The following is a 57,671-nucleotide window of genomic DNA, read 5'->3' as shown; positions in this document are numbered from 1 at the left end:
CTTCTACAAGCCCCTGCGTAATCAGTTCATCAGCCTCTCTTCTGCTGCAGATCCCTGAATTGGCAATATACTTATTAAGACGGATGGTATCTTTATGTACATCTTTTTCAATTTTGTTTAACCTTCTTTTCTGTACGAAAGATTTAGCTCTGTCATCATTTCTCTCCTCTCCGTTAGATGGTCTTCTGCCATATTTCAGGCTGCCTCTTTCATACTTGTCTCTTGTATCAAAATTCTTTCCGCCTCTTTTGGGAGCCGGTTTACCGAAAGATTTTTTCTCACGGCCTTCGCTGGCATTGGTGATATAAGGCTTACGTTCAGATTTCGAACCGTGATCTTCGTCTCTGCCGTCAAAACCGCCTTCAGTTTTGAAAGGGTTTCTGTTGAACTTGGAATTGGTGCCTTTATGTTCAAAATTTCTTTCACCAGCCTTAGGAAAAGGTTTTTTAAAAGATTTTGATCCTGAAGAATTTCCAGATCTGGAAGCACGAGAATCATCAGAACTTTTTCTTGTTGAAATTCTTGGTCTCTTTGGTCGGTCTGAATTATTGTTATCTCTGCTCATTCTAAAAATTTCTGCAAAGATAGTAATTTAGTTACAAGTTAAAAATTAAGAATCATAACTTTGCAATATAGTTTTAATTTAATTTTTTAGAAAAGAGGCTCATGATAACAATATTAGACCATAATTTTTCCCAGCTCAACAATTTCCTTCGTGAAAAAACGTTCAGCAAAATTTTTATTCTTGTAGATGAAAATACTCATGAATACTGTCTTCCTGTATTGTTGGGAAATATGGAAACTGATCTTGGATTTGAAATCCTGGAAATTGAAGCAGGTGAGGAAATGAAAAACATTCAGACCGCCAACCATCTTTGGGAGATCCTTACAGAAATGCATGCAGACCGGAAAGCATTGGTCATCAATCTTGGCGGCGGAGTCATTACGGATATGGGCGGATTTGTTGCCTCTACCTATAAAAGAGGAATTCAGTTTATTAATATTCCTACTACTCTTTTATCCATGTGTGATGCTTCCATTGGCGGAAAAACCGGGATAGACCTGATGCATTATAAAAATATGGTAGGAACATTTGCGTTTCCGGAACAGATTTTTATTTACCCTGAATTTTTACAGACCCTTCCCTTTAAAGAATTGAGAAGCGGATTTGCCGAAATGCTGAAACATGGATTAATTGCAGATAAAATACATTGGGAACAGCTGACTCACATCCATAAACTGGATATGGAAGCCGTGATTCCTCACATTCAGACCTCTATGGATATCAAACAGGATGTGGTGGAAAAAGATTTTCATGAGAAAAACATCAGAAAAACCCTGAATTTCGGCCACACGATCGGTCATGCCGTTGAAAGCCTGTGCCTGAACCAGGGAAACCCTGTCCTTCATGGAGAAGCCGTGGCAATGGGAATGATCTCTGAAGCTCATCTGGCCTGCCTCGAAGGTCTTATTTCTGAAGAAGATTCACAGATTATCATTGAAAATATCCAGCGGTATTATCCTTATATGGACATCAGTGATTTTACTGATGAGGATATTACGGCACTTTTGCTTAATGACAAGAAGAATACGGACAGTAAGATCAATTTCTCCCTGCTTACGGGCATCGGATCCTGTACTTATGACCACCAGTGTAGTCAGAAAAACATTCTAAAATCTTTACATTTTTATAGAAACCTGAATAACGCTTAACTGTTTTTGAGAAAAAATGTTCTTTTTTATTCATTTTATCCAAAATAATAATTTAGATTTTTTCTAAACAACTGTTTAATTAAAATCATAACAATTTTAAAATCAGACATATAAAATAAAAACCGTTTATAATGTAAACGGTTTTTTTACTGACTTTAATCATAAAAAACATTTTTGGCAAGCAATTTGAAAGATACTCTGCGTCAAACGGAGTAGTAAACGGTTGACAGTAGTAAAATTTAAAATTAGAAATAGTAAAATACTAAAAAATTAAAGTTATGAAAAAGTTAATTTTAGGATTAGCAGTAACTGCAGGATCATTAGCATTCGCTCAGACCACTTCATCTTCTAATCCTGTTACATTTGGTGTAAAAGGAGGAATGAACGTTTCTTCACTTTCAAAAAATGAAGGTTTAGATGACCAAAAATCTAAAATCGGGTTCAATGCAGGTGTATTTGCCAATATTCCATTAGCTGCTGACTTCAGCATTCAGCCGGAAGTTATCTATAACGATCTAGGTGCAAAAAGTACAAGAAAAACCAATTTTGCAGGAAACGAATACAGAGCAGACTATTCTACTAATTTAGGATATATCGCAGTTCCTGTAATGTTCCAGTACAACGTAATTCCTAATCTTTATTTAGAAGCAGGTCCTGAATTCGGATTTTTAGTAAGTGCTAAAGATAAACTTAAGACCTCAACGAATGGAAATACCAATAACTCAACAACATCTACTTTAAATAAGGATGATTTCCAAACGTTTAACTTTGGGATCGGTATCGGTGCCGGGTATTATTTCACACAAAACTTAGGAATTACAGCAAGATATACAGCCGGTGTAACGGATATTTTCAAAAACAACAATGGTGATGCTGTAAGAAACAATGTATTCCAGGTAGGTTTAGCTTATAAATTCAAATAACAGGCTTAAACATTCATTCAAACAAATTTTTATATTCAATAGAAAAGCCGGGCTATTTTTTAGTCCGGCTTTTTTACGGCATATTTTAATTCCCCCGGATTCAGCGGATTTGTAGAGCAATAAATGTTTTTTTTCTGATTTTCTCACAATCGTTCCCTTTTGGCAAGGAGTTTGCCTGTAAAAGATCAGCTGTATAAACTCCATGAATTACGGCTTTATTTTCACCTTTAACAAATTTTGATTTCAATAGAAAAGGTCAGGTTTATGTATTTAAATCTGACCTTTTCATTTCCATATGACTTTTATCAGTTTTCTTATTTTGGTAAAGCATTTGCTGCAAAATGGTGAACAAGTATTAAATTAAAATCATGAAAAAACTATTTTTAGGACTCGCTCTTGTGGGAAGTCTTTTCACTTACGCTCAGGAAAAAGAAAAAACAAAATCAACTTCACCGGTTACTTTCGGGGTTAAAGCCGGACTAAATGCTACTACTCTAACGAAAGCAGACAATTACGATAATGATCAGAAGCTGAAAGCCGGTTTCCATGCAGGCGTATTCGTGAATATTCCTGTTGCTGAAAAATTCAGTATTCAGCCTGAACTTCTTTTCAGCCAGCTTGGTTCAAAAACTGAAGACAGCTATACCTATTATTCAGACAATTACAGATTCAGGCAGGAATATGATTATAAATTAAATCTGAATTATATCACATTGCCTGTTATGGTACAGTACAACATCCTTCCTCAACTTTATGTAGAAGCAGGTCCTGAATTTGGATTACTGTTGGGAGGAAGATCCAAAGGAGACAGAACATTAACAGAAACAACAGGAAATATAACCACCACAAAGACTGAAAAGTTCTCTGATAAAATCCCTACTAAAATTTATAATAAGTTCAATTTCGGAATCGGGATCGGAGCAGGATATTATTTCACCGAAAACTTTGGGGTTACTGCCAGATTTACCGCAGGAGTTACCGATATTTTCAAAAATAATTCAGGAGATGCCATCAGAAACAATGCATTCCAGGTGGGGGTAGCTTATAAATTCAAATAAGATCATATATATTTTTCAAAAAAAAAGCCGGGTTTTCTCTGAGAAGCCCGGCTTTTTGTTATATAAGATACCGAGAATCACTGTTCATTACGGAAACCCATAAGGCTACCGGCTTTAAGTGTTATAGATTTGGAAATAAAATAAAACTATGGACGCAGGAAAAAGAACGATCAACGATATTTTTAACGGTAACAGGATTCTGGAAGTCCCTTTTTTTCAAAGAGCATATGTCTGGGGAGAAGAACAATGGGAAAGACTTCTGGAAGATATGGAAAATATAAGTTTTGCCAATAAACCCTATTTTTTAGGTTCTGTCATTCTAAAACAGCAGCCGACAGCAACAGGCAGCAGGGTTGGAGATAAAAGAACACTTATTGACGGACAGCAGCGGCTGACCACGCTATCCATATTTTTTAAAGTATTGTCGTTAAATACCGGTGATGATTATGAATACAACAGAATGTTTAAGCTGAGAGACTTAATTGCCATTCAGCATAATCACAATGATATTGATGCTTACGAACAGGTTATGGACCTTAATGAATTAAAAGACCTCAACAGCACGGATAATATCACAAAAGCATATCTCTACTTTAAACAGCATATGAATCCAGACAAACTGGACATTAATAATATCCTGTCAAAAATTTTGTTTGTAGGCATCGATCTTGACGAGAATGAAGATGAACAGCAGATTTTTGACACCATCAACTCTCTCGGCGTTAAGCTAACTACCGCAGAACTCCTGAAGAATTATTTCTTCAACAGAGATGAAATTTCAGCTTATCATACCTACTGGAAAAATATTTTTGAAAAGGATGATGAATCTAAAAATTACTGGGATAAAGAAATTACCACCGGAAGATCAAAAAGAACATTCATTGACCTGTTTTTCTTTTCCTACCTTCAGATCAAAATTCAGGATAAAACACTGAATGTAAAGACAGAAGACAAAATAGAGTTTTCAAAAGTAGAACATTTATTTGAATCTTATAAAAGCTTCATCAAAAATTATCTGGATAATGATAAGAAAACGATACTTGCTGAAATAAAGGATTACGCAATGATCTTTCAGGAGAATTTTGATTTTGATATTATTGAAAATGAGCTTACCGCCCATTCAGGAATAGAAAGAATCAACGCCGTGATTTTCGGATTGGATACCTCCACCCTGATTCCTTATGTACTTTACATTCTTAAAAATGTTGTAAACGATAATGACCGGAATGAACTTTTTGATTTTCTTGAATCTTTTATTATGCGGCGGATGGTTGTTCATGCCACCACCAAAAATTATAATCAGCTTTTTACAGACAGACTTATTAATCATGAAATTTTATCAAAAAAAACAGTTTCTGGAATTTCTGGAAGGCCAGGCAGATAAAGTTAACTTTCTGCCTTCAGACAAAGAACTTAAAAACGGATTTGAAAATTCCTATCTGATCAATAAACAGTCCGCAGGAATTTTATATTTTATTGAGTCCAAGATACGTAACAGAAGCTTACAGTCTACACAGATTCTGGGAATCAGTAAATACAGTCTTGAACATCTTATGCCAAAAAAATGGGAAAATCATTGGGGTAAATTATCCAGTCAGGAAGATAAAATGAAACGTAACAGAAAACTACTTACCTTAGGTAACCTTACTATCATTACGCAAAATCTGAACTCAGCAATCCGGGATGCCAACTGGACAGTTAAAAGAAAAGGCAAAGGAGATAAAAAAGGGCTAAACACTTATTCAGCAGGACTTGAAACAATAAGTCAATTTCTGATTCTTGATCAGTGGAATGAACAGACCATTGAAGAGAGAGCAGAGTTTCTGTATAGCAAAGCAAAGAAAATATGGACGATCTGATTAACAACAGCTTGTTCTATTTATAAATATTCCTTTTATTAAGTTTTTACCGGAACTTCCAGAAGAAGTCCGGTGTTTTTTTTATGTGTAGAAATCCTTCATTAAAATAAATCAACTGAACGGTGTAAAAAACAGAAAAATCTTCAAAAAAATCAGATTACTACCATCAATATTTTATAAATACCAAAGAAAAACTCACAAAAAGAAAGAGTAAAAACCGCCTCCAAAGGCCTACAAATAGGGATTTCCAGAGTTTGGCAAGCATTTTGTAAAATATTTCAAGTCTGATTGAAAAATCAGGCAAGAAGTAAAGTAGTAAATAAAAAAATAAAATTATGAAGAAGTTATTTCTAGGGCTGGCAGCCACTGCCGGCACGCTGACTTTTGCGCAGGAAACAAAAACTGTAACCCCGGAACCTATTAAAAAGGAAATACCCCCTGTCAGATTCGGGATCAAAGCCGGAGGAAACTCAGCTCAGTTCAGTCAGCAGAGTTTTGGTCTGAACAGCCAGAAACTAGGTTTTCATGCAGGAGCATTCGTTAACATTCCCATTTCAAAACAGTTCAGTTTACAGCCGGAGGTTCTATACAACCAGATGGGGGCAAGAGACGTAGCTTACTCCACAGAGGAAACAGTAGGGGCAACTACCGTAAAGACCAAAGGACAGGATAAAATCACCATGAATTATATCTCTGTTCCGCTAATGGTTCAGATGAGACCTACTGAAAAGTTCTATGTAGAAGCAGGACCTGAATTCAGTTATTTTATCAACGGAAAAAACAAGGGAGAGGCCACCATATCTACCACAACAGGAGGAGCAACCACTACCCAGACCCAATCTCATTCTGAAGATCTTAACAAGGATAACATCAACAAATTCAACTTTGGTTTAGGACTGGGATTAGGATATGACATTACTTCCAATATCGGAATCAATGCAAGATATGTAAACAGCCTTACCAAGATTGATAAAAATCTGCCGGCAGCTGAAAATAACAACAGAGTTTTCCAGCTGGGGCTAAACTACAAATTCTAATATAAGACAACCAATTTTTTAACTCCAATAGTAAAGGCCTGATTTAACGTGTTAAATCAGGCCTTTCATTGGAGTTAAAGTAAATTAATTATCCTCAGTCGGGATAAGAATTTTTGATTTATAGAACCTGGAAGCCCGGAGATGAAAGAGGGAGGTTCTGAAGATCGTCAATAATAGGCTGCCATCTTTCAGCTCATTTGATTTTACAGAAGTTTTCAGTATCTAACCCGGCCCCTTTCTTCCATCTTTCATCCTTTAATCTTAATTTCCTTAACCCGAATTCAGGTTAATTGAATAATTCTACCTCCTCTCCTTTTCCTACCGGATATTCTTCTGTAAAACATCCGAAACAGTGGTTGGAAGAGCCTAAAATTTCTTTAAGATTATCTGTACTTAAAAACTCCAGAGAATCTACCCCAAGATAGTCTCTGAGTTCTTCCGTAGACATATTGGCTGAGATCAGATCGTCTTTGGACGGTGTATCAATTCCAAGATAACAGGGTGCGATAATAGGAGGAGAAACACTTCTGAAGTGGATTTCTTTTACCCCGGCATCTTTCAGGATTTTCACCAGTCTTTTGGAAGTGGTTCCTCTTACAATAGAATCGTCAATGATTACCACTCTTTTATCTTTGATCTCGGAAATAATCGGGTTCAGCTTAAGGTTCACTACCCTTTCTCTCATTTCCTGTGTAGGTACAATGAAACTTCTTCCGATATATCTGTTCTTGATCAGTACGGGACGGAAAGGTATTCCTGAAGCTTTGGAGAAACCTATGGCAGCCGGAACTCCTGAATCAGGAACTCCAATAACAAGGTCTGCCTCTACCGGAGCCTGCTCCCAGATTTTTTCACCGGATTTTTCTCTGATCTCGTACACGTTGATGTTCTCCAGTGAAGAGTCAGGTCTTGCAAAGTAAATATACTCAAAAGAGCAGATTCTCTGTTTCCCCTTCTTTTCATCTACCATATAAGAGTGCAGTTTTCCGGGTTCATTCTCATTGGTATAGATAATTTCTCCCGGAAGGATATCCCTTACATACTGGGCACCTACGGCATCCAGGGCTACCGATTCGGAAGCCACCACATAAGATTTCTCATCAATGGCCCCCAGAACCAAAGGTCTGATTCCGTTGAAATCCCTGAACGCAAAGAATTTATTTCTCGTCATTCCCACTACCGAATACGCACCTTCAATTTTTTCCATCGTCGCTTTAATGGCTCCACGAAGTCCCAGATCAAGGTTTTTCTGGATCAGTCTCAGGATAACTTCAGAATCCGAAGTAGCTCTGAAAACCACTCCTTCAGCCTCCAGTTCAGCTTTCAGCTCTTTCGCATTGGTAAGGTTCCCGTTATGGGCAATAGACAGGATAATCTGGTCGTATTCATTTTTCGCAAAGAACGGCTGGAAATTATATTTCTTCTTATCTCCCGCGGTAGTATATCTCGTATGCCCGATCGCTGAATTCCCCATAAAGGTCTCCGGCTCCTGGATTTCTTTATAAACATCCAAAACCAGTCCTTCATCCTTCATATTGGTGATCTTTCCGTTTTTCAGGACGGAAATACCACAGGCCTCCTGCCCTCTGTGCTGAAGGGCAAAAAGACCGAACTGAGACAGAGAGAACGTATCCAGATCATTATCAGAATACAGTCCGAAAATCCCGCACTCCTCATTGGGAGCATCCAGTCTTTCCTCTTCCTGCGTTCTGAAAAGATTGCGTCCGTAGGTCTGGTCTTTAAACTGTTTTAAATATTCACTTTTATGAATGTCTAAACTTTTCATTTCTATTTTTTCTAATTTAGAAGTTAACTGTTAGATACTTAAAACCGGCACAGGTTAACTTCAATGATCATTTTTAAACTACTTTCCAAGTAAGTTTTTCAGTCTGTTGTAGATCTCCACATATGCTTCCGTAACTTCTCCAAGATCTCTTCTGAATCTGTCTTTATCAAGCTTCTTCATTGTATCTTTATCCCAGAGTCTGCACGTATCCGGAGAAATTTCGTCCGCAAGAATGATCTCACCGTCTGAAGTTTTTCCTAATTCAATTTTGAAATCCACAAGGATGATATTCATTTTATCAAAAAGATCAATCAGGATCTCGTTGATGTCAGAAGTCAGCTCGTACATTTCATCAAGCTCTTCGTAAGTAGCTGCTCCCAGGAAAACAGCATGGTGATCGTTGATAAGCGGATCTCCCAATTCGTCTTTTTTATAACAGATATCGAAGATGGTTACCGGAGATTTAATTCCCTCTTCCACTCCCAATCTCTGAGCCATGCTTCCCGCAGAATAGTTTCTTACCACCATTTCCAGAGGAATGATCGATACTTTTCTTACCAGCTGCTCTCTTTCGTTTAACTGTTTAATGAAATGAGTTTTAATCCCTTTTTCATTTAAGTATTCAAAGATCAGGGTAGTAATGGCGTTATTCATTTCCCCTTTCAGGTCTACCTGCCCTCTCTTCTGAGCATTAAATGCAGTAGCATCGTCTTTGAAACGCACTACCACCTCATCAGGATTATCGGTTGCAAATACCTGTTTTGCTTTACCTTCGTACAACATTTCTTTCTTTTCCATTTCTAAAATTCTTATTAGTTAGATTTATTTAAATTATTTTATTAAAATACCTTTTAAAGCAGCCATTCCGGACCTCAGTGAAAAACCAATCGTATGCTTACGGCTCCATCCGGAACAAGAGCATACAGAGATAAGCCGGAACTTTTTAAGTTGGCGGCGCTCCCTATCAGCAACCCATGAATTTGGCTGAAGAATAAAATCTCCGGATAAATGTGCCAATATGAGTTGAGTAAAGATCATGTTTACAGTTCCGAGATTTTCTTTCTGAAATATTGATTGGTTTCTACGATCAGTTCGTAGTTGGCGCGTTTCAGTCTCTGGCTTACCGAGGACTGTGATATAGCAAATTTTTTGGCGAGATCTTCCTGGGTAATATCCTGATTCATGATCATTTCATGAATAATCTCTGCTGTGGCTACCGTCCAGTTGTCGAAATCTTTGGTAGACCATTTCAGAAGGATGTTAAGATCCCTGTCTACGGCTTCGCTGGAGGTTTTTATGGCAACTGTATGTCCGTCGCTTTTCAGATCCTTCAGAAGTCTGCCGGAATGCACATAAGCGGTACCGTTGGATTCGGTGATCTTTTCAGAAGAAAAATTTTCCTCCCCGATGCCTATGGCCAGTCTTATATCCAGATTTTCCTGGCTTTTTATGAGTGATTTAATGGCTAGAAAATGCCAGAAAGCGTCATCAATGCTGCATTTGAACTGAAATTCGTCTCCCCGGTAGATTTCCCACACAAGTGGTGAACTTCCCCAGGTTTCCAGAAGATTTTTGAGTCTGGTCAACCAGGCTTCCGTGTCCGCGTGCTGTGAATTTATAATATCTCCGGTAATAACCGCTATCATGATGCAAATATAAGCATAATTACTTATAAATAAAAAATATAAGCAGAAACACTTATAGATATTAATTATTAGTGAATCTGCTTATATCGATGATGTCGTAAAAATAAGGCTTAAAGAAGATGAACACGGCTATTTTCAAGGAGCTGTTTCCTGCTATCCGCTCATACTCCTCGCGCCAGGCTTTCCCTTTTCATGCTGCGGGGTAACCGCTGCTATCAGGGCTATGGAATGCCGTACTCCAACCTTATACTGCTATTTTTTTATAAACTGGTAGGTCTTGTCATCCAGCTTCAGGAAGTAAGAACCGGCAGGAAGATTCTGCACAGAGATATTTTTCCTGTTTCTGAAAGGCTGCTTCTCTGTATAAATCACCTTCCCGGAAAAATCAATAATCTGAGCGGTTTTTACTTTTTCCGTTTCCCCGGCAACAAATAAGTTTTCAGAAGCAGGATTCGGATAGATTTTAAATGCTCCGGTATCAGCAGTCAGGTCCGTAACCGATAAGGTTCCGCCAAGATTCTGGCAGTAATCGGCAGGATAGCTGTCCCATTCATTGATATTAAATGTCGTTACGGGATTGTTCACCAAATTCTTCCTGTAAAGCGAAACATCTCTGAGTACGGAAATGTTAGACTGATTCCGAACTCCCAGGACATCTATTGTCGTTGATTTATACCGCAGTTCCAGGTACCTCTCACCGTCATAGGCCATTTGAGGGGCTGCAGTAACGAATCTGGCCCGGTCAATAGTCAGACAGGAGAAATTCGCTCTGGGATTAATAACAACAAAGCTCTCATTATTCTGTATAATTCCCTCCATTTCAAACGGTGCAGGAAAATAATAGTTATTATTTCCATAGGCCTGAACAGACAGTCTGTAATCATTCAGATTTACAGGATGCCCGGTGCGGTTCACTATTTCTATTGCCTTATTGTTAGAAGTTCCTTCCAGATATTTAGAAATAAATAAGTCCTTTGCATAAACATCCGAAGCCAGTGTATTTACAGTAACCGTATTACTGTCAGGAGAATTCAGATAGCCGTTATCATAGGCTTTCACCGTATAGGTATAGGTTGCAGACGGGTTAAGATGGTCAATACTGATTGAAGCAGACTTGGTAGAAGTTAAAAATACACCGTTCTGATAAATATTATAGCCGATAACGTCAGAACTTGTGCTGGGTGTCCAGCTTAAATTTGCAAAATAAGCACTGGTCTGTAAAACACTAAGATTAGAAGGAGCCAAAGGAGCTACGGCATCCGGAGTCTGTCCCCAGATTGCATTTACCCATTGCGGATTATCAATAAAGGGATTTCTGTTTTTCTGAATTGCATATACCGCGTTATTCCGGTCTATTTCTTTTTGGGAAACCCCATCCTGATTGTGCCACTGGATAAGCATCGCAATGTATTCCGGATCAAAGGCCCTTTCGGCAGTTCCATCCAGGGCAGATCTGTCTATGGCAGGGTTAATATTGGTATAATAATTAAACGAAGGCAGTTTATCTTCGTATCTCGCCACAAAATACAGCAGCATTCTTGCAATATCACCTTTAAATTCATTAATAGGCTCATAAACCCTGTTGGTGTAAGCATAGTTCGGAATAGCACTGTTGGCTATTTTTGAAGTATTCGTGAATGTATAATGCACCGTGGAATTACCTACTCCGTATGGGTAATTATTTCGCAGCGAATTAATTCTTGCATCCGCAGGAATGATAAAATGCAGATCTGAATACATAGGATAATCACTGTTAAAGGTACTCTGCGGAACAACATGTTCCCTGTTGTAACCCTGGCCTTCAGCCCCGGTACCACTTGCTATATTAGTCGAAATATATTCATAAGCATCAGGCCCCGCAGGAATCTCTGAATACATATCCAATAGAATCGTTGTATTTTCCGGCCCGTGATCATAATACCTGTCCAGATCAGTCTGATTGTAAAATGCCGGCAGATCATCATAATGCCAGTTGATATTCTTCGCCGCAATAATATCATGCAGCTTCGACTTCAGGGCATAGCCTGTAAGCCCGGCTGTTCCGTCATAGTATCCTGCAGGTGCCTGGGCACTCAGAAACGACGAGATCAGAATAACAGGAAATAGAACTTTTTTCATACCTTAAAAATTGGGTGGCTAAAGTAGTAAATTAAAACACTTAAAGTTCCGAAAATTTTATTAAAAAATTATTAATTATTGAAATATAAAAAATTGAAAACGACTATTTTGCAAATAAACTCCTATGGATAAAATAATTTTTTTTAGCTTTCATTCAATTTATTTATCTTTGGGAACTAACTATTATCTATATGAATACAGAGACTATTGACAACATCAAAATGATAGCTGAAACAGCAAGAGAATTTGCTGAGAAAAATATCAGACCGAATATTATGGAGTGGGACGAGAGCCAGACATTTCCAAAAGATCTTTTTCACCAGCTTGGAGAAATGGGTTTTATGGGGATCGTAGTTCCTGAGCAATACGGAGGTTCCGGTCTGGGTTATCATGAATATGTTGCTATTCTGGATGAAATCTCTCAGGTAGACCCTTCTATCGGTCTTTCTGTTGCAGCACACAATTCACTTTGTACCAACCATATTTATGAATTCGGGAATGAAGAACAGAGAAACAAATGGCTTCCTCAGCTGGCTTCCGGAAAAGTAATCGGTGCCTGGGGACTTACAGAACACAATACAGGTTCAGATTCAGGAGGTATGTCTACCACTGCCGTAAAAGATGGTGATGAATGGATCATCAACGGGGCTAAAAACTTTATTACCCACGCTATTTCAGGGGATATTGCCGTAGTTATGACCAGAACAGGAGAAAAAGGAGCCAAAAATAACTCTACCGCTTTCGTATTGGAAAAAGGAATGCCCGGATTTACTTCAGGAAAAAAAGAAAACAAACTGGGAATGCGTGCTTCCGAAACCGCAGAACTGATTTTCGATAATGTACGTGTACCGGACTCTCACCGTCTGGGAGAAGTAGGTGAAGGTTTCAAGCAGGCCATGAAAATTCTTGACGGAGGAAGAATCTCTATCGCAGCTTTAAGTTTGGGTACAGCAAGAGGAGCTTATAAAGCCGCTCTAAAATATGCCAAAGAAAGACACCAGTTTGGAAAATCAATTTCTGAGTTCCAGGCGATCAACTTCATGCTTGCTGATATGGCAACAGAAATCGATGCTGCAGAGCTTCTTATCCAAAGAGCATCAACCCTTAAAAATGCAAAACAGAAAATGACTAAAGAAGGGGCAATGGCTAAACTGTACGCTTCTGAGGCCTGTGTAAGAATTTCCAATAATGCCGTTCAGATCTTCGGAGGTTACGGATATACAAAAGATTTCCCGGCAGAGAAATTTTACAGAGATTCCAAACTTTGCACCATTGGTGAAGGTACCTCAGAAATCCAGAGATTGGTAATCGGAAGAGATATTACCAAATAATTAGAAATATTTCATCAATAAATGAATAGCATACGTGTTTTGCGTATGCTATTTTCTTTTTCCGGGATAATAATTTTTCAATTACATTCAATGTATTGCATAATATTTTAAACATATTATCTAAAATTTTCTTAAAAAAATTTGTTTTTCGTAATATAAAATTTATTAGCTTTGATATTCCACAATCAAAACAAATAATTAATATGAAAAAACAATTATCCATGATTGGGATGCTTTTTATGGCAGGCATCTCATTCGCGCAGACAGACCGTCTATGGACTGAAGGTTCTAAAAAAGTTTCTTCAGACGTTTTTGAAAACAAAACCAACATCAGCAATCCTAAGGTTTACAGCCTGGACATCAACGGACTTAAAAACATACTGGCCAAAGCACCTAAACGGCTTGCACCGGGAGAAAAATCAGAAATTATTATTTCCTTCCCCAATTCTGAAGGCAGAATGGAAAACTTTAAAGTAAGGGAACAGTCCAATTTCGATCCACAGCTTGCTGCAAAGTACCCGGACATCAAATCTTATGTCGGAGAGGGTTTAAATGATTCCAACTCTACCGTTTACTTCAGTGTTTCTCCGCTAGGTCTGTCTTCCATGGAAATTTACGGCGACAGGTCCGCTGTTTTTATTGAACCTTACACCAAAGACCTTTCCACGTATGTTGTCTACAAAAAGTCTGATAAAAAAGACGACCTCAGCAAATTTGAATGCACAGTCATTGATGTAGCCCAGAAAGGAGTTTCCAATGCCGGTCTTGCAGCAAGACCCAATGCGGATGATGCCAAACTGAGAACATTCAGGCTTGCCCTATCCTGCACCGGAGAATACGCCACGTATTTTGGCGGCACCAAAGCCAATGCGCTCGCTGCCATGAACACTACCATGACCCGTGTGAACGGAGTTTTTGAAAAAGATTTCGCGGCAAGAATGGTTCTTATCGCCAACAATGACGCGGTTATTTACACCAACGCTTCCACAGACCCTTATTCCGCAGCCTCAGGAATGAGCAATTGGAATTCCCAGCTTCAGAGCACCCTTACTTCAGTAATCGGTGAAGCCAATTACGATATAGGACACCTTTTCGGAGCTTCCGGAGGCGGAGGAAATGCAGGCTGCATTGGCTGTATCTGTACCAACGGATCAAAAGGAAGCGGCTATACCTCCCCGGCAGACGCAATTCCTTCCGGTGATAATTTTGATATTGATTATGTAGCCCATGAAATGGGACACCAGTTTGGAGGAAACCATACGTTCTCTATGAGCAACGAAGGAACCGGAGCCAATATGGAACCGGGATCCGGGTCTACAATCATGGGATATGCAGGGATCACGGCACAGGATATCCAGCCACATTCAGATGCATTCTTCCATGCAATCAGCATCCAGCAGATTACCAATAATATCAAAGCTAAAACATGCCCGGTAAGCACTTCAACAGGAAACTCCATTCCTACTGCGAACGCCGGCCTTGATTATACGATTCCGAAAGGAACGCCTTTTATGCTTACAGGAACAGGAACAGATGCCAACGGAGATTCACTGACGTACATCTGGGAACAGATGGATAATGCTTCTTCTTCACAAACAGGAGCCAGCTCTGCTGCCAGCGCTACCAAAACAACCGGCCCTACTTTCAGATCCTGGACTCCCACCACTTCGCCTGTAAGATATTTTCCGAGAATGGCATCCATTCTTACCGGAGCAACCACCACCGCGGGATCCGAAATCACAGTAGAAGCTTTATCCAACGTAGCCAGAACACTTAATTTCAGATTTACTGTCCGGGACAACAGAGCCGGAGGTGCCGGAAACAATTCAGATGATGCCGTTATCACGGTAAACGGAACAGCGGGACCATTCAGCATTACTTCACAGAATTCAGCAACTACTTACGCAGGGGGAAGTTCCCAAACGGTTACCTGGAACGAGGCCGGAACGACAGCCAATGGGGTAAATGCAGCCAATGTAGACATTCTCTGGTCCACAGATAACGGAAATACATGGACTACCCTACTTGCCGGAACACCCAACGACGGTTCTCAGGCGGTAACGATCCCTAATTCTTCCACTACCACCGGAAGACTGATGGTAAAAGGCTCAAACCATATTTTCTTTGATGTCAATAATGCTAATATTACTGTAAACGCAGGCTCAGGCGGAACAGATACCACTGCTCCTACCGCTCCTGCCCTTGCCGCTTCAGGAACGACTGCTACAAGCACCAATCTTTCATGGAGCGGAGCTACCGACAATGTAGCGGTTACGGGATATGATGTATATATGAACGGTTCTATGATCGGAAATACAGCATCCACCACTTATACCGTAACAGGTTTAAGCCCTGCCACGACTTACAGCTTCAGTATAAAAGCCAAAGATGCCGCAGGAAACACCTCTCCTTTCAGCAATACGGTAAGTGTGACAACTCTTTCCGGAGGCACGGTAACCTACTGTTCTGCTTCTGCAAGCAATACCGCAGACGAAAGAATCGGAAATGTGAAATTCGGAACCATCAATAATACATCAACGGGAACAGCAGGTTATGAAAACTTCACATCTGTTGCTACCAACGTAACCAGAGGAAGTTCTTATACTCTTTCCATAACTCCGGTATGGACCTCAACCAAATACAGCGAAGCTTATGCAGTATATATAGATTATAACGGCGATGGCGACTTCACCGACAGCGGAGAGCTGGCATGGTCCAAAGCAGGTTCCACAACAACTCCGGTTACAGGAAGCATCACCATTCCTGCTACCGCAGCCATAGGCTCCACGAGAATGAGAGTCATGATGAAATACAGCTCTATACCAACCTCATCCTGTGAGGCTTACACCTACGGACAGGTAGAAGATTATACGCTTAATATTGTTTCTTCAGGAAGAGGAGATTTATCTGATACAAAAGATATGATTACTGATATTAAACTGTATCCAAACCCGGCAAAAGACATGATGCATATTTCAAACACTTCATCCGGAGATTACAAAATCTTTGATATGGGCGGAAAACTCATTCTTTCCGGAAAACTGGAAAGAGGAAGTGTGAATGTAAGCAGTCTTACCAAAGGAGCGTACATGATCCAGATTGGAGAAATCTCTAAAAGGTTTATCAAAAACTAACAACCATTTTTTATTATACGATGTGAAGGCTGCTCAAATTACCGGGCAGTCTTTTTTATTATAGAAATTGAAAAATAATAATTAAAAATTGTTTTATTAACGAAATTTATTCACAAATAAACATTTATTGAAATAAAATTTAACATAATTTGTTTTTTTGATTTAAATTTACCGCTCAAACACCTGTTCATTGTACTGTTCTACCCAAAGTATTTAAGGGAATCCTGAAACTGTTTTACATCGTATTACCGTTCTCCTGAAAATTAACTTCCGGAACCGTACCTCTGTAAGCGGCTGAAAATATTTATACGGCCGTAAAGTCTGTCAGCACCAGGTTCACCCCTTAAATGCTTAATTAAATCATTACATAATTTAAATTATTTATATGAAACATTTATTTAAGTACATTTTATTCTTCTCAATGGCCTTTTTTTCAATGGCCTGCAGCACAGACAGAGAAGACGAAAACACAGGAAACGTTACGCATGTATTCTACAAAAATGCGGATGAACTTGCAGCCACCTATGATGCTTCCGGAGCAGTAGGTTCTACAGCCAGGAACTACATCTACGACCTTTACAGACTGGGCAGATGGCCTGAGCTTGAAGCTTTTTTCAACAGCAATAATCTGAATGGAGGATGGCCACCGGCCAACGGCGGCTATAACATTGTGGATGACGTTCCTATTCTGGCAGGACAAAAATTCGACCGGTACAGCGGGGCCGTAGGAAATTTTGACGGAACCGGCATCCCGACCCTGGGAGGAAGTTTTACAAGCCCCATTATTAACGGATACACTTATACATTCACCCAAAGAGCTCTCAATCAGGCAGAAAACAAATATGATTTTTATTATGAAATAGATGTTCTGAATTCACTACCTTTCCAGTCTCAGACGGCAGATATTATTCCGTGGTTCAGCCAGGCTGGCAATGGTAAGCAGACGATGTGGAAAATCCCGGTGGATCCTGCAACGGGTTATCAGAAAACATGGAACAAGCTTGCAGCGGAAGGCTATGTAAAAATCACGATCAAGAAAAGTCCGAGCGGAAAATACAATAACTTGGCAGGCACAGTTATTCAGCAATAAAAAAATATTTAAATGTATTCCATATCAACAAAAATAAGCATCAGCAAAAAAGCACTCATTGAAAAGAACGTTTTCACCAATGATGAAATCGGTTCATCTGCCGCTGCAAAATTCATCTGCTGTGACTGCAGTCATGAAAATACAGTTGAAATCACACCCTATCAATCCGGATTTCCTGTTTTTCAGGTGTATCATGAAGATAAAGTACTTTCTAAAAACGAACTGTTACAAAATGGGATGGCTGCTGAAACCTCAAAAGGGATGCTTCATTTCGGGGAATTGACGGTCAATAATTTGCCCACTTTATATTTCGGAACCAGCTGTAAAACCTGTCCTGCAAAGTATATCGGCATATTTAGTTATGGGGAAAAGCAGCCGGGGCTGACTGTGTTGCAGATTTCAGGGATCTGGAAATATGAAGAGCTAAAATAATTGATATTGAATACTGTTGACGGATAATCAAAATAAGATCCACAATTTCAGGTTGTGGATTTTGTATTACACAGATTGACAGATTTTTTGTTGGAGAAGAAATTTAAGACTTAAAAACAGCCGAAAGCTAATCCATCGCTTCATCGAATCTACGGAGTTGATTCTTATCTTAGCTCCCCTAAAACATGCACAAAGAAGCTCAGGCTTTGCGTTCCATAAAATACAAGCTATCATCTCAATACGAATTGAGTTTCCCCTAGATTCAACAAATTTCACGGATTTCAGTGCAAGGCTGTTTTTAGAGAGTAAAGATTTGAATGTGATACAAAAAATCAAAAATTAGAAATTTAAACAAGCTCTTAAGCTCTTGTCAAATTATTAAAACACAACACACTGCTTATTTACAAAAGGATTGTATCTTTAGAATTTCCCCATTTACAAATCGTTTTCTATCTTTGCGTAAATAAAAAAATTCATGGATAAAATTGACAGTCTGAACCAAGTAGCAGAATTCCATACTACTTTCAAAGCCCCTATTTTAGATACTCCCCAAATTCCTTCTCCTGAAAGATGCAGCCTCAGAGTAGAACTTTTACAGGAAGAACTTAATGAGCTGAAGCAGGCTATCGCCGATAACAATATTGTAGAAATTGCTGATGCGCTGTGTGATCTTCAGTATGTTTTAAGCGGAGCTGTACTTGAATTCGGACTTGGCAGTAAATTTGTAGAACTATTCAACGAAGTTCAGCGTTCCAATATGTCGAAGGCGTGTGATAATGAAGAGCAGGCACAGGAAACTGTTGAGTTTTATAAGGCAAAGGAAGTAGAATCATTTTATGAAAAGTCGGGAGAAAAGTATAATGTTTACAGACAGGCAGATCATAAAGTATTGAAAAACAAATACTACTCCCCTGCAGATCTGAAAACAATTATCGAAAAATAATATGAAGAAATTTATTACAAAGATTGTTGCCGTTTCAAGCATCGTTCTGGCTGCCCAGCAGTTCAGCGCTCAGAAAGTGGTGGTAAACCGTGAAGTGGAGACCCAGAATGACGGTAAAATGCTTTTGGGAAATCAGCTGAAAGAGCAGTTTTTAAAGGCTCCGTATGCAGACTGGTATGTGAAGGAACATGATGAATATGCCCTTGACCAGAAGGCAATTGGCGAACTGAGAAAAGCAAAAATAAATACCTACTCTCTTGTGGTTTTCATGGGAACATGGTGTGAAGACAGCCACAGGGATTTTCCAAGACTGATGAGGATTCTGGAAGAACTGAAATACCCGGACAATAAAATGACGATTATTGCGGTGAACAGGAAAAAAGAATCTCCAAACGGTGACGAAGTGCGCTACAACATCCAGAAAGTTCCTACCATTATTGTAGAAAAATATGGAAAAGAAATCGGAAGGATCATTGAAATGCCTAAAACCGGCTATATCGAAAGAGATCTGGTTGAAATCCTGAAAAAAGATGACGGTTCTGTAATTAAAGAAATTTTTGGCAAATAAGTTGAGAAATTATAAAGTTATCATATCGTTTGCGGCAGGAGTTCTTGCGATGATCATTCTGTTCTTCGGCCTTAAATCATGCTTTAATCTGGGAGAAAAGACGGAAAAGTCGGATTATTATATCCTGACCAACCAGATTTCCAAAATGAATAAAATGGTGGTGATGGAACAGAATACCTCAAGCATGCAGAAGACCAAAATGGGCTATGAAGTGTTTGGAAAGGAAGTTTCAAGCAACAGTATCATCACCTATACAAAAACCAACGCCCAGGTTTCCTATGATCTGAACAAAATGAAGATAGAAGTGGATTCTATCGGCAAAAAGCTGGTTATTACCGAACTTCCGGATGCCGATATAAGAATTACCCCAAGCGTTGAAATCCAGTCTCTGGATGATTCTTTCTTTAACAGAATTTCTGAAAAAGACATCAGGAACGTCACCCAGAAAGCAAAGGAAACCGCAATACAATCGATTGATCAGAATCAGCTCCGTACTGAAGGCCGTAAACAATTAATGGAAAATCTGAATAATATTTTCGTTTTGGCAAAAGCTTTGAATTATACAATAGAAGATAAAACCGGAAAACTCGGTATTTTAGGACTCTAAAAATATAAAGCTATGAATTCAGAAGGTAATCACAAAAAGAAAGAATCTGCGAATTCAGCAGAAACGAAAAGGCAAAATCAGGATTTTCAGAATATTCCTGCATCATCAGAAAAGACCAATCCGCCTGATATCAATAAGGAAGATGTTCAGAAGTCTTCAAAAAACAAATCAGGAAAAACGGATAACACGGAAAAATAAAACCCAAAGGTTCTGCCTCAATAGCAGGGCCTTTTTTATTTTATAATCTTGAAAATTTACAGAAAATAGTAAAGGTTCCTGTTTTTATTTTCTCTCGCAGATGCAGCAGATTGAGCAGATTTTTATAGCTGTGAAATATCTGTGTTTTATATGACACAAATACCGAATAAAATTTTTGATGCGTGATAGAAAACTAAGTCTATATGATCTGACAAAACCTAACAAGTTCTGGCAAAACATACATGATCCTAATTTTATCGCAGATACAATCCTGCGTCTTATTGACCACAAAACCGGTAAAAATAATAGCGTCTCTTCGTAAACCAACATTATTTTAAATCAAAAGGTTCCGCCTGAGCAGAACCTTTCTTTCTAATCTATTATCATATGGGCTGTGGTATCTATACAATGGTGGACTTTCCGATTCTGATATTTTCAAAATTATAATAAGACTTCTCGGAATACCTGATGTAATCTGCAATAAAGCTGCCTACTTCCTGTGTAGAATAATGCTGTTCCGCATTAAGATCCACCGTAACATATTTATTTTCTATGGCATGCTCTACCGCTCTTTTTAACTTTTCGGCGGCATCATGTAGCTCAAGATGGTCAAGCATCATCGCTGTACTCAGAATAGAAGCCACAGGATTGGCAATACCCTTTCCTTTGGCCTGGGGATAAGAACCGTGTATAGGTTCAAACAGCGCATTTTCTTCGCCAACCGATGCGGACGGAAGAAGCCCTATGGACCCACCTATTACACTGGCTTCATCTGAGATAATGTCTCCGAACATATTTTCGGTCAGGATCACGTCAAACTGTTTCGGATTAAGGATCAGCTGCATAGCGGCATTGTCTACAAACAGATAATCCAGCTGGACTTCCGGATATTCAGAGGCAATTTCCCTGCAGATTCTTCTCCACAGTCTTGACGTATCCAGAACATTGGCTTTATCGATAAGGGTAAGCTTTCTGTTTCGCTTTTCCGCTTCTTTAAAAGCCATATGAACAATGGGAATAATATCTTCCCTGCTGTACTTGCAGACATCGTAAGCGTAGCCGCCTTCCGGATCCGTAAACTTTTCACCGAAATAGATTCCGCTTACCAGTTCCCTGAAGATCTGAATATCTGTCCCTTCAATGATTTCCTTTTTTAAAGGGCTTTTCTCAATCAGGGACGGATACGTTTTCAGAGGTCTTATGTTCGCAAAAAGCTCCAGTTCTTTACGAAGTTTCAGCAGTCCCTGCTCCGGTCTGATCTTCGCATCGGGATCGTTATCAAAAACCGGATCACCTATGGCTCCAAACAATACGGCATCGGAATTCCGGCAGATCTCCAGGGTTTCTTCAGGTAGAGGGTTACCCGTTTTAAAAATAGCTTCCGCACCAATCAGTCCGTATTCTGTGTGAAATGTACATTGGAAAACCTCCCCGACAGCTTCCAGTACTTTAATGCTTTCACCGATTACTTCGGGACCGATGCCATCACCGGGAAGCACTGCGATGTTAAACTGTTTTTTGCTCATACTTCTGTGTTTTTAGTTCAAATTGTTCTATCGCCTGTTTTTTGCTGATTAAAAAATCAATATCGTCGTAGCCGTTAAGAAGGCATATTTTCTTATAGGAATCGAGTTCAAAGGTCTCTGTTTTTCCGTTAAAACTGATTGTTTGCTGTTCAACATTCACTGTAATTTCACTTTCCGGGTTCTCCGTCGTGTTTTTTAAGAGTTCCTTCAGGAATTCATCGGAAACCTTTACCGGAAGAAGACCGTTATTCAGGGCATTTCCCTTAAAAATATCGGCAAAATAGCTTGAAATGATCACTTTAAAACCGTAATCCGTTAATGCCCATGCAGCATGTTCCCTGCTGCTTCCACACCCGAAATTATGGCCTGCAATAAGGATTTCACCCTTATATTCAGGATTGTTCAGGACAAATTCCGGAACAGGTTCTCCGGTATGGATATTAAACCTCCAGTCTCTGAACAGATTTTCTCCGAAACCTTTCCTGTCTATACTTTTAAGAAATCTTGCCGGAATAATCTGGTCTGTATCTATATTTTCTGCCGGCAGCGGAACCGCGCGGGACTGTATTTTTTTTAATGGTTGCATGTCTTGTCTGTTAAACTTTTCTAATTTAAATTTTCAAAAGCTGATATTCTGCCATCGATAGCTGCTTTTGCGGCTGTAAGAGGACTGGCCAGTATTGTCCTTGCCCCCTGTCCCTGTCTTCCTTCAAAATTCCTGTTGGAAGTGGAAACACAGTATTCTCCTTCCGGAATCTTATCATCATTCATGGCAAGGCATGCTGAGCATCCTGGCTGACGGATCTGAAATCCGGCTTCACTGAAAATCTGATCGAGGCCCTCCTCATAGATCTGTCTGACCACCTGCTGAGATCCCGGAACAATTAAGGCTTTCACATTTTCTGCTTTATTTTTCCCCCGGATATATTGAGCCGCTGATCTGAAGTCTTCGATCCTTGCATTCGTACAGCTTCCGATGAATACATAATTCACCCTGATATCTGAAACCGTCTGTCCTGCTTCCAGTCCCATGTAGCGGAGCGCTTTTTCTTCAGATTCGTTCTGCGGAGCCGGAATTACGTCATTCACAGAAATTCCCATTCCCGGATGGGTTCCGTAAGTGATCATAGGATAGATTTCCGAAGCATCAAAACTCAGTTCCCGATCAAATACAGCTCCTTCATCTGTTTTTAAAGTTTTCCAATACGCCAGTTCAGTTTCCCATTCTTCTCCCTGAGGGGCAAAAGGTCTGCCTTTCACATATTCAAATGTTGTTTTATCAGGAGCAATCATGCCTCCCCTCGCTCCCATCTCAATGCTCATATTGCAGACGGTCATTCTTCCTTCCATCGACATTTCTTCAAATACATTCCCGGCATATTCGCAGAAATAACCGGTACCGCCGTCTGTTCCTGTTTTAGAAATAATGTAGAGAATTACATCTTTAGGCTGAACATTTTTATTCAGTTTTCCGTTTACAGTAATCCTCATAGATTTAGGTTTATTCAGCAGCAGACACTGGCTGGCAAAAACCTGGGCCACCTGGCTGGTTCCTATTCCGAAAGCTATCGCCCCGAAAGCTCCGTGCGTGGAGGTATGGCTGTCTCCGCATACAATACTCATTCCGGGGCGGGTAATTCCCAATTCCGGGGCAATGATATGTACAATTCCCTGATACGGATGTCCGAGGCCAAAGAGTTCAATATTGTTTTTACTGCAGTTTTCTTCCAGCTGCCGTACCTGATTCCGGGAAAGTTCGTCCCGGATCGGCAGTTCCTGATCAAGCGTGGGAACATTATGATCGGCTGTGGCAACAACCTGTTCCGGTCTGAAAATCTTCAGATTCCTGGTCTCAAGTTCTGCAAAGGCCTGAGGGCTGGTTACTTCATGAATCAGATGTTTATCTATGTAAATAATCTGCGGTCCATCCGGAACCGTTTCTACCACATGGGCATCCCAGACTTTGTCAAAAAGGGTCTTTTTATTGGTATTCATTGTCATACGATCTTGGTTATTCATCTTCATTTATCCTATTTTGCGGCTGAATGTTTCCATCATCAGATACAGGTCATCATTTTTCACTTCTTTTTTCAGATCGGCAACCTTCAAAAATTCCTGATACAGAAAATCCAGCTCATTTTTGGTAATGTCATATCCGATATGCTTAAAACGGTAAGCCAGAGCCGAACGCCCGCTTCTTGCTGTAAGGATTATAGACGACGCGTTTACGCCTACTTCTTCAGGATCTATAATTTCATACGTCTCCCTGTTTTTAATGACTCCATCCTGGTGAATCCCTGAGCTGTGGGCAAATGCATTGGCTCCGACAATTGCTTTATTGGGCTGTACAGGCATTCCCATCAGATCAGAAACCATCAGGCTCATTTCATTAAGCATCCTGGAATTCACATGGGTATGCAGCTTCAAATGCTTATGCTGCTTCAGGATCATCACCACTTCTTCCAGAGCGGTATTTCCGGCTCTTTCTCCCAGTCCGTTGATGGTACATTCAATCTGGCGGGCACCGTTTGCCGCTCCTGCAATGGAATTGGCCGTAGCCAGGCCCAGATCATTGTGGCAGTGGCATGATAAAACAGCTTTTTCAATGCCTTTAACATTTTCTCTCAGGTATTTTATTTTCTGGCCGTACTCTTCAGGAAGGCAATATCCTGTGGTATCCGGAATATTGAGAACCGTAGCGCCCGCTCTGATCACTTCTTCACAAACCTTTGCCAGATAGGCATTATCCGTTCTTCCGGCATCTTCTGCATAAAATTCAACATCTTCAACGTAGCGTTTGGCATATTTTACAGCTTCCACAGCCCGTTCAAGAATATCCTCCCTTGTGGAGTTGAATTTGTAACGGATATGAGAATCGGAAGTTCCTATTCCGGTATGAATACGTGGCTTTTTCGCAAATTTTAAAGCTTCTGCCGCGGTATCAATATCTTTTTTATTCGCTCTTGTCAGTCCGCATACTTTAGCATTTCGTATCAGTTTTGAAATTTCAGAAACAGACTCAAAGTCTCCCGGACTGGAAACCGGAAATCCGGCTTCTATCACATCAATCCCTAGCTCATCAAGGCTTTCAGCGATCACCAGCTTTTGCCGGGTATTCAGTTTACATCCTGGAACCTGTTCTCCATCTCTCAGCGTCGTGTCAAAAATTTCAATCTTTTCGGAATTCATAATTAATTTTTTACTTAATTTTGATTCAAAACTACTGCTAACAATGTTTTTTTATTTTCATTATTTCTGAAAATTACAATACCCAACAGTTGGAGAAATAACCATATTTAATTAAAAATCAATTTATTACACTCTATTAATTTACAATGGCAGAATTGCAGAAAGATTTTTTGTTTGTCCTCGTTAAATCATTAACTACTTCAGAAAAACGACAGTTCAGACTTTATGTAAACCGTCTCGGCATCAATACGGATGCTAAATTTCTGCTGCTGTTTTCTGAAATGGATAAAATGAAAGAATATGATGAAAATATCATTATTGAGAAAAAAATCTCTACGAAACAGCAGTTATCCAATCTTAAGGCTCATCTTTACAAACAGATCCTGGTCAGTCTCCGGATGAATCCAAGTCATCAGAATTACAGAATACAGCTTCGTGAACAGCTTGACTTTGCCAATATTCTTTATCAGAAAGGCCTTTACAAGCAGGCGTTAAAGATCCTGGACAAAACGAAACAAACTGCTTTGGAACTGGATGAAAAAAGTATCGCTTCCGAAATCATAGACCTTGAAAAAGTAATTGAATCCCAATTTATTACAAGAAGTATTGAAGGCCGTGCCGATGAACTGATCAGGCAGTCGCAGGAAGTAAGCAGACAGAATCATTACGCAACTGAACTTTCCAATCTCTCGTTAAAGCTGTACAGCGAAATGCTCACCCACGGTTATGCAAAAAATGATACAGACCGGCAGGAAATTCTGGATATTTTCAATGCTCAGATCAGTAATATTAACCCGGATCAGCTGAATTTTACCGAGAAACTCTGGTATTTTAAAGCCCATGTATGGAAAAATCAACTGCTGCAGGAGTATAAATATACCCTGAAATACGCCTATCAGTGGGTAGACCTGTTTCATAAAAACCCGGAAATGATCTTCAGTCATCCGGTGTGGTACATTAAAGGCAATACCTATCTGCTTAAAATCCTCTTTTTATACGGAAATATTGATATCCTGGAAGAACATTTTGAAAATTTCAACACGACGGTGAATGCTGAAAATTTCGCTCAGAACGAAAACCTCCAGTCCCTGATCTTTCTTACTCATTACAATACTCTGATGAACATCCATTTTGTGAAGGGCGAATTTTTTACGGGAACCAAACTGATCCCCGAAATTGAGCTGAAAATGGAACGCCTGAAGGAAAAGATTGATGAACATCACTTTATGATCCTCTATCTGAAAATGGCAGCAATGTTTTTTGGAAGTAAGATGTATGATAAGTCAATTGAGTATGCCATGAAGGTTGTTGAATGCCGCGGAAACGTACAGGAAGACCTGCTCTTCCATACAAGGATTCTGATCCTGATGGCCAAATATGAATCCGGTGATGATGAAGACTATGATGAATTCATTACCTCCACATTAAAGTTTGCCCGGAAAATGAAGAAGCCCGAAGAATTTCACTATGAAAGCATCCGTTTTTTCAAAGACCTTAACAGCCTGGTTTTAAATAAGCAGCAAAATGCATTTAAAGTATTTGATGAAAAACTGGAAGCCTTCTCTAAAAATGAATATTACAGAAGATCTCTTCTTTATATTGACATTCATGGCTGGGTAAAGTCCAAAGTACAAAATGTAGATGTAATTGAGATCATCAAACAGAAGGTAAAATATAAAAGAAAAAATCAGCTGTAAACTGTTTATTGAGTGGCCATTGTTTTTTTTGAAAACAAAGTTTATACAAAATGCAGAATCAACTCCGTTAATGCGATGAAGCAACGGATTGGTCTACGACTGTTTTATCGTTAAAATAATTGATTATAATTCTAAAAAACTTGCTGAAAATCCTGGATTTTCTTGCGCCTTAAAATCAGCATAATATTTAAAACTTTTGCGCCTTTTGCGTTAAACCAACAAAAAATCTGCATGATCAGCGAGCCTAAATAATCTCCCGGACAAGCATTAATTATTAATTTTTGGTAACGCAAAGCTTCATGCATAGGCAATGCTGATTTTAAAGGATGCAAAGTATAAAATCAACTCCGTTGATCCGATGAAGCGGGCGTTATAGGCAACCTGTTAGCTTAAGCTTAAAATCTATTCTTATCTTTTTTAAAGGACTTCATAAATCTGCCAAATCTGCATGATCAGCGAGTCTAAATAAATCTCCCGCACAAGCATTAATTATTAATTTTTGGTAACGCAAAACTTCATGCATAGGCAATGCTGATTTTAAAGGATGCAAAGTATAAAATCAACTCCGTTGATACGATGAAGCGGGCGTTATAGGCAACCTGTTAGCTTAAGCTTAAAATCTATTCTTATCTTTTTTAAAAGACTTCATAAATCTGCCAAATCTGCATGATCAGCGAGCCTAAATAATCTCCCGCACAAGCATTAATTATTAATTTTTGGTAACGCAAAGCTTCATGCATAGGCAATGCTGATTTTAAAGGATCCAAAGTATAAAATCAACTCCGTTGATCGATGAAGCGGGCGTTATAGGCAACCTGTTAGCTTAAGCTTAAAATCTATTCTTATCTTTTTTAAAGGACTTCATAAATCTGCCAAATCTGCATGATCAGCGAGCCTAAATAATCTCCCGCACAAGCATTAATTATTAATTTTTGGTAACGCAAAACTTCATGCATAGGCAATGCTGATTTTAAAGAATGCAAAGTATAAAATCAACTCCGTTGATCGATGAAGCGGGCGTTATAGGCAACCTGTTAGCTTAAGCTTAAAATCTATTCTTAGCTTTTTTAAAGGACTTCATAAATCTGCCAAATCTGCATGATCAGCGAGCCTAAAATATTTTCTCTCTGATTTTAAAACAGACTTTCACTCTAAAAATCACGATTAGGGCTGACCTATTTCCGTTATAAATTTCAGGGCATTTTCATGGCTGATCTTTTTCATCAGTTCAGGGGAAAATCTTTCTTCAATTTCCCGGTTGATATCCGGATAAACAGATGCATTGGAATGCTCGGGAAAGAAAAACGGATGGCGGGACAGGTCCGGGTGATCTTTCCAGTAAAAATAGTCAGCTCCGTAAGCAATACTGTTCTCGCCTCCCAGATCTAATCCATACTGAATATGTTCATAAAGCCGTTCCGGATGTTCCGGATCAATATAATCTTTAATGAAATTAAGGCCGATCAGTCCGTTTCTGCTGATGACTTCTTTGGCCAGTTCATCGGGAAGGTTTCTGTTATTTTCATAAACTGCCCTGTAATTGGAGTGGCTTGCCAGGATAGGAACCGAATAATTTTTCTGATCTATGTAATTAAAAATATCATGAGCCAGATGATCGCTTGCATGGGCAAGATCAACGGCAATATTCTTGTCTGCAATATAATCGATCAGTACTTTCCCATCTTCTTTCAAACCTGCTGAGGCGTTGTTTCCGCCGCCAAAACGGTTTTCCGTATGATGGGTAATTCCGATATAAAAGATTCTTTTTGTATTTTCAATGATGGTTTCCAGTTTTTTAAAACCGGAATCAAGGCTTTCATTTTCATTACAGAAAGAAGACGCATTTTCAATCGAAGCCAGAATTCCAGTTTTTCCTTCATTTTCATTGTTTTTATAGCTTTCATTTTCAAACAGGAAAAAATCTTTATTCTTTATCAGTTCTGAAAACAGGCTGCTCTGCTGAAGTCCATATTCTGTACTCCCCTTGCCTGTGGATGAATAGATTGCCATCATCTGAAGCTTTACATTTCCTTCCCTTAAAAAAGGCATTGAAGCTCCAAACTCTCTGTCACTTATTTTCGCACCCGGTCTTAACAGGTAATATAAAAGGTCGCAATGCAGGTCTATATTGAAAATATTCATGTTTAAAAAATTATTAATGATTTGATTTTAAGAAGATATACAGCTCAATAGCCGGAATTCCCTTCAGTTCTTTCAATTCTTCTGTAAGATAAAGAAATCAGGAAAAAGTTCCCGGGAAAAGTTAATGATAAAACCTGATGATACAAAAAGGACAGATATCTTTTCTTTTTTTATATTAAATCTCATTCTAAATAGATGCTAATATAGTATTTTATGTAAAAAATGCGTATTTTTGCAACTTAAAATTTCTTAGTAAACAATGATAAAAATTACACTTCCAGACAACAGCGTCAGAGAGTTCGAAGGAGAAGTTACTCCTTTAGATGTGGCAAAATCTATCAGCGAGGGATTGGCTAGAAATACCATTTCCGCAGTTGTAAACGGTAAACAGGTAGAAACCACCACACCTATAACGACGGATTCAACGGTACAGCTGCTTACCTGGAATGATGATCTTGGAAAGAAAGCTTTCTGGCATTCTTCTGCCCACCTACTGGCGCAGGCTATCCTTGAGTTTTATCCTAATGCTAAGCTGACCATTGGTCCTGCTATTGAAAGCGGATTCTATTATGATGTAGACTTCGGAGACGAAAGCTTATCTGAAAAAGACTTTGAGAAGATTGAAAAGAAAGTTTTGGAAAATGCAAAAAAAGGTTCAATATTCTCGCTATACCCTGTTTCTAAAGAAGAAGCATTAAAAGTTTATGCAGATAATCCTTATAAAGTAGAACTGATCTCTAATCTGAATGACGGAGAGATCACTTTTGTAACTCATGATGATTTCACGGATCTATGCCGTGGAGGCCACATTCCTAATACCAGCATCGTAAAAGCGGTTAAAATTCTAAACGCGGCAGGAGCTTACTGGAGAGGAAATGAGAAAAACCCACAGCTGACAAGAGTTTACGGTATTTCTTTCCCTAAACAGAAAGATCTTACCGAGTATCTTGAAAGACTGGAAGAGGCTAAAAGAAGAGACCACAGAAAACTAGGTAAAGAACTTGGAATTTTTGCATTTTCTGAGAAAGTAGGTGCCGGGCTGCCGTTATGGCTGCCAAAAGGAACCGCTTTGAGAAGAAAACTGGAGAATTTCCTTTCTGCTGCTCAGAAAAAAGGCGGTTATGAATTCGTAATGTCTCCGCATATCGGGGCTAAAGAGTTGTATGTAACTTCCGGGCACTGGGATAAATACGGAGCGGACAGCTTTCAGCCGATCAAAACACCGAATGAGGGTGAAGAATTCATGCTGAAGCCAATGAACTGTCCTCACCACTGCGAAATCTATAAAACTTCACAATGGAGTTACAGGGATCTTCCGAAAAGATATGCAGAATTCGGAACCGTATACCGGTATGAGCAGAGTGGAGAACTTCACGGGCTGACAAGAGTTCGCGGGTTTACTCAGGATGACGCTCACCTATTCTGTACTCCGGATCAGCTTTTAGGAGAATTTGAAGCGGTAATTGATCTTGTTCTTTATGTGTTCAGATCTTTAGGTTTTGAGGATTTTGTAACACAGGTTTCTTTAAGAGACCCTGAAAACAGAGAAAAATATATCGGATCTGACGAGAACTGGGAAAAAGCGGAAAACGCCATCATTACTGCGGCTAAAAACAAGAACCTTAAAACGGTGATAGAATACGGTGAAGCAGCCTTCTACGGTCCGAAACTGGATTTCATGGTAAAAGATGCCTTAGGAAGAAGATGGCAGCTGGGTACGATCCAGGTAGACTACAATTTACCGGAAAGATTTGACCTTCACTACATCGGAAACGATAATGAGAAGCACAGACCGGTAATGATCCACAGAGCCCCATTCGGTTCTATGGAGCGTTTTATCGCGATCCTTCTGGAGAATACCGCAGGAGATTTCCCGTTATGGCTGAGCCCTGACCAGTTTATTATTCTTCCGATCAGTGAAAAATATGTAGATTATGCAAAAAAAGTTTCACAATTTTTGGAAAATCACGATATTAGCGGTCAGATTGACGACAGAAATGAGAAGACCGGTAAAAAGATCCGTGATGCTGAATTGAACAAGATTCCATTCATGCTGGTAGTAGGTGAAAATGAAGAAAAAGACGGCACAATTTCTGTAAGAAGACGTGGTGAAGGAGACCTCGGAGTGATGAATATGGAGGATTTTGTTTCTTATTTCAAGAAAGAGTCTGCCATCTAAATAAAAAAATTAAAGTATTGAGAAATTCAGCAGATTAATCTCTCATTCTTTTGATAAAATAGTAATTAACCAATAAAATTATAATACAATAGCACAAAGATTTAACAACAGGGGCCCACAGAGACGTCCGGTACAGGAGGACGCACACTTGATCAACGATAAAATTCGTGTGAGAGAGCTTCGTTTAGTGGGCGATAACGTAGAGCCGGGAGTTTATCCAATTGATAAAGCAAGACAGCTTGCCACAGAGCAGGAGCTTGATCTGGTAGTAATCTCCGATAAGGCTGAGCCTTTTATTGCAAGGATATTAGACTATAAGAAGTTTTTATACGAGCAAAAGAAAAAGCAGAAGGAACTTAAAGCCAAGCAGGTGAAGGTAGTGGTAAAAGAGATCCGTTTCGGGCCTCAGACAGATGACCACGATTATGAATTCAAGAAGAAGCATGCTGAAAAATTCCTTGAAGAAGGTTCAAAATTAAAGACCTACGTATTTTTTAAAGGACGTTCTATTATCTTTAAAGACCAGGGAGAAATCTTACTTCTGAAACTAGCCCAGGAACTGGAGCACGTTGGGAAAGTAGACCAGCTTCCCAAACTGGAAGGAAAGAGAATGATCATGATGATGAGTCCTAAAAAACCGGCTAAATAAAATATAAAAGCTACCTCAAACGGGGTAGCTTTCTTTTTTTACCGTTACTGCTCTGCAATGCAGATATTTTATCAATTCATACCCGAATAATGAATCCTTTTCATAAGGTTTAAACACATCCTGTTTTATTAATTAATCTTAAATATTATCCTACATCAATATTCTGTGAAAGAATTAGCCCTAGATTTGCTGTACTCTCAATAAAACCGAAATATTCATCAAAATATTAATCACTAAAAAGCAGAACAATGAGCACATTTCAATTAAAAGACGGAACAGAGATTTATTACAAAGACTGGGGAAAAGGACAGCCTGTATTTTTTCATCACGGATGGCCGCTATCCGGAGATGATTGGGACACCCAGATGTTTTTCTTCCTTGAAAAGGGTTTTCGTGTTATTGCCCATGACCGGAGAGGGCATGGCAGATCCAGCCAGGTAGAAACAGGGCATGATATGGACACTTATGCTTCTGATGTGGCAGAACTCACAGAATTTCTGGATTTAAAGGATGCTATTCACGTTGGCCATTCTACCGGAGGTGGAGAAGCTATCCGCTATGCCGCAAAATACGGAGGTAACGGAAGAGTTTCAAAAGTGGTATTGATCAGTGCAGTACCTCCTGTCATGGTGCAGAGCGAGAGCAATCCTGAGGGAACTCCTATTTCTGTATTTGATGAGATCCGCTACAATACAGCCAATAACAGATCCCAGTTTTATATCGATATTACGCTTCCTTTCTACGGCTTTAACAGAGAAGGCGCGAATGTATCTGAAGGAATCCGCAGAAACTGGTGGAGACAGGGAATGATGGGGTCTATTAAGGCGCACTACGATTGTGTTAAAGTTTTCTCCGAAACAGACTTTACGGAAGATCTTAAAAGTGTGGATTTCCCTGTACTGGTAATGCATGGAGAAGATGACCAGATTGTACCTTATAAAGATGCGGGCGTTAAATCGGCACAGCTTCTGAAGAACGGTAAGCTCATCACTTATCCCGGATTCCCTCACGGTATGCCGACCACGGAAGCGGAAACGATCAATAAGGACCTGCTGGAGTTTTTCAATTCATAGATTTCAGTTATACCATAAATAAACCTACTGCAGACAGCCTGTCTGCAGTTTTTTTCACCATATAATCAGTTCGGTTATAAGATTGACAATGCTGATTTTCAATACAGAACTGTTCAGAATAATGATAAAATCAGTATTTCTATTATTCTTAAAAAATAATATCTCAACACATTCCCGGAGACAGGGGCGAAATTAAATCTTTTTTCGTATCTTTGCAAACTGTTATTCCTAAGTAATTTAGGAACCATGGACAAGATATTGATAACAAAAACAATAAAAAAGCAAAACAATGCCAAAATTAAAAACGAAATCAGGTGCTAAGAAACGTTTTGCTCTTACCGGATCTGGTAAGATCAAAAGAAAAAATGCTTTCAAAAGCCACATCTTAACTAAGAAAGAAACTAAGCAGAAGAGAAATCTTACGCAGACTTCTTACGTTGCTGCTGTGGACACAAAGAGCGTTCTACGTCAATTAGCCATTAAGTAGTTTTTATAAATCTATATCCGGTTTATAAGAATTCAAAACAAATTCAAAATTTTAACCCTGAAACGGAGCCACTAAGAGAATTTTATATTCCGCCCTTTTCAAAAAAACAATTTAAATTATGCCTAGATCAGTAAATGCAGTAGCTTCAAGAGCTCGCAGAAAGAAAATTTTTAAGCAAGCTAAAGGTTTTTTCGGTAGAAGAAAGAACGTTTGGACGGTAGCTAAAAATGCGGTAGAAAAAGCAATGCAATATGCTTACCGCGGAAGAAAAGAGAAAAAGAGAAATTTCAGAGCACTTTGGATCACTCGTATCAATGCGGGTACAAGAGAGCACGGAATGTCTTACTCTCAGTTTATGGGAGCTCTTAAAAAGAACAACATTGAGCTTAACAGAAAAGTTTTAGCAGATTTAGCAATGAATCACCCTGAAGCTTTCAAAGCTGTTGTAGATCAAGTAAAATAATGTAGAACTTTTGTTATCAATATGAATCCCGGGCTTTTGTCCGGGATTTTTCTGTTCAGAAAATTACTTTCAGCTTTGGGACCAGTCCCCTACAAAAAAGTTGTAAAAAAATTCTGCTTAAAGCAAATAAATTATGGCCGCAGCTATATTTTCCCTGAAATTCATTTTTAGCCCGGATCCGGATTAAGGAGTTTAAGCACAACAGGTGGGAAGCCGGAAGAACAAGGCCGGAAGTTACCTCTAATCATAAATACTGAAAGCTGCTGTAAAATCAAATTAACTTAAAAAAAAGATACGTCTGTTATGAACGATCTTCAGAGTTCCTTCCTTCATCTTCCCACTTCAATTATATCAATGAAAAATTATCATTATAAATTGAGTTTTTAAAGTAAAAAATAAACATAAATGAAAATAATAGTGAATAATTTATTTGTCATTATTCAATAAAAATTACAGGAAAGAATCTTTGGTTTTTATGAAATAAAATCCGTTTTTATTATCTACATTTGCTGAATTATTGAATCTGTAAAATTTTATCTAAAAGTGAAAAAAATAACGACTATTATCCTTCTTTCCTTATCGGCTTACAGCCTTCACGGTCAAAATTTTATTCAGGCTTATCAGGACAGAGCGAACAAGGTCTCCCAAATCAATATAACATCCAATCTTCAGGCATTTGCTGATTTAGGCGTAAAAACAACCGGTTCAGCAGCCAATACAAATGCTTTCAACTGGATCAAAAATAAATATCTTTCCTATGGCTATACCGCCGGACAGATTGTAGAGGATCCTTTTACTTTTGATTATAATAATTCTACAATAAGTTCGAAGAATCTTGTTATTACCAAAACAGGAACGCTTTATCCCAATACCTATGTGATTATCTGTGCACATTATGATACCATAGCAGGACCTGGTGTGAACGATAACGGCAGCGGTACCTCTATTCTTCTGGAAGCTGCCAGGATCCTGAAAAATGTTCCTACCGACTATTCTATAAAATTTATTCATTTTTCCGGAGAGGAACAGGGGCTTTACGGAAGCGAACATTATGCAAACGAAGTGGTTTATCAGAATAACAGCCGTAATATTGATGTAAAGCTGGTATTCAATATAGATCAGGTAGGAGGCCAGCTGGGCAATAACAATACTACGATCAAATGTGAGAGAGATATCAGCGGGCTGACCACCAACAATGCCATGTCTAACCAGATCACCCAGGAGCTGGCTACCTGCACGGAATTATATTCTCCGTTACAGACTGTGATCACCAATGCCTATTCATCAGATTATATCCCATTTGAACAGAAAAATGAGGTGATTACCGGTTTTTATGAAAATATACAGAGTTCCCGCCCTCATACACCGAATGATACTTTTGCCAATGTAGATCCTGTGTATGTTTATAAAATAGGTAAAGCAGCTGTGGGGGCCCTTCAGCATTTTGCTTCTGCTTCCAGTGTATTGGGAACTGAGGAAGTGCATACTGAAAATTCACTGACTGCCGTAAAAATATATCCTAATCCGGCGAAAGATGCTCTCCATATTGAAATGCCTGAAAACATTAAGAACTTTCATGTAGAAATCAGTGATATGAATGGCCGCCTTCTGTTGAATTCAAAAGATGAAAACAAAATAGCGACCTCAGGGCTGGCCGGCGGAATGTACATGGTTACTGTAAAATCCGATAAAAGTACCGTGGCCAGAAAGGTCATTATTGAAAAATAGACACCCCCTACCCATCATATGAAAAAACTTACCACTATTTTAATGGCATCATTTGTATTCCAAAACATGGGTGCCCAGAATTTTATTCAGGCTTACAAAGACAGGGCTGATATGGTTTCGCAAACCAATATCACCACCAATCTGCAGGATTTTGCCAATTTAGGCATTAAGACAACAGGATCTGTAAATAATGCCAATGCACTCAACTGGATCAAAAATAAGTACCTTTCTTATGGTTATTCTGCCTCCCAGATTGCGGAAGACCCTTTTACATTCAGCGGTACAAGCTCTAAAAACCTTGTCATTACCAAGACAGGAACGGTGTATCCCAACAAATATGTGATTATCTGCGGGCATTTTGACAGCATCTACGGTCCCGGTGTAAATGATAACGGAAGCGGAACGTCTATTATTCTGGAAGCAGCGAGGATCCTGAGAAATGTACCTACGGAATATTCTATTAAATTCATTCATTTTTCGGGTGAAGAGCAGGGACTGAAAGGAAGTTACCATTATGCCAATAATATTGCTTATCAGGGAAATACAAGGGTTCTGGATATTAAACTGGTCTTCAATCTGGATCAGGTAGGCGGTGTTATGGGTAATGACAATAATGTAGTCTACTGTGATCAGGATCTGGGGGGATTAACGGGTAATAATGCGGCATCAGCAGCTGTAACGCAGCAGCTCAGAAACTGTACGGCACTCTACTCTCCTCTTCAGACAGAAGTTGATCCAGCTGAAGACACAGACTACATTCCGTTTGAAAGAAAAGGAGAAGTTATTACAGGCTTTTTTGAAAGAATTAGAAGCTCTTATCCTCACAGTGATGAAGATACCTTTGAGAATACAGACCCTGTATATATTTATAAAATAGGAAAAGCATCTGTGGGTGCGCTTCAGCACTTTGCCGTAGCATCCACTTCCAACCTACTGATGGGAACACAGGAAAACGCTGCAAAATCAATTGAATCTGTTGTCATATACCCCAACCCTTCCAAAGATGTGATCTCCATTAAATTTCCCGGTATGAAAGTAAAAGACCTGAGCTTTGAAATCACCGATCTGTCCGGGAGATCCCTTCTGAAGAAAGATAACGAAAGTGAAATCAATATCTCAGAACTGGCCAACGGAGCTTATATTGGAATCATTAAAGCAGGAGATCAGAAAGCTGTTCGCAAAGTTCTAATAAACAGATAATTAAATACATTAAAATAAAGTAAAATATAATCCAAAAGCAGGAGTCATTTTCCTGCTTTTCTCATTTATATTTATCGTTACATTTTACTTATAAATAACCTGCCATTATTTATAGAATCTCTAAAATGTTCAGTTGAGTGAAATGTAGTCGTTGGTTGATTACTTACTATTATTTCACTTCTATTGTTTTAAAAATCTCTAAAAATATTTTTTTATTCGTCTCACTCAGATCATTGCTTATGATGGCAAACTTACTTTTATGGCTGTTTATGCTGTCAAGATAAATTCCTATTGCCCCCTTTTTTTCTTTTTTAGGCAGCATCACCTGCGCTATATTTTTATTGATGGTATCGTAATAATAGTAATTATCATTGTAAATACCGTTTTTATAATCCTGTTCAAAATTCCGGGAATAATAAATGGTGGTCTCTTCAGACTTCACTTTATCATATATTTCTTTTTCGGGAGTAAGCGAATATTCTTCAACAAAAGGTTTATAATAAACACCTCTGTAAACGGAGCCTATTATTTTTTTACCTGAAACAATGTCATAAACCTCTGTATCTGTACTTTTTGCTTTAACCAAAGAAAAAGATGATGGTATTTTAAAGCTTACATTGCCTATTTTTTCTGTTTTGAAGGCCGGGTTTCTGTTCTTCTCACAAGAACATATAAGCGTAAAAAGCGTTAGGGTAACAAGAAATTTATACATTGGGCTATTAGTTTTAAACTCATATATACTGTAAATATACCTGTTTTCAGTTATTTATACAGCACAAAGAACAAAGATTTCCGCCTATCTGTTTCTGCCCTGAAGCACTTCTTCAATTTCTTCCAGAGTATATCCTTTAGCTTTGAGTAAAATCAGAAAATGATACAGAAGATCGGCCGCCTCGTTTTTGAATAAATCCTGATTATTATCTTTGGCTTCAATAACCAGTTCTACGGCTTCCTCTCCTACTTTCTGAGCGACTTTATTAATGCCCTTCTGATAAAGAGAATAGGTGTATGAACCATCTTCCTGACTATCAATTTTATCAGAGATTTTAGCTTCCAGTTCATACAGGAATCCTTTTGATTTTTTTTCACCAAAGCAGCTGAAACTTCCCGTGTGACAGACCGGGCCTTTTGGAACCGCTTTAATCAGAATGGTATCCTGGTCACAATCTGTATGCATGCTTTCCACTTTCAGGAAATTTCCGGACTCTTCTCCTTTGGTCCAGAGTCTGTTTTTGGAACGGCTGAAAAATGTGACTTTCCCTTCTCTCTTTGTTTTTTCAAATGCTTCTTCATTCATATAGCCGAGCATAAGCACCTGAAGTGTTCTGCTGTCCTGGATAACAACGGGCACAAGGCCGTTTCCCTTATCGAAATCAGTTTTCATCGTACTGCAATTTTTTGGGATTTTAATATTTGTTTTAATCCGGATACCGGAATTTCATTGAAGTGGAAGATACTGGCTGCCAGTGCACCTGTGGCTCTTGTTTCCTGAAAGACATGAACAAAATCTTCGGCTTTTCCGGCTCCTCCGGATGCAATGACAGGTATCTGCACATTTTCTGATACAAGACGGGTAATCCGGAGGTCAAATCCGGCTTTTGTTCCGTCTCCGTCCATAGAAGTCAGCAGGATTTCCCCCGCTCCCAAAGATTCAGCTTCTTTAGCCCATTCCACGGTGTCCAGACGGGTAGCTATACGTCCGCCGTTGGTATAGACCAGATCTTTACCGCTGGTAAACCGGGTATCAACCGCTACCACAATACACTGACTCCCAAATTCTTTTGCCAGGCTGTAAATAAGCTGCGGATCTTTCACCGCTGAAGAATTGATGCTGATCTTATCTGCGCCGGCTTCCAGAAGCTTTCTGACATCTTCCACAGAGGAAATCCCACCTCCTACCGTAAAAGGAATACTCAACTGTTTAGCAATATCTTTTACAAGGTCTGCAAACGTTTTCCGGTTCTCTATGGTTGCTGTAATATCCAGGAAAACCAGTTCATCAGCACCGTCCTGTTCGTATTTTAAAGCCAGCTCTACCGGATCTCCGGCATTCCTGAGTCCTTCAAAATTGATTCCTTTTACGGTGGTTCCGTCTTTAATATCCAGACATGGAATAATTCTTTTTTTAAGCATTTTCAATCAGTTTCTGAAGTTCTGTTAATGGTATTTTTCCTTCATAAAGAGCCTTACCGATAATGGTTCCTGAACATCCGATCTCCTTCATGGCATACAGGTCTTCCATACACGAAATTCCTCCGCTTGCGGTAAGACTTACCGAGGTCTTTGTGAGGATTTCTTTATAAAGTTCTCCTGAAGGGCCTTCCAGCATTCCGTCTTTAGCAATATCGGTACAGATGACCTGCTGAATTCCCAGTTCCTGATACCGCAGGAGAAAATCAATGATATCTTCTCCGCTTTCTTCCTGCCAGCCGGAGATCTTTATTTTCCGGTGGTGGCAGTCTGCGCCTAAAATGATCTTTTCACTTCCGTATTTTCGGATCATTTCAAGGCTGAACTCAGGATTCTGAACTGCTATACTTCCAAGCGTAACCTGCTGCGCTCCCGAATCAAAAGCGGTTTCTATATCTTTCTGCGTTTTCAATCCGCCTCCGAAATCAATATGCAGCGAGGTTTCTTTTGCTATATTTTCCAGTACTTTCTGATTGACAATATGTCTGGATCTGGCACCATCAAGATCCACGAGGTGAAGGAACCGTATTCCGTAATTTTCAAATTCCTTAGCGGTTTCCACAGGATCTTCACGGTATATTTTTTTGGTGCTGTAATCTCCTTTTGACAGCCGCACACATTTTCCGTCAATAATATCAATAGCCGGTATGATTTTCATTTTTAAAGGGTTAAAAAATTACTTAATATCTTCCGTCCAACAGACCCTGATTTCTCCGGGTGAAACTGAACAGCATAAAAATTGTCTTTCTGCAAAGCTGCACTGAAAGGCCGGATATAATTACATTTTGCGGCTGTAAACTCTGACAGCCCACAATAATAACTGTGTACAAAATAAACGTCGCTGCTGTCATTAACCCCTGCAAAAAGACGTGATGCTGTATCGGAAACTGTATTCCAGCCCATATGAGGAACGAGATCTTCGGGCGGAAACCTTTTCACCTGAATATCAAATATTCCCATTCCTTCTGTCTCTCCTTCTTCGTTCGCAGCACACATCAGCTGCATGCCCAGGCAGATTCCCAAAACGGGCTGTTTCAAAGCGGGGATCAGCACATCAAGACCTTTTTCTCTGAGATTTTTCATGGTAGATGAAGCCTCTCCTACGCCTGGAAAAATAACTTTATCTGCCTGCAGGATAAGTTCAGGATCATCCGTTACTACGGATTCTGTATTCAGCTGGAATAATGCATTCTGAACGGAACTTACATTTCCGCCGTTGTATTTAATTATCGCAATCATAGGCTTCCTTTGGTTGAGGGTAAATTATAAGTGTCATCGGACTGTCTTACTGCCATTTTCAGGGCTTTTGCAAATGCTTTGAATAAGGCTTCTATTTTGTGATGCTCATTATTTCCTTCTGCTTTAAGGTTCAGGTTGGATCTGGAAGAGTCTGTAAATGATTTGAAAAAGTGAAAGAACATTTCAGTGGGCACATCTCCTATTTTTTCTCTTTTAAATTCAGCTTCCCATACCAGCCACGGTCTTCCTCCGAAATCTATTGCCGCCTGCGCCAGGCAGTCATCCATCGGAAGGAGAAATCCATATCTTTCAATTCCTTTTTTGCTTCCCAAAGCTTTTAAAAATGCTTCCCCCAAAGCAATTCCTGTATCTTCGATGGTGTGATGCTCATCAATTTCCAAATCTCCAACGGCTTTAATTTTCAGATCAAGACCTCCGTGTCTGGCTATCTGCTCCAGCATATGATCAAAAAAGTGCAGTCCTGTTGAAATTTCCGATACGCCTTTTCCGTCGAGGTTTATTTCTATTTCTATATCGGTTTCATTGGTTTTTCTGTGAACTTTGGCTGTTCTGGAACCCTTCTTTAAAAAGCTGTAAATCTCCTCCCATTTCGTGGTAGTGAGCGCAGCTTCATCATTAAAACTTTCATTGATAAAAACAGCTTTAGACCCCATATTTTCAGCCAGTTGAACATCTGTAATCCGGTCTCCGATCACATAGGAATTTTCCAGATCGTACTGTCCGTATGTATACTTTCCGAGCATGGCTGTTCCGGGTTTCCGGGTAGGTTTATTTTCATGTTCAAAACTGCTGTCGATCAGAATATCACTGAAAATAATGCCTTCATTTTCAAATGCCCTAAGCATCTTTTCGTGAGGTTTTATAAAATTCTCATAAGGAAAGCTGTCTGTTCCCAGGCCATCCTGGTTGGTAACCATCACCAGCTCGTAGTCAAGTTCTCTGGCGATTTTTGAAAGACTCTGAAATACGCCGGGATAAAACTCCAGTTTGTCCAGAGAATCGACCTGGAAATCTTCCGGAGGTTCAATGATGAGCGTGCCGTCGCGGTCTATAAAAAGGACTTTTTTCATCAGCTGATATTTTTCAGTGTGTTGATTAATTTTTCGTTTTCTTTACGACTTCCTACATTAATTCTGATGCATTCAGGAATAGCGGGCGCTCTTTTACTGGTCAGAATTTCTTCTGTAAGCATTCTTTCATATACCTTTTCAGCATTTCTCATCTTAATCAGGAAGAAGTTGGCATCGGTAGGGAAAACCTTTTCAATGCATTCCATATTTTCAAACTGACTGATGAGCCATTCTCTTTCCTGAAGGGTATTTTCGACATTTTCTTTAAGTCTGTTTCCATTATCCAAAAGATTCAGAATCAATTCCTGGCTCAGGGTATTCACATTATACGGCGCTTTTACCGTGTTGATCAACCGGATGATCTCTTCTGAAGCATAGGCCGCACCTACCCTCGCCGCGGCTGTTCCCCAGGCTTTTGAGAAGGTCTGAAGAATGATCAGGTTAGGATATTGTGAAAGCAGTTCTATTCCTGATCTTTTCCCGGAAAATTCGATATAGGCTTCATCAATAACCACAATTCCATCAAAATTCCGTACAAAAAATTCAATATCTTCCACGCTGTTTCCTGTTGGATTATTAGGAGAACACAGAAAGAAAATTTTAAGGTCTGTTTCCCTGTTCTTTTTTAAAAATTCCTCTTTTATTATTTCAAAATTTTCATCAAGGTCCAGCTTCAGGACTTTATTTTCATTGACGGCCGCATAAAAACCATACATCGCAAAAGACGGATTCATCATGAGAATGGCATCTTTTTTAGGTTCACAGAATACTTTGATGATCAGATCGATCAGTTCGTCACTTCCGTTCCCTATCGCTATTTGTGAAGGTTTTACGTCTTTTATTTCTGCCAGTTTATTTTTAAGTTTTTTCTGGGTTGAATCCGGATACCTGTTGAATTCACCGAAAGGGCATTCATTGGCATCCAGCATTACCGGAGCGTTAAATTCATTATGATCCCTGAAACTGATATAGGGCTGTAAAGCTGTAATATTTTTTCTTACCAAACTATTGAGGTTGAATTCTTTCATTTTTATTGTTTTAATCTGATGGATACTGCATTTCTGTGGGCAAAAAGTCCTTCCGCTTCTGCCATTATTTCTATTGTTTTTCCGATGTTCTGAAGGCCTTTCTTAGTCAGGTGCTGGAAAGTGATCTTTTTAACAAAACTATCCAGTGAAACACCGCTGTAATTCTTTGCAAAAGCATTGGTCGGCAGGGTGTGATTGGTTCCGCTGGCGTAATCTCCTGCACTTTCACAGGAATAATTACCCAGAAAAACAGAACCTGCATTTTGTACCAGTGGAATATATTTTTCAAAGTCTTCCACAGCCAGAATAAGGTGTTCCGGAGCGTACAGATTGCTGAATTCAATGGCATTTTCAAGATTTTCTGTCAGGATAAAACAACTGTTCTGTAATGCCTGGCCTGCCATTTCATTTCTGGGGAGCTTCTTAAGCTGCGTTTCAACAGCTTCTATTGTTTTATTAAAGACTTCAAAATCTGTGGTGATAAAGACGACCTGGCTGTCACTTCCGTGTTCTGCCTGGGAAAGAAGATCTGCGGCACAAAATTCAGGATTTGCGCTACGGTCTGCTATGACCAGGACTTCACTTGGCCCTGCCGGCATATCCACTGCAACACCGAAACGCTGGGCATATTCTTTTCCTGCAACGACAAACTGGTTTCCGGGACCGAAAATCTTGTAAACCTTTGGAATACTTTCTGTTCCTAAAGTCATGGCAGCTATTGCCTGTGCTCCGCCTGTTTTATAGATTTCTGAAATTCCGCAAAGCTGTGCCGTGTATAAAATTGCAGGATTGATACATCCGTTCTGATCCGGTGGCGTACAAAGAACGATTTCCCGGCAGCCCGCCAGATTCGCGGGGATGGCCAGCATCAGAACGGTTGAGAATAAAGGTGCTGTTCCTCCGGGGATGTAGATTCCCACCTTTTCTATGGCTCTGCTTTCTCTCCAGCAGGTTACTCCTTTCATTGTTTCTATTACTTCCGTCTTCTCTTTCTGTGAGGCATGGAATTTTGAAATGTTATCTTTTGCCTGGCTGATCGCTTTTTTCAGATCTTCACTCATCTGTCTGATGGCCGTTTCAATTTCAGATTCTGTGACTGTAATTTGAGATGTTACGGCTTTATCAAACTTTTTATTGAATTTAATAAGTGCTTTGTCTCCGTTCTGTTCAACGGCTTCAAATATTTCAGCGATAAGTCCGGAAATCTCTTCCCGTTCGATGACAGGACGTTTAAGGTCCGGCCATGTTTTTCTTTCTGGATATCGGTATATTTTCATTTTTATATCACCATTTTATCGATTGGAATTATTAATATGTCCTGGGCTCCGTTTTGTTTCAGCTCATCGATGACCTCCCAGAATCTTTCTTCATCAATCACGGAATGGATACTGCTCCATCCTTTTTCTGCCAGCGGAATAACAGTGGGACTTTTCAATACCGGGAGTACGGAAGCAATATCCTTAATTTTTTCATCGGGAACGTTCATGAGAATATATTTTGAATTTTTAGCTTTTAAAACAGCTTTGATTCTGAACAGAAATTTTTGCAGAACAGCTTCTTTTTCCTCATTGAGTTCTGAGGTTTTTGCGAGAACAGCTTCTGATTTCAGAAGGGTTACCGTTTCTCTCAATCCGTTTTTGAAGAGTGTGCTTCCGGAGCTTACAATATCGCAGATCCCATCTGCCAGGCCTATATTCGGGGCTATTTCCACTGATCCTGAAATGATGTGAATTTCTGAACTGATCCCGTTTTTATCGAGATAACTTTTCAGGGTATTGGGATAGGAAGTGGCTATTTTTTTATTCTGGAAATAAGAAGGATCATCTGTTTCTATATCTTTCGGAACTGCAAGGGAAACCCTGCATTTGGAAAATCCGAGTTTCTGGACAATCCTGATATTTTTCTGTTTTTCTGCCAAAAGATTTTCGCCTACAATAGCAATATCCACCACTCCATCTTCCAGATACTGCGGAATATCGGAGTTTCTGAGATAGAGGATCTCCATCGGAAAATTATCTACGGATACTTTAAGCTGGTCTTTTCCATTGTTGATATAGATTCCGCAATCTTTCAGGAGCTGTAATGATTCTTCGTACAGCCGGCCGCTTTTCTGAACTGCAATTTTTAATTTACTCATTGTATTCTTTTTGAATCTGAGCAAATAAAACTGATCTGTTGTAAGTTTCTAAGAAGGAGTATTCAGGAAACAAAAAAACCGTCTATTTACTCAGACGGTTTTTAATTATTTTGATTTTTAACGTAGGTACATACTAATCAATTCCGTCTTTGCAGAGATGATAGTAGTAATGATGTACTGTTAAAAAATTCGGTTTCATTGTTTTGAATTGTGGTACAAATGTAGGATTTATTTTTAAAATGCAAAGTTTTTTTACATTAATTTTTTATAAAGATCCATCAGCTGAGCGGCAATGGGTTCATCATTGAATTTCTGTACAAACTCGAAACTCTTTTCTGCACGGCGTTTTCTTTCGGATTCATTATCCCAGAGGAACCGTATTTTGGCTTTAAGGTCCAGATAGTTTCCGGGATCTACGTAAACCGAGTCTTTTCCTCCTGCTTCGGGAAGGCAGCTTATGTTGCTTGTTATCGTAACCGTTTTTGAGAAAAGCGCTTCTATAACCGGGATTCCGAAGCCTTCAAAGAAACTTGGATATACAAAAATATCAGCCAGTTTGTAGATAACGGCCAGCTCATCCATAGAAACCCCTTCAAGGAAATGGACCTGTTTTTCCATTTTATTTTTCCGGATGAAATCGGCTACTTTTTTATAGTAATTGGTTTTTCTGCCTACTACAACAAGCGGTATTTCCGTTCCCTGAATGGCTTTAACGATATTCAGAAGGTTTTTGCGGTCTTCTATGGTTCCTACATTCAGAATGAAACGTGCCGGAAGCCTGAATTTATCTTTTACAGCATGGATCTGCTCTTCAGTCTGCTGTTCTTTGAATGCTTTGTGACATCCCTGGTAGATCACTTCGATCTTTGTTTCAGGAACTTTCAGGTAATGGATAATATCTCTTTTGGTCTGTTCTGAAATGGCAATGATCCTATCTGCTGTTTCAGCTGCTTTTCTGAATTTCCAGATATGGATCTTCCTGTCAAAAAAGGAATAATACTGCGGATATCTCATGAAGATCAGATCATGGATGGTGACGATTTTTATGATCGGTTTTTTATCCCATTTCAGGGGCAGTTCACCGGAAAGCCCGTGGAAAATATCCGCACCCTGTTTCTGGGCATCTTTACCCATTTTAAACTGACGGGAGAATTTTCCTTTTGAGGTTTCCACAAATCGCACATCAGATCTTTCCAGAATATCTTTTCCCCGTTCTGAAGTATTTTTATTCAGCAGTAGGTATTCATTTTCAGGATAATACTGAGACAGAATCCTTACCAGGTCCCGTGAATAATTGCCCAATCCGGACGTATTATGAAAAAAACGTTTTGCATCGAAGGCAATTTTCATGTTCATGTTTTTCAATAAGCTTTTTTAACCTTTCAAAGGTATCAATAAAATAAACCCTAAATGTATATTCAGGGTTTTTAATATGTATTTTAAGAATTAATCTTCAAAATTTAGATCAATATAGCTTATACAGCTACATTATTATCTCTTAAAGCATCGTTCAGAGATGTCTTTTTATCGGTAGATTCTTTTCTCTGACCAATGATCAGGGCACATGGAACCTGGTATTCACCAGCCGGATACTGTTTTGTATAGCTTCCCGGAATTACTACGGAACGGGCAGGTACTCTTCCTTTGATTTCTACGGGCTCACTTCCTGTTACGTCGATAATTTTTGTTGAAGCTGTCAGTACTACATTGGCACCCAATACAGCCTCTTTTTCTACGTGAACTCCCTCTACCACGATACATCTTGAACCGATAAAGCAGTCGTCTTCAATGATTACCGGAGCGGCCTGAAGCGGTTCCAGTACTCCACCGATTCCAACACCTCCGCTTAGGTGTACATTTTTCCCGATCTGTGCGCAGCTTCCAACCGTTGCCCATGTATCTACCATAGTTCCTGAATCTACATAAGCGCCGATATTTACATAAGACGGCATCATGATCACTCCTGAAGCTACGAAAGATCCTTCTCTTGCGATGGCATGCGGTACAACTCTCACTCCTTTTTCAGCATAGTTTTTCTTCAAAGGAATTTTGTCATGAAATTCAAACGGACCTACCTCAATAGTTTCCATTTTCTGAATCGGGAAATACATTACTACGGCTTTCTTCACCCACTCATTTACCTGCCATCCGTTTTCCACAGGTTCAGCAACACGAAGTTCACCGGAATCCAGTAAGGAGATTACTTCTCTTATCGCCTTCCGGCTGTCTTCATTCTGTAATAAATCTCTGTTATCCCAAATGTTTTCAATTGTTTGTTGTAACGACATGTTTCTTGTTTAAATTATACCGGTCAAAGATACAAAAAAGTTCATCAAAACTGTTTGTTCCTGCTGCTTTTAATGAAAACGCAACATACGGCCTGCTGTCTTTTTATAATTCAGATAATCCGTTCCGTGCTGCTGCAGTAAATGTTCTTCTTCCAGTCTGATCTGAATCTGCATCAGCATGTGTCCTGAAAGTAAAAATGTAAATGAAATAACTGTGGGTACCAGGAATAAGAAACCGATAAGAGCAACGGTCATTCCAAGAAAAACAGGGTTTCTTGAAATTCGGAATAAGCCGGTAACTATGAGTTTTGTTTTTGTTGTATGATCTATCCCAATCCTCCATGAATCCTTCATTTGTATTTGTGCTGTTATAACCCAGATAAAAGCGGATATCATCATCAGTATCCCGGAATATCTGAAACCAGAATGATCTAAAAACCGGATTTTAAAAGCCGGCAGCGTTTTTCCCGGAAATAAGAGTATAAAAAGTGTATAGACAAAAAGTGTTATCAGGATTATTTTGAAATAACGGCCGATCAGTCCGTAAGCAGAGCTGTCGCCGGGAAGCACATCCGGATTTCTGCCTGTTCTTTTATATACCATCATGCTGGTTCCCAGAAAGGCAATGGCAAAAAAGACTATAAAGTAAAGAGGAGCAAAGAATCTGATAAAATCTGTCATTGTTATTATTTTTATGACAAATTTCGGAATCTGTTCAACGCAATTCTATTGCAAATATTTAAAGAACTCTTTGGGCGTGAAGATAGGCTTTGTTCCAGTATTTCTCGTTGAGTGATGAAATAATCACTCCTTTTGATGTGGAAGCGTGAATAAATTTCACCTCTCCGTCAGTGCCTATATCATGAACAATACCTACGTGAGAAACCCTGCTTCCACCTGCTGTTGCGAAGAATAACAGATCTCCGGGTTTTACTTCTTTAATATCGATTTTCTGCCCGGCTTCGGCCTGATCGGATGATCTCCGGGGAAGGGAAAAATCGTTTTCACCAAACACTTTTACCGTAAATCCGGAACAATCGAAGCCTGAGGAGGAATTTCCTCCGAATTTATAAGGAGTTCCGATATATTTTTCAGCATCTTTCAGGACATCACTGATGGATCTGGATACTTTTCCGTCAAATTTTGAGTCAAGTTTTCTGAGGTTCTCGGTTCTGGTTACTGTTTTAGAACCTGTATTTTTCTTTGAGGAAGCTGTTTTTGAGGCCCCACATGAAACAACGACAACAGAAGCAATCAACAAGACCGAAAGCTTTTTTAATCTTAAGTTTTCAAATAATCCCGGTACCATAGTCATCTGATTTTAAATGAAGTAACAAAATATGCACAAATATACATTTTTATCTTTTAATTATATAACAACTATACTACAACTCTATTATAAATATATGTTAAAATTAATATTTTATATATTTATTGCTATATTTGAGTCCAATTAATACAATATGGCAACGTATGAAAGTTTAATAAAGATCACAGGAAGTGTGGGCGATCTGGTATTTTACAGCCTGAACGGAAAAAATGTGGTCCGTAAGAAAAGCGGATTCAATAAAAAAGCTTTTAAAAAAAGTCCTTCATACGAAAAAGTACGCCAAAACAGTTCTGAATTCGGCCATTGCTCCAAAGCCGGGAAGCTTATCCGGAGCTGTATTAACGGATACATTAAAGAAGCCGGTGATCCCCTGCTCTATCAGCGTTTTGCAAGGCTCATGACGGATATAAAGGATATGGATACCGTTTCGGAAAGAGGAAAAAGAAGTGTAGTCTATGGACTGTCTACGGAAAAAGGGAAAGATCAGTTAAGAGCTTTTCAGTTTGGAAGTAAAGCGATTATCAGTACTGAAATAAAGATTACGGCCACTCGCCATAAGATCACCCTTTCCCTACATAAAGAATCCGGGATTCATCAGGTAACACTAATTACTATAAAACCGGATTTTGAAGGCTACACAGCTGCTTTTTTTGAAGAACACGCTGTTCCTGCTGAAGAAGAGGAAGTTAATTTTAAGAATCATTTTCCGGATGGAGGTCTTCTGCTCTATTTCCTTGTTATAAAGAATAATGATGGAGATATTTTAGGGATGGGATTTGTGTAGGTTTGATATTATTGGCTTTATCATCAGAAATGGATCATATTAATTTTTACATCGGAATTTTTCCTGTTTTGGAATTAAATCGTTCTGTTGGGAGGATAGGAATTTTTCCTATCCTGGGCTAAATCGTCCCTTCGGGAAGATAGGAATTTTTCCTATCCTGGGCTGAATCGTCCCTTCGGGACTCTCTGTTTTTACAGAGGTTTTGCATTGGTTAACCTTGCAGTTTTACATTTTTTTAGTATTACAGTTTTCCGGGTTAATAAATCAGGTAGATTGATTCATTCTGTTTTCCATTGTGGAATTAAGGTTTTGTGATCTTTGTCTGATATAAAATATCAGAAATAAAAAAGTCCGCAGGTTAATCTGCAGACTTTATATTTTTATTGTTTTTTCTTTTCTCCTGACCATGTTCCGGTTCTTATAGGAGTGGGAAGTGAATTTGACCAGCTTCCGTTTCCCTGACCTTCTCTTGTGAGCGCTCCCCTGAATTCTCCATCCGAAGGAAGACCCACCACAGCGGTAAGATCTCCGGTGTCTGTAAGACGTCCTGAAATGTTATAGTTTTCATTATTTACTTCAGAATGCATTGTTCCGGATACTTTACCGTCACTTGCTACCACAAAGTTCCAGGTTCCCTTGTCATTACCGTCATATTTCCCTGACCATGTTCCGATAAAATCATAAATGGTATCATCGTCAGAGCTGCATCCGATAAATAAAAAAGCTGTCAAAAGAAGTAAAAAAAGTTTCTTCATAGTTCTAATAGTTTTATACCCTAATCAAATTGGATTGTTTTCTTTACAGAGAACAGAATTAATATGTTTATTATTGTTTAATGTCGTGCAAATCTACTAAATTTTTCATTCAGATTATCTGAATTTTAACCGGCTGTTTATATTTTTATGAATAAGCAGCATATTTTGGCTAAAATACAAATATTTTTCAAATAGAAGGGGATGTACTTCATTTAAATCGAATAATATGGATCCTTCAAAAAATTTGAATTATTCTGATATATGTTATATGGATTTTTAAGGAGATAAAAGAGGAAAATCACTGTTGATTTTAGGAAGCAAAGAAGAGAATCAACGAAGTGATTCGAATAAGCAGACGTGAAATACTAGCCGATAGCCCCTATCTTGTAAGCTTTCTATAACATAAATATTATTATAAAAAGCATAAAAAATATAGAAAGCTGTTATACAAACGATTAGACTCTTAAAACCATTAGATATTTATTTTTTTAGAAAATAATAGGATAAAATATTTGTATATATCGTTTAAATACTTACTTTTGTAGCGCTTAAAACATGGGGGATTGGCGCAGTTGGCTAGCGCGTTTGACTGGCAGTCAAAAGGTCACGGGTTCGAATCCCGTATTCTCCACAGAGTATCATTGAAATTTTTTTCAAAATACATTAAAAGCTGATTAATCCTGCAATTCTTTTGAATATGCAGGATTTTTTTTGACTATAATCTACTTAACTGAGATCAAGGATCAAGGGATTAGGCGCAAAAGTTGTGGACTAAGCAAAAAGTCTGCTTAATCTGAAGAGGAAAAATTCTCTGTCTTTCACCCCTCTAAGCTGCATTCTGAAGTTACTGACTTTAAACGATTAATAATTTAAGCTGGAGACAGACGTTTTGATTTCAGATACAATGCCGTACGGTTCAGATAAGGAAAAAGAAGAATCAATAGCAGAGATACGAAAAGAATCCAGACCATCATTTCATAATAATCCATGGCAAAGCGGACCTGGTTCTGTACATTCATTCTTGCCGCCAGCAGTTTATCTGCTCCTTTCAACGCATGGTCTTCGGGCATTCCTTTTCTGTTGAGCTTTGCTGCCTGGGTATGAATGAAGTCTTTCACGGCCGGATCTATTGCACTCAAATGGTCCTGAAAAGCATTGTAGTGTCTGCTCTTTTCAAAAAGTTCAAAAAAGTTGATCAGGGCGATGCTTGCACAAAATCCCAGATACCTTACGGCAAGTGCCGTGGCAGCTGCGGAAGGTCCAATGGATGCAGGAACCGAAGAAATAATGAAAATGATAGTAGGAACCATAATCAGCCCCACTCCCAGCCCCTGAATAAACAAAGGAATATAGTAATTGAACTCATCCGCCTGCACATCAAATGAGAAATACATCACGGCATGGAATACCAGCAGCAGCAGAAAGCCCGGTCCCCAGATATACCGTATACTCTTCTTCTGGAGCACCATACAGCATGCGATAATTACCCCTGTAACAAGCCCGAGAATATTAAAGATATTGATATAGGAAAGATGAAACGGATCGAAATGAAGTGCAGAAATAAAATAATTATTGGTAATTCCTGAGGCAAAACGGCAAATATACATTACAAAAAGGACCACCAGCCCAACTCTGAAATTCCTGTACCTGAAAACACGCAGATCAATATAGGGTCTTTTCATTGCTTTCTGCCTGAATACCGACAGGACAGACAGAACAAAAATTGCCATTACACTTCCTGAAATGCGCCTATCTTCCAGCCAGTAATATTCCTGTCCGAAAATCGTAATATATGCTATAAGCACCAGTATTGTACTATAAAGTGCAAAACTTTCCCAATCCAGTTTATATAAGGGAAATCTGGCACTGATCCGGTAATGGCTCATGGCAACAGCCAGAAAAATAAAACCGGGGATGTACAGGAAAATAGCTCCTTTATAGATGTTATTAAAATTATAAGAGTCGATGAGGTCTGCCGTAATCAGGTTATTGAACGGCAAAGCACAGAGGAGAATTCCGAAAAATACGGAGAAACTGATCTCCCGGCCTCTTTCACTGCTCAGTCTTGTAAAAATTAACGTCAGTGAAAGGTTAACATTACAGGCAAACAGCATTCCCTGGAGAAAACGTACCGGGAAGAGAATATAGATTTCCTTTGTACAGTAACATATCAGGCATGCAGTGATCTGCAGGGTCATAAATAAGAGAAAGTATTCCTTTGCTGCAAGGAAACTGAAAAACCGCCTTTCCAGGCTGTAAAACCCTACATATCCTGCATAAAACAGGGCTACTGAAAACTGGATATCAGCAGGTTCACAGCCGTAATAGCCTGCTGCCGCATTCACATTGGCCAGCGGAAGGAAAAATATGGTGATTCCGGGAAGGGTCATCAGGAAAAGGATGATCTTGATAAGCCATTCGGGAATCGATTTTTTGAAAAACGGAACTTTTCTAACCATTGAAACGTTTTTTCCGGGCATACACATTCACGTTCATTCCCACTTTCAGCACTTCTATATCTTTTCTCTTCCCGTCTATCCTGATTCTTACCGGAATACGCTGTACAATTTTCACATAATTTCCGGTAGAATTATCGGGTGGCAGCAGGGAAAAGCTTGAACCTGTGGCGGGAGACAGGGAAATAACGGTTCCCTGAAATTCCTGATCCGGATAAGAATCTGCTACGATTTTCACCTGATCTCCAATATGCATATTCCTGATCTGGGTTTCTTTATAATTGGCAACCACCCATTTATCGGTCTCATTATTCACGATAAAAGCGAGGGTTTCTCCTGCATCAATCATCTGCCCCACTTCCACGGTTCTTCTCCCCATCCTTCCGTCGTAAGGAGCAGTGATTACCGTATAGCTTACCTCCAGTTTATGACGGTCCAGCAGGGCTTCCAGTTTTGCAATTTCTGCCTGTACCACTGTTTTTTCAGCCTGAATATCATTGATTTTGGATTTTGAAGCCGCATACTTATCCTGTGAGGATTTATAATCGCTTTTATTGACATCCAGTCCGGCTTTGATATCTTCCAGACGCTGCCTTGTGGCAGATTCTTCATTGTAAAGATCCTGATACCGTTTATAATCAAGCTCCTGCTTCCATACTTTTGCTTTACCGGCTTCCACCTGGGCCTGTGCAGATGCAGCTTCTTTTTCTGTGGTAAGGGTATTGCTTTCCAACACTTTCAGTTCTGCGCGGGCTTTCCGGATTGCAGCCTGGGTCTGCTCCTGCTGTAATTTGTATTCACGGTTATCGATTACCAGAAGCGTATCTCCTTTTTTCACTTCCTGGTTTTCTTCAAATTTAACATCGACGATAAATCCGCCCGCCCTTGAAATCACAGGGTTTACATACTCCTGAACCTGAGCATCATTGGTCTGTTCGTATTTGTAGAAATTAAAAAAACTGATGATGCCCCATACGGCAAGTGCTGCTACTATAAAGGCGGATATCCATCCTGTGATTCTGGTAATCAGTCTGTCTGTGGGCGTATATTTTTTTTTCATTGTTCTATAAGGTCCCTATGATATTCTGTAATAAATAATAATTGTTCTGTGCTGTAATTTTAGCGGCTTCCAGTTCGAATTTTGTCTGGAGCAGCTGGACATCTGCATCAAGAAGATCCGTTATCAGAGAGGTCTGGCTGAAATAAGTGTTTTTAATGATTCTTGCATTTTCTTTGGCCTGGGTCACGTTGGCTTCTGCTACCCTGATCTGTTCAAGAGCTTCCTCATATCTCAGATAAGCTTCTTTCACCTGCTGTCTTACTTTGTCTTCCGTATCTCTGTGTGTTTCTTCCTCTTTTTCAAATTCAAGTCTGGCTGCTTTTACCTTTTGAGGATTATGATAGAGTGAAGACAGGGAGAATGAAGCTTTTACCCCGACCACTCCCAACGAATACCAATACGGATTATAGGGATAGAGAAATATCTGCGGATTGGCGTAATAAAATTCTCCATATAATCCAACTTTCGGGCTTACATTGGCTTTTACCTGTCTGAGTTTTATCATGCTCAGTTCGGTCTGCTGTTCAGAGATATGATAATCAAAGGAATGTTTCAATGCTCTTTTTACATATTCTTCATAGGAGACATTTTCTTCCCACTGATTAAAAGGAGCTTCAGGAACAATGGTTTGTTCATCAGGAAGTCCTAGAATAATATTCAGCTTCTGGGTCACAATAAGGATATCATTTTTAATGGTGATAAGGGCCATTTCACGGCGTGAAAGTTCCAGTTCTACCCGCAGCAGGTCACTTTTCAGCACCACACCGTTTTTGTACAGTGATCTGATCTCTTTCAGCTGTGCTTTCTGATCGGCAATATCCTGTATGATAAGGTCTCTGAAGATCAAGGTTTTCTGAAGATCAAGATAAAGTGATGCGGTTTTATAGTGAATATCCGAAATGGCCTGCTCTTTCTGAATTCCTCTGATTTTCTGCAGGGTTCCCTCTTCTTTAATCTTCAGGTTCAACCTGTTTCCGTTATAGATATTGAGGTAAAAATCTGCTCCGGCTCTGTATAACGTGTGGATCACTTCGTGCTGGGTGGGTTTGGAAAACAGTCCGTTTTCGTAGATCGGGATATTGGAAGCCTTTTCTGCGGAACCTTTTATATCTATTTCCGGGAGGCGCTCTCTTTTGGCATCTTTCAGCTCTGCATCTGCTATTTCTGTCTCTATATTTCTGATTCTGATGTGGCGGCTGTTGTCTTCGGCTCTCTGCCATGCTTCTTTTAAACTAAGCCGTACAGTGTCTTTGGCGGGACTGCCTGTCTGTGCTGTTGCAACGTGGGAACTTCCAAGGATCAGCAGTCCGGTAAGGTAGATTTTCATCTGTTTTTTCGAATTATTGCACTGCAAATTTATCGGCTCCTGTGAAATTATTTTTATCTAAAATAGTCAAGTTTTACATGATTCCGGCCAAATCATTATCTTTGCTGTTCATTTAATTTTCAACTATTTTTATGGGATTAATTGCAGCACTTCCGGATATCGACAAACATAATGACAGCGTGTTTGTGATGCACGAAAAATCCGAGAAACTGATTCCTTTTCACAAACATACAAAGGGCCAGCTGAGCTACGTGGAAGGCGGTATTGCCTATATTACCACAGGCAACCGCACCTATGTGGTTCCCGCCAGGCATTTTTTCTGGATCCCTCAGGGCATGGAACATATTCTGCAGATCGGGCACTCCGCTACGGTATTGAGATCTTTATACTTTTATGCCCATGATGACCTGTCTGATCCATTTTTTGGCAGACTGGGAATATACCCCGCATCCGAGCTGCTGATTCAAATGATCAAGTACACTGAAATCTGGGACGAAAGACATGTAACCCAGGCCGACGAAAATTTTGAGTTTTTAGTGGCTTTAAAAAAAATATTACCCAAAACTCATCAACAACCTTTACCGATCATTCTTCCTGTAACCCACAACAAACAGATGATGAAAATTGTCTCTTACCTGGAAGAGAATATAGAAGGAAAACACAGCCTGACCAGTATCAGTGAAAGGTTCGGATTGAGTGAACGTACTCTTTCACGTCTCTTCAAAGCTGATATGGATATTTCTTTTCTTCAGTATCTGAAGACATTAAGGATTATCAAAGCGATTGAGTTACTTTTAAATACAGATAAACCGATCAATGAAATTGCTGATGATGTGGGATACAGCTCTGTCAGCTCATTCAGTGATACTTTTCATGAGTTTACCCAATCTCGGCCCTCGGATTTGAGAAAAACTATGGACAGACGGTAATTTATATCGGTTTTTCTAAAGAAAGATATAAAAAACAATTGCCGTTTGATATGCGATGGTTTTTATTGTCAGCTCAAAGTCGGGTGACTTTCCGCAGCAGGGGATGTTTTCTGAATTCCTATTATTTTTTAATCTTCATTATTTCTCCATTTTTACGGAATTGATACAATTTTAAGGATGAAAACCTGTTTAGAAATCTCTTATATTTTCGCGGTTTAGCTACTTCAGATTTAATAAAATCTCCATTAATATTATCAATTACACCGTGATTGTTAATTCCAATTTGCCATGCTTGTGCTTTATAATCCAAAATAAACTTATTGGCTTCTTCCTCTAATAAATTTATTGATGAATTCAACTTAGGAAAAGTAATTAAATTAAAAAAATCATTACATTTTTCATTTTCAAAAAAACCACAAAAAATCAGAATATCAGCCTTACCATATTTAAACCAATTATACTTTGATGTTTTTTTATAAATTTCAAAGTTTTCAGGAAAAACTTGCATTGACAACCAAGTTGTTGAAGTTGTCACATTTGTTGAATCATTATATATATGAACTCCAACAGTTCCATTATAATTTACATAATCATCAACATACATTTTAATTAATTTTTCAGTAATAATGACTGTTTTGCTTAATTTTTGACCATAAGTTGTAACACTACCCAACGTAAAAATTATTAATATATGTATGTATTTTTTCATTTTCCTTATTTTTTTGTGATAATCATTTTTTTTGATTCTCTAATTTCACCAAAATCAGCCATTGATACCCTCGCTTTATATCATACATTCCTGTAAGGAGAATTAAAAACCTGATTTCCAAAGAAGATCATTAAGATCTATTTCACTTATATCAAAATCATCGGGATGCAGAATAAATCCATTTTGTTTTTTCAATTCTTCTATTGCTTTTTCAGCTATTTCTTCTGAAGAAAAGACACCTATAAATCTTTCATCATCTAAATATCTATTAATAGTGCAGCTATGGCTAACACTAAAAATTGACTCCAAATTTAACTCCTTTACAGATAAATAAATATCATCTATTAAATCACTTTCTAAAAGATAATCTCTTCCAATTTCACCCATAGAACTGTCGAATCCATTTTCCCAATGTACTTTATCTAATATGTATGTATTAATTATAAAACTATTAGGATATTTATTGAATCCAGATAATTTTAGTGCTTCTTTTTTTATTTTCTCAAGCCCATCGAGACTATCACAAAATCCTAAAAGCTTTGTACTGGTGCTTATTTCATCTGTATAAGTATGATCAATTGCGTAAATAAAATATTTCATTTTCTTTAATTTTTTTCTTTATTTCAAACCCTCTATCTCCCCATTTTTTTATTTTACTATAATCTGAAGTTGGACCAGTATCTGCTTTACTTTTATTCCATTGACCTTTACCGTGATGTTCATCTAAAACTCTTTTAGAAAAAGTTTTTCCATCCTCGTCTACATATGGAGCCTCTCCTTTTTCTTTAACCCAAGATGGAACTTCTTTAGAAGCTTCTTTTCCACTTTTCCCGCTAACTGGGACTTTTCTTTCTTTTGGTACATCTTGACCATTCACATCTTTATCTTCCTCAGCAGCATCTTCAGAATTCATACTCCTATATCCCGCACCAGGGTCTGCAATTGTCGTATGCCACTGTAAAGGAGGTTTTGTAGCCTGATCGTAAATAACCTTTCCTAACAAAGCTACTAATATAACCCAACCAACAGGATTTTCTGAATTGATAGCCCCAAGTGTAGCAGCAGTCGCATATCCATTATTTTGGCTGTCTTTAGATTTTCTGAGTAAATTAATCTGACTAATTATTGAGTTTCCGTTATTAAAATCTTTCCAAACATTGTTTTTTGCATCCCAATAAAACTCTCCGTCTGAATCTTTCCAAAACTCTCCATCTTTCCTGCCATCTCTATCAGGATAAGCCAATTCTCCTTGCATCCCTGTTGGATCATTAAATGAAATTGGATTGTTCCACACATAACTGTAAGCTTCATGTGTATATTGGCTTTTTGGATCTATCACACCCCATCTTCCTAAGTCTGGCATATAAAACCTAGCGCCGTAATCATACATCCCCGTCTCCTGAAGCTCCTTGCCATTGTACTTATATTGGTATAAGAGCCTAATATGGGGTATTATAAGAAATTTTACATACAGAAAAAACTAGGAAGAATTTTGCTGTAACCAACTCCCCACTTACTTTTTGTTGCATCTCCAATATCTATATAATCATACTTATCGATAAATGGAACAAC

Annotated in this window: 55 protein-coding genes and 1 tRNA gene (1 of these 56 running past the window's edge); 25 read left to right on the top strand and 31 right to left on the bottom strand. The window is 39.0% G+C overall.

Annotation, left to right across the window (positions count from 1 at the left end; translation table 11 throughout):
• Positions 1-565, bottom strand: partial view of a pseudouridine synthase gene (locus AC106S_RS00280; protein ID WP_482437127.1) — the 5' end (the start) only. It extends 617 nt beyond the left edge of the window; only the first 565 of its 1,182 coding nucleotides appear in the window; the start codon lies at positions 563-565; the stop codon falls past the left edge of the window.
• A 101-nt stretch (positions 566-666) separates the two neighbouring features.
• On the opposite strand from AC106S_RS00280, the gene aroB reads away from it, so the two are divergent.
• From aroB to AC106S_RS00250, 6 genes are all read left to right on the top strand, one after another.
• The gene (gene aroB, locus AC106S_RS00275) at positions 667-1,713 is read left to right on the top strand and encodes a 3-dehydroquinate synthase (protein WP_482437126.1); all 1,047 of its coding nucleotides are present in this window, start codon (positions 667-669) and stop codon (positions 1,711-1,713) included.
• Positions 1,714-1,991: 278 nt separating this feature from the next.
• On the top strand, positions 1,992-2,636 hold the full coding sequence (locus AC106S_RS00270; RefSeq protein WP_482437125.1) for a porin family protein: 645 nt from the start codon (positions 1,992-1,994) through the stop codon (positions 2,634-2,636).
• A gap of 368 nt (positions 2,637-3,004) precedes the next feature.
• The gene (locus AC106S_RS00265) at positions 3,005-3,694 is read left to right on the top strand and encodes a porin family protein (RefSeq protein ID WP_482437124.1); all 690 of its coding nucleotides are present in this window, start codon (positions 3,005-3,007) and stop codon (positions 3,692-3,694) included.
• Positions 3,695-3,842: 148 nt separating this feature from the next.
• Positions 3,843-5,078 carry a DUF262 domain-containing protein gene (locus AC106S_RS00260; RefSeq protein ID WP_482437123.1) on the top strand — a complete coding sequence of 412 codons (1,236 nt, stop codon included), beginning with the start codon at positions 3,843-3,845 and terminating at the stop codon, positions 5,076-5,078.
• Positions 5,023-5,553, top strand: a complete 531-nt coding sequence (locus AC106S_RS00255; protein WP_482437122.1) for an HNH endonuclease family protein — start codon at positions 5,023-5,025, stop codon at positions 5,551-5,553. The genes AC106S_RS00260 and AC106S_RS00255 overlap by 56 nt, the downstream gene beginning before the upstream one ends.
• Positions 5,554-5,888: 335 nt before the next feature.
• Positions 5,889-6,590 (top strand): porin family protein, encoded by a 702-nt coding sequence (locus AC106S_RS00250; RefSeq protein ID WP_482437121.1) that lies wholly within the window; start codon positions 5,889-5,891, stop codon positions 6,588-6,590.
• Between the two features lie 286 nt (positions 6,591-6,876).
• Here the strand turns inward: AC106S_RS00250 and purF are convergent, their stop codons facing one another.
• The 5 genes from purF to AC106S_RS00225 all read right to left on the bottom strand — a co-directional run bounded on the left by purF (position 6,877) and on the right by AC106S_RS00225 (position 12,140).
• On the bottom strand, positions 6,877-8,376 hold the full coding sequence (gene purF / locus AC106S_RS00245) for an amidophosphoribosyltransferase (RefSeq protein ID WP_482437120.1): 1,500 nt from the start codon (positions 8,374-8,376) through the stop codon (positions 6,877-6,879).
• A gap of 78 nt (positions 8,377-8,454) precedes the next feature.
• Positions 8,455-9,174: a phosphoribosylaminoimidazolesuccinocarboxamide synthase gene (purC, locus tag AC106S_RS00240; RefSeq protein ID WP_309427592.1), complete on the bottom strand. Its 720-nt coding sequence runs from the start codon at positions 9,172-9,174 to the stop codon at positions 8,455-8,457.
• A gap of 33 nt (positions 9,175-9,207) precedes the next feature.
• Entirely contained in the window at positions 9,208-9,414 is a 207-nt protein-coding gene (locus tag AC106S_RS00235; protein ID WP_482437119.1) for a DUF3307 domain-containing protein, read from the bottom strand.
• Positions 9,415-9,416: 2 nt separating this feature from the next.
• Entirely contained in the window at positions 9,417-10,022 is a 606-nt protein-coding gene (locus AC106S_RS00230) for a SatD family protein (protein WP_482437118.1), read from the bottom strand.
• A gap of 252 nt (positions 10,023-10,274) precedes the next feature.
• Entirely contained in the window at positions 10,275-12,140 is a 1,866-nt protein-coding gene (locus AC106S_RS00225; protein WP_482437117.1) for an endonuclease, read from the bottom strand.
• Between the two features lie 191 nt (positions 12,141-12,331).
• On the opposite strand from AC106S_RS00225, the gene AC106S_RS00220 reads away from it, so the two are divergent.
• The 8 genes from AC106S_RS00220 (at position 12,332) to AC106S_RS00185 (ending at position 20,443) form a co-directional block, all read left to right on the top strand.
• On the top strand, positions 12,332-13,471 hold the full coding sequence (locus AC106S_RS00220) for an acyl-CoA dehydrogenase family protein (protein ID WP_062699683.1): 1,140 nt from the start codon (positions 12,332-12,334) through the stop codon (positions 13,469-13,471).
• A gap of 203 nt (positions 13,472-13,674) precedes the next feature.
• Positions 13,675-16,605, top strand: a complete 2,931-nt coding sequence (locus tag AC106S_RS00215; protein ID WP_482437116.1) for a reprolysin-like metallopeptidase — start codon at positions 13,675-13,677, stop codon at positions 16,603-16,605.
• Positions 16,606-16,990: 385 nt separating this feature from the next.
• A complete protein-coding gene (locus AC106S_RS00210) occupies positions 16,991-17,695 on the top strand; it encodes a hypothetical protein (RefSeq protein ID WP_482437115.1) in 705 nt (234 codons plus the stop codon).
• A 12-nt stretch (positions 17,696-17,707) separates the two neighbouring features.
• Complete coding sequence (locus AC106S_RS00205; RefSeq protein WP_482437114.1) at positions 17,708-18,127, top strand: hypothetical protein; 420 nt, start codon at positions 17,708-17,710, stop codon at positions 18,125-18,127.
• 475 nt (positions 18,128-18,602) lie between these two features.
• Positions 18,603-19,070, top strand: coding sequence for a pyrophosphohydrolase domain-containing protein (locus tag AC106S_RS00200; RefSeq protein ID WP_482437113.1), 468 nt, complete (start codon positions 18,603-18,605; stop codon positions 19,068-19,070).
• 1 nt (position 19,071) lies between these two features.
• A complete protein-coding gene (locus tag AC106S_RS00195; RefSeq protein ID WP_482437112.1) occupies positions 19,072-19,638 on the top strand; it encodes a TlpA family protein disulfide reductase in 567 nt (188 codons plus the stop codon).
• A gap of 1 nt (position 19,639) precedes the next feature.
• Complete coding sequence (locus tag AC106S_RS00190) at positions 19,640-20,245, top strand: DUF4230 domain-containing protein (RefSeq protein WP_482437111.1); 606 nt, start codon at positions 19,640-19,642, stop codon at positions 20,243-20,245.
• Positions 20,246-20,257: 12 nt separating this feature from the next.
• Positions 20,258-20,443 carry a hypothetical protein gene (locus tag AC106S_RS00185; RefSeq protein WP_482437110.1) on the top strand — a complete coding sequence of 62 codons (186 nt, stop codon included), beginning with the start codon at positions 20,258-20,260 and terminating at the stop codon, positions 20,441-20,443.
• Between the two features lie 401 nt (positions 20,444-20,844).
• Here AC106S_RS00185 and leuB read toward each other — a convergent pair whose 3' ends face one another.
• Genes leuB through AC106S_RS00165 form a run of 4 tightly spaced genes read right to left on the bottom strand, consistent with a single transcriptional unit; the run spans position 20,845 to position 25,158 of the window.
• Positions 20,845-21,969, bottom strand: a complete 1,125-nt coding sequence (leuB, locus tag AC106S_RS00180; protein ID WP_482437109.1) for a 3-isopropylmalate dehydrogenase — start codon at positions 21,967-21,969, stop codon at positions 20,845-20,847.
• Complete coding sequence (leuD, locus tag AC106S_RS00175; protein WP_482437108.1) at positions 21,950-22,555, bottom strand: 3-isopropylmalate dehydratase small subunit; 606 nt, start codon at positions 22,553-22,555, stop codon at positions 21,950-21,952. The genes leuB and leuD overlap by 20 nt, the downstream gene beginning before the upstream one ends.
• Positions 22,556-22,575: 20 nt before the next feature.
• Positions 22,576-23,964: a 3-isopropylmalate dehydratase large subunit gene (gene leuC / locus AC106S_RS00170; RefSeq protein WP_482438408.1), complete on the bottom strand. Its 1,389-nt coding sequence runs from the start codon at positions 23,962-23,964 to the stop codon at positions 22,576-22,578.
• 30 nt (positions 23,965-23,994) lie between these two features.
• Positions 23,995-25,158, bottom strand: a complete 1,164-nt coding sequence (locus AC106S_RS00165; protein WP_482437107.1) for a 2-isopropylmalate synthase — start codon at positions 25,156-25,158, stop codon at positions 23,995-23,997.
• A 146-nt stretch (positions 25,159-25,304) separates the two neighbouring features.
• On the opposite strand from AC106S_RS00165, the gene AC106S_RS00160 reads away from it, so the two are divergent.
• Positions 25,305-26,855 carry a hypothetical protein gene (locus AC106S_RS00160; RefSeq protein WP_482437106.1) on the top strand — a complete coding sequence of 517 codons (1,551 nt, stop codon included), beginning with the start codon at positions 25,305-25,307 and terminating at the stop codon, positions 26,853-26,855.
• Between the two features lie 1,164 nt (positions 26,856-28,019).
• Here the strand turns inward: AC106S_RS00160 and AC106S_RS00155 are convergent.
• Entirely contained in the window at positions 28,020-28,997 is a 978-nt protein-coding gene (locus AC106S_RS00155) for a dipeptidase (RefSeq protein ID WP_482437105.1), read from the bottom strand.
• 259 nt (positions 28,998-29,256) lie between these two features.
• Between AC106S_RS00155 and thrS the strand changes: the two genes are divergently transcribed.
• From thrS to AC106S_RS00120, 7 genes are all read left to right on the top strand, one after another.
• Positions 29,257-31,176, top strand: a complete 1,920-nt coding sequence (gene thrS / locus AC106S_RS00150) for a threonine--tRNA ligase (protein WP_482437104.1) — start codon at positions 29,257-29,259, stop codon at positions 31,174-31,176.
• A 148-nt stretch (positions 31,177-31,324) separates the two neighbouring features.
• The gene (gene infC / locus AC106S_RS00145) at positions 31,325-31,825 is read left to right on the top strand and encodes a translation initiation factor IF-3 (RefSeq protein ID WP_172617123.1); all 501 of its coding nucleotides are present in this window, start codon (positions 31,325-31,327) and stop codon (positions 31,823-31,825) included.
• A gap of 248 nt (positions 31,826-32,073) precedes the next feature.
• Positions 32,074-32,898: an alpha/beta fold hydrolase gene (locus tag AC106S_RS00140; protein ID WP_482437103.1), complete on the top strand. Its 825-nt coding sequence runs from the start codon at positions 32,074-32,076 to the stop codon at positions 32,896-32,898.
• Between the two features lie 289 nt (positions 32,899-33,187).
• A complete protein-coding gene (gene rpmI, locus AC106S_RS00135) occupies positions 33,188-33,385 on the top strand; it encodes a 50S ribosomal protein L35 (RefSeq protein ID WP_062699712.1) in 198 nt (65 codons plus the stop codon).
• A gap of 118 nt (positions 33,386-33,503) precedes the next feature.
• Positions 33,504-33,848, top strand: coding sequence for a 50S ribosomal protein L20 (gene rplT / locus AC106S_RS00130; protein ID WP_034694451.1), 345 nt, complete (start codon positions 33,504-33,506; stop codon positions 33,846-33,848).
• Between the two features lie 543 nt (positions 33,849-34,391).
• Positions 34,392-35,576, top strand: a complete 1,185-nt coding sequence (locus tag AC106S_RS00125) for a M28 family peptidase (protein WP_482437102.1) — start codon at positions 34,392-34,394, stop codon at positions 35,574-35,576.
• A 42-nt stretch (positions 35,577-35,618) separates the two neighbouring features.
• Positions 35,619-36,776, top strand: coding sequence for a M28 family peptidase (locus AC106S_RS00120; RefSeq protein ID WP_482437101.1), 1,158 nt, complete (start codon positions 35,619-35,621; stop codon positions 36,774-36,776).
• A gap of 169 nt (positions 36,777-36,945) precedes the next feature.
• On the opposite strand, the gene AC106S_RS00115 is transcribed toward AC106S_RS00120, so the two are convergent.
• The 13 genes from AC106S_RS00115 to AC106S_RS00055 form a co-directional block, all read right to left on the bottom strand.
• Positions 36,946-37,488, bottom strand: coding sequence for a hypothetical protein (locus tag AC106S_RS00115; protein WP_482437100.1), 543 nt, complete (start codon positions 37,486-37,488; stop codon positions 36,946-36,948).
• Between the two features lie 84 nt (positions 37,489-37,572).
• Positions 37,573-38,160: a bifunctional phosphoribosyl-AMP cyclohydrolase/phosphoribosyl-ATP diphosphatase HisIE gene (gene hisIE / locus AC106S_RS00110; RefSeq protein WP_482437099.1), complete on the bottom strand. Its 588-nt coding sequence runs from the start codon at positions 38,158-38,160 to the stop codon at positions 37,573-37,575.
• Positions 38,157-38,909, bottom strand: a complete 753-nt coding sequence (gene hisF / locus AC106S_RS00105) for an imidazole glycerol phosphate synthase subunit HisF (protein WP_482437098.1) — start codon at positions 38,907-38,909, stop codon at positions 38,157-38,159. The genes hisIE and hisF overlap by 4 nt, the downstream gene beginning before the upstream one ends.
• Positions 38,902-39,624 carry a 1-(5-phosphoribosyl)-5-[(5-phosphoribosylamino)methylideneamino]imidazole-4-carboxamide isomerase gene (gene hisA, locus AC106S_RS00100; RefSeq protein WP_482437097.1) on the bottom strand — a complete coding sequence of 241 codons (723 nt, stop codon included), beginning with the start codon at positions 39,622-39,624 and terminating at the stop codon, positions 38,902-38,904. Before hisA ends, hisF begins: the two co-directional genes overlap by 8 nt.
• A gap of 2 nt (positions 39,625-39,626) precedes the next feature.
• On the bottom strand, positions 39,627-40,205 hold the full coding sequence (gene hisH / locus AC106S_RS00095; protein ID WP_482437096.1) for an imidazole glycerol phosphate synthase subunit HisH: 579 nt from the start codon (positions 40,203-40,205) through the stop codon (positions 39,627-39,629).
• Positions 40,202-41,296, bottom strand: coding sequence for a bifunctional histidinol-phosphatase/imidazoleglycerol-phosphate dehydratase HisB (hisB, locus tag AC106S_RS00090; RefSeq protein WP_482437095.1), 1,095 nt, complete (start codon positions 41,294-41,296; stop codon positions 40,202-40,204). The genes hisH and hisB overlap by 4 nt, the downstream gene beginning before the upstream one ends.
• Complete coding sequence (gene hisC, locus AC106S_RS00085) at positions 41,296-42,324, bottom strand: histidinol-phosphate transaminase (RefSeq protein ID WP_482437094.1); 1,029 nt, start codon at positions 42,322-42,324, stop codon at positions 41,296-41,298. Before hisC ends, hisB begins: the two co-directional genes overlap by 1 nt.
• A gap of 2 nt (positions 42,325-42,326) precedes the next feature.
• Complete coding sequence (hisD, locus tag AC106S_RS00080; protein WP_482437093.1) at positions 42,327-43,601, bottom strand: histidinol dehydrogenase; 1,275 nt, start codon at positions 43,599-43,601, stop codon at positions 42,327-42,329.
• A gap of 2 nt (positions 43,602-43,603) precedes the next feature.
• Positions 43,604-44,461, bottom strand: a complete 858-nt coding sequence (hisG, locus tag AC106S_RS00075) for an ATP phosphoribosyltransferase (protein ID WP_482437092.1) — start codon at positions 44,459-44,461, stop codon at positions 43,604-43,606.
• A gap of 252 nt (positions 44,462-44,713) precedes the next feature.
• Positions 44,714-45,811: a glycosyltransferase family 4 protein gene (locus AC106S_RS00070; RefSeq protein ID WP_482437091.1), complete on the bottom strand. Its 1,098-nt coding sequence runs from the start codon at positions 45,809-45,811 to the stop codon at positions 44,714-44,716.
• 125 nt (positions 45,812-45,936) lie between these two features.
• The gene (locus tag AC106S_RS00065) at positions 45,937-46,749 is read right to left on the bottom strand and encodes a 2,3,4,5-tetrahydropyridine-2,6-dicarboxylate N-succinyltransferase (protein WP_482437090.1); all 813 of its coding nucleotides are present in this window, start codon (positions 46,747-46,749) and stop codon (positions 45,937-45,939) included.
• Positions 46,750-46,818: 69 nt separating this feature from the next.
• Positions 46,819-47,430, bottom strand: a complete 612-nt coding sequence (locus AC106S_RS00060) for a methyltransferase family protein (protein WP_482437089.1) — start codon at positions 47,428-47,430, stop codon at positions 46,819-46,821.
• A 58-nt stretch (positions 47,431-47,488) separates the two neighbouring features.
• Positions 47,489-48,058 (bottom strand): C40 family peptidase, encoded by a 570-nt coding sequence (locus AC106S_RS00055; RefSeq protein ID WP_482437088.1) that lies wholly within the window; start codon positions 48,056-48,058, stop codon positions 47,489-47,491.
• 154 nt (positions 48,059-48,212) lie between these two features.
• On the opposite strand from AC106S_RS00055, the gene AC106S_RS00050 reads away from it, so the two are divergent.
• The gene (locus AC106S_RS00050; protein ID WP_482437087.1) at positions 48,213-48,863 is read left to right on the top strand and encodes a hypothetical protein; all 651 of its coding nucleotides are present in this window, start codon (positions 48,213-48,215) and stop codon (positions 48,861-48,863) included.
• Positions 48,864-49,243: 380 nt separating this feature from the next.
• On the opposite strand, the gene AC106S_RS00045 is transcribed toward AC106S_RS00050, so the two are convergent.
• Positions 49,244-49,618, bottom strand: a complete 375-nt coding sequence (locus tag AC106S_RS00045) for a hypothetical protein (RefSeq protein ID WP_482437086.1) — start codon at positions 49,616-49,618, stop codon at positions 49,244-49,246.
• A gap of 557 nt (positions 49,619-50,175) precedes the next feature.
• Between AC106S_RS00045 and AC106S_RS00040 the strand changes: the two genes are divergently transcribed.
• A tRNA-Ala gene (locus tag AC106S_RS00040) sits at positions 50,176-50,249 on the top strand.
• Between the two features lie 238 nt (positions 50,250-50,487).
• Here the strand turns inward: AC106S_RS00040 and AC106S_RS00035 are convergent.
• From AC106S_RS00035 to AC106S_RS00025, 3 genes are read right to left on the bottom strand one after another with little or no spacing between them, the layout of a single operon-like run.
• Positions 50,488-52,077 carry an MFS transporter gene (locus AC106S_RS00035; protein ID WP_482437085.1) on the bottom strand — a complete coding sequence of 530 codons (1,590 nt, stop codon included), beginning with the start codon at positions 52,075-52,077 and terminating at the stop codon, positions 50,488-50,490.
• Entirely contained in the window at positions 52,070-53,134 is a 1,065-nt protein-coding gene (locus AC106S_RS00030) for an HlyD family secretion protein (RefSeq protein WP_482437084.1), read from the bottom strand. Before AC106S_RS00030 ends, AC106S_RS00035 begins: the two co-directional genes overlap by 8 nt.
• A gap of 4 nt (positions 53,135-53,138) precedes the next feature.
• A complete protein-coding gene (locus AC106S_RS00025; RefSeq protein ID WP_482437083.1) occupies positions 53,139-54,461 on the bottom strand; it encodes a TolC family protein in 1,323 nt (440 codons plus the stop codon).
• Positions 54,462-54,592: 131 nt separating this feature from the next.
• On the opposite strand from AC106S_RS00025, the gene AC106S_RS00020 reads away from it, so the two are divergent.
• Entirely contained in the window at positions 54,593-55,390 is a 798-nt protein-coding gene (locus tag AC106S_RS00020; protein ID WP_482437082.1) for an AraC family transcriptional regulator, read from the top strand.
• A 121-nt stretch (positions 55,391-55,511) separates the two neighbouring features.
• Here AC106S_RS00020 and AC106S_RS00015 read toward each other — a convergent pair whose 3' ends face one another.
• From AC106S_RS00015 to AC106S_RS00005, 3 genes are all read right to left on the bottom strand, one after another.
• Positions 55,512-56,099, bottom strand: a complete 588-nt coding sequence (locus AC106S_RS00015; protein ID WP_482437081.1) for a hypothetical protein — start codon at positions 56,097-56,099, stop codon at positions 55,512-55,514.
• A 102-nt stretch (positions 56,100-56,201) separates the two neighbouring features.
• Complete coding sequence (locus tag AC106S_RS00010; protein WP_482437080.1) at positions 56,202-56,699, bottom strand: DUF7336 domain-containing protein; 498 nt, start codon at positions 56,697-56,699, stop codon at positions 56,202-56,204.
• Positions 56,674-57,543 (bottom strand): RHS repeat-associated core domain-containing protein, encoded by an 870-nt coding sequence (locus AC106S_RS00005; protein WP_482438407.1) that lies wholly within the window; start codon positions 57,541-57,543, stop codon positions 56,674-56,676. Before AC106S_RS00005 ends, AC106S_RS00010 begins: the two co-directional genes overlap by 26 nt.
• Between the last annotated feature and the right edge of the window lie 128 nt (positions 57,544-57,671).

The sequence above is a fragment of the Chryseobacterium sp. FR054 genome, assembly GCF_056844565.1.
The sequence above is the reverse complement of the archived record's forward strand: the minus strand, read 5'-3'. Positions and strand labels throughout refer to the sequence as shown.

What these genes read in the sequence shown, in the direction of transcription:
- aroB (WP_482437126.1), top strand. Translation starts at nt 667, where the DNA reads ATGATAACAATATTAGACCATAATTTTTCCCAGCTCAACAATTTCCTT.
- AC106S_RS00270 (WP_482437125.1), top strand. Translation starts at nt 1,992, where the DNA reads ATGAAAAAGTTAATTTTAGGATTAGCAGTAACTGCAGGATCATTAGCA.
- AC106S_RS00265 (WP_482437124.1), top strand. Translation starts at nt 3,005, where the DNA reads ATGAAAAAACTATTTTTAGGACTCGCTCTTGTGGGAAGTCTTTTCACT.
- AC106S_RS00260 (WP_482437123.1), top strand. Translation starts at nt 3,843, where the DNA reads ATGGACGCAGGAAAAAGAACGATCAACGATATTTTTAACGGTAACAGG.
- AC106S_RS00255 (WP_482437122.1), top strand. Translation starts at nt 5,023, where the DNA reads ATGAAATTTTATCAAAAAAAACAGTTTCTGGAATTTCTGGAAGGCCAG.
- AC106S_RS00250 (WP_482437121.1), top strand. Translation starts at nt 5,889, where the DNA reads ATGAAGAAGTTATTTCTAGGGCTGGCAGCCACTGCCGGCACGCTGACT.
- purF (WP_482437120.1), bottom strand. Translation starts at nt 8,376, where the DNA reads ATGAAAAGTTTAGACATTCATAAAAGTGAATATTTAAAACAGTTTAAA.
- purC (WP_309427592.1), bottom strand. Translation starts at nt 9,174, where the DNA reads ATGGAAAAGAAAGAAATGTTGTACGAAGGTAAAGCAAAACAGGTATTT.
- AC106S_RS00235 (WP_482437119.1), bottom strand. Translation starts at nt 9,414, where the DNA reads ATGATCTTTACTCAACTCATATTGGCACATTTATCCGGAGATTTTATT.
- AC106S_RS00230 (WP_482437118.1), bottom strand. Translation starts at nt 10,022, where the DNA reads ATGATAGCGGTTATTACCGGAGATATTATAAATTCACAGCACGCGGAC.
- AC106S_RS00225 (WP_482437117.1), bottom strand. Translation starts at nt 12,140, where the DNA reads ATGAAAAAAGTTCTATTTCCTGTTATTCTGATCTCGTCGTTTCTGAGT.
- AC106S_RS00220 (WP_062699683.1), top strand. Translation starts at nt 12,332, where the DNA reads ATGAATACAGAGACTATTGACAACATCAAAATGATAGCTGAAACAGCA.
- AC106S_RS00215 (WP_482437116.1), top strand. Translation starts at nt 13,675, where the DNA reads ATGAAAAAACAATTATCCATGATTGGGATGCTTTTTATGGCAGGCATC.
- AC106S_RS00210 (WP_482437115.1), top strand. Translation starts at nt 16,991, where the DNA reads ATGAAACATTTATTTAAGTACATTTTATTCTTCTCAATGGCCTTTTTT.
- AC106S_RS00205 (WP_482437114.1), top strand. Translation starts at nt 17,708, where the DNA reads ATGTATTCCATATCAACAAAAATAAGCATCAGCAAAAAAGCACTCATT.
- AC106S_RS00200 (WP_482437113.1), top strand. Translation starts at nt 18,603, where the DNA reads ATGGATAAAATTGACAGTCTGAACCAAGTAGCAGAATTCCATACTACT.
- AC106S_RS00195 (WP_482437112.1), top strand. Translation starts at nt 19,072, where the DNA reads ATGAAGAAATTTATTACAAAGATTGTTGCCGTTTCAAGCATCGTTCTG.
- AC106S_RS00185 (WP_482437110.1), top strand. Translation starts at nt 20,258, where the DNA reads ATGAATTCAGAAGGTAATCACAAAAAGAAAGAATCTGCGAATTCAGCA.
- leuB (WP_482437109.1), bottom strand. Translation starts at nt 21,969, where the DNA reads ATGAGCAAAAAACAGTTTAACATCGCAGTGCTTCCCGGTGATGGCATC.
- leuD (WP_482437108.1), bottom strand. Translation starts at nt 22,555, where the DNA reads ATGCAACCATTAAAAAAAATACAGTCCCGCGCGGTTCCGCTGCCGGCA.
- leuC (WP_482438408.1), bottom strand. Translation starts at nt 23,964, where the DNA reads ATGAATACCAATAAAAAGACCCTTTTTGACAAAGTCTGGGATGCCCAT.
- AC106S_RS00165 (WP_482437107.1), bottom strand. Translation starts at nt 25,158, where the DNA reads ATGAATTCCGAAAAGATTGAAATTTTTGACACGACGCTGAGAGATGGA.
- AC106S_RS00160 (WP_482437106.1), top strand. Translation starts at nt 25,305, where the DNA reads ATGGCAGAATTGCAGAAAGATTTTTTGTTTGTCCTCGTTAAATCATTA.
- AC106S_RS00155 (WP_482437105.1), bottom strand. Translation starts at nt 28,997, where the DNA reads ATGAATATTTTCAATATAGACCTGCATTGCGACCTTTTATATTACCTG.
- thrS (WP_482437104.1), top strand. Translation starts at nt 29,257, where the DNA reads ATGATAAAAATTACACTTCCAGACAACAGCGTCAGAGAGTTCGAAGGA.
- AC106S_RS00140 (WP_482437103.1), top strand. Translation starts at nt 32,074, where the DNA reads ATGAGCACATTTCAATTAAAAGACGGAACAGAGATTTATTACAAAGAC.
- rpmI (WP_062699712.1), top strand. Translation starts at nt 33,188, where the DNA reads ATGCCAAAATTAAAAACGAAATCAGGTGCTAAGAAACGTTTTGCTCTT.
- rplT (WP_034694451.1), top strand. Translation starts at nt 33,504, where the DNA reads ATGCCTAGATCAGTAAATGCAGTAGCTTCAAGAGCTCGCAGAAAGAAA.
- AC106S_RS00120 (WP_482437101.1), top strand. Translation starts at nt 35,619, where the DNA reads ATGGCATCATTTGTATTCCAAAACATGGGTGCCCAGAATTTTATTCAG.
- AC106S_RS00115 (WP_482437100.1), bottom strand. Translation starts at nt 37,488, where the DNA reads ATGTATAAATTTCTTGTTACCCTAACGCTTTTTACGCTTATATGTTCT.
- hisIE (WP_482437099.1), bottom strand. Translation starts at nt 38,160, where the DNA reads ATGAAAACTGATTTCGATAAGGGAAACGGCCTTGTGCCCGTTGTTATC.
- hisF (WP_482437098.1), bottom strand. Translation starts at nt 38,909, where the DNA reads ATGCTTAAAAAAAGAATTATTCCATGTCTGGATATTAAAGACGGAACC.
- hisA (WP_482437097.1), bottom strand. Translation starts at nt 39,624, where the DNA reads ATGAAAATCATACCGGCTATTGATATTATTGACGGAAAATGTGTGCGG.
- hisH (WP_482437096.1), bottom strand. Translation starts at nt 40,205, where the DNA reads ATGATTGCGATAATTAAATACAACGGCGGAAATGTAAGTTCCGTTCAG.
- hisB (WP_482437095.1), bottom strand. Translation starts at nt 41,296, where the DNA reads ATGAAAAAAGTCCTTTTTATAGACCGCGACGGCACGCTCATCATTGAA.
- hisC (WP_482437094.1), bottom strand. Translation starts at nt 42,324, where the DNA reads ATGAAAGAATTCAACCTCAATAGTTTGGTAAGAAAAAATATTACAGCT.
- hisD (WP_482437093.1), bottom strand. Translation starts at nt 43,601, where the DNA reads ATGAAAATATACCGATATCCAGAAAGAAAAACATGGCCGGACCTTAAA.
- hisG (WP_482437092.1), bottom strand. Translation starts at nt 44,461, where the DNA reads ATGAGTAAATTAAAAATTGCAGTTCAGAAAAGCGGCCGGCTGTACGAA.
- AC106S_RS00070 (WP_482437091.1), bottom strand. Translation starts at nt 45,811, where the DNA reads ATGAAAATTGCCTTCGATGCAAAACGTTTTTTTCATAATACGTCCGGA.
- AC106S_RS00065 (WP_482437090.1), bottom strand. Translation starts at nt 46,749, where the DNA reads ATGTCGTTACAACAAACAATTGAAAACATTTGGGATAACAGAGATTTA.
- AC106S_RS00060 (WP_482437089.1), bottom strand. Translation starts at nt 47,430, where the DNA reads ATGACAGATTTTATCAGATTCTTTGCTCCTCTTTACTTTATAGTCTTT.
- AC106S_RS00055 (WP_482437088.1), bottom strand. Translation starts at nt 48,058, where the DNA reads ATGGTACCGGGATTATTTGAAAACTTAAGATTAAAAAAGCTTTCGGTC.
- AC106S_RS00050 (WP_482437087.1), top strand. Translation starts at nt 48,213, where the DNA reads ATGGCAACGTATGAAAGTTTAATAAAGATCACAGGAAGTGTGGGCGAT.
- AC106S_RS00045 (WP_482437086.1), bottom strand. Translation starts at nt 49,618, where the DNA reads ATGAAGAAACTTTTTTTACTTCTTTTGACAGCTTTTTTATTTATCGGA.
- AC106S_RS00035 (WP_482437085.1), bottom strand. Translation starts at nt 52,077, where the DNA reads ATGGTTAGAAAAGTTCCGTTTTTCAAAAAATCGATTCCCGAATGGCTT.
- AC106S_RS00030 (WP_482437084.1), bottom strand. Translation starts at nt 53,134, where the DNA reads ATGAAAAAAAAATATACGCCCACAGACAGACTGATTACCAGAATCACA.
- AC106S_RS00025 (WP_482437083.1), bottom strand. Translation starts at nt 54,461, where the DNA reads ATGAAAATCTACCTTACCGGACTGCTGATCCTTGGAAGTTCCCACGTT.
- AC106S_RS00020 (WP_482437082.1), top strand. Translation starts at nt 54,593, where the DNA reads ATGGGATTAATTGCAGCACTTCCGGATATCGACAAACATAATGACAGC.
- AC106S_RS00015 (WP_482437081.1), bottom strand. Translation starts at nt 56,099, where the DNA reads ATGAAAAAATACATACATATATTAATAATTTTTACGTTGGGTAGTGTT.
- AC106S_RS00010 (WP_482437080.1), bottom strand. Translation starts at nt 56,699, where the DNA reads ATGAAATATTTTATTTACGCAATTGATCATACTTATACAGATGAAATA.